This is a genomic window from Spirosoma sp., from assembly GCF_048594605.1.
Lineage (GTDB): Bacteria > Bacteroidota > Bacteroidia > Cytophagales > Spirosomataceae > Spirosoma.
In genome coordinates this window covers 1-41,618 of record NZ_JBMDWV010000099.1, presented here as the reverse complement: position 1 = coordinate 41,618, position 41,618 = coordinate 1, and the positions used below count along the sequence as shown (strand labels likewise).

The 41,618-nt window shown below is 49.1% G+C and carries 33 protein-coding genes; 12 read left to right on the top strand and 21 right to left on the bottom strand.

All coding sequences use genetic code 11. The features are described from left to right. A partial coding sequence (locus ACOJS8_RS05685) for a hypothetical protein (RefSeq protein WP_420147566.1) occupies positions 1-224 on the bottom strand: 224 nt, incomplete at its 3' end. A 384-nt stretch (positions 225-608) separates the two neighbouring features. Here ACOJS8_RS05685 and ACOJS8_RS05680 point away from each other — a divergent pair. Then, positions 609-1,484: a polysaccharide deacetylase family protein gene (locus tag ACOJS8_RS05680; protein WP_420147565.1), complete on the top strand. Its 876-nt coding sequence runs from the start codon at positions 609-611 to the stop codon at positions 1,482-1,484. Positions 1,485-1,531: 47 nt separating this feature from the next. On the opposite strand, the gene ACOJS8_RS05675 is transcribed toward ACOJS8_RS05680, so the two are convergent. Beyond that, on the bottom strand, positions 1,532-3,721 hold the full coding sequence (locus ACOJS8_RS05675; RefSeq protein ID WP_420147564.1) for a glutamine synthetase III: 2,190 nt from the start codon (positions 3,719-3,721) through the stop codon (positions 1,532-1,534). 90 nt (positions 3,722-3,811) lie between these two features. Further along, on the bottom strand, positions 3,812-5,938 hold the full coding sequence (locus ACOJS8_RS05670; RefSeq protein WP_420147563.1) for an alpha-galactosidase: 2,127 nt from the start codon (positions 5,936-5,938) through the stop codon (positions 3,812-3,814). A gap of 481 nt (positions 5,939-6,419) precedes the next feature. Between ACOJS8_RS05670 and ACOJS8_RS05665 the strand changes: the two genes are divergently transcribed. After that, a complete protein-coding gene (locus ACOJS8_RS05665) occupies positions 6,420-7,175 on the top strand; it encodes a class I SAM-dependent methyltransferase (protein WP_420147562.1) in 756 nt (251 codons plus the stop codon). Positions 7,176-7,287: 112 nt separating this feature from the next. Further along, the gene (locus ACOJS8_RS05660) at positions 7,288-7,677 is read left to right on the top strand and encodes a hypothetical protein (RefSeq protein WP_420147561.1); all 390 of its coding nucleotides are present in this window, start codon (positions 7,288-7,290) and stop codon (positions 7,675-7,677) included. A gap of 48 nt (positions 7,678-7,725) precedes the next feature. Here the strand turns inward: ACOJS8_RS05660 and ACOJS8_RS05655 are convergent, their stop codons facing one another. Genes ACOJS8_RS05655 through ACOJS8_RS05645 form a run of 3 tightly spaced genes read right to left on the bottom strand, consistent with a single transcriptional unit; the run spans position 7,726 to position 11,291 of the window. Further along, positions 7,726-8,487 carry a rhamnogalacturonan acetylesterase gene (locus tag ACOJS8_RS05655; protein ID WP_420147560.1) on the bottom strand — a complete coding sequence of 254 codons (762 nt, stop codon included), beginning with the start codon at positions 8,485-8,487 and terminating at the stop codon, positions 7,726-7,728. 36 nt (positions 8,488-8,523) lie between these two features. Beyond that, positions 8,524-9,615: a pectate lyase gene (pelA, locus tag ACOJS8_RS05650; RefSeq protein ID WP_420147559.1), complete on the bottom strand. Its 1,092-nt coding sequence runs from the start codon at positions 9,613-9,615 to the stop codon at positions 8,524-8,526. 20 nt (positions 9,616-9,635) lie between these two features. Next, complete coding sequence (locus tag ACOJS8_RS05645; protein ID WP_420147558.1) at positions 9,636-11,291, bottom strand: glycoside hydrolase family 28 protein; 1,656 nt, start codon at positions 11,289-11,291, stop codon at positions 9,636-9,638. Positions 11,292-11,755: 464 nt separating this feature from the next. On the opposite strand from ACOJS8_RS05645, the gene ACOJS8_RS05640 reads away from it, so the two are divergent. The 6 genes from ACOJS8_RS05640 to ACOJS8_RS05615 all read left to right on the top strand — a co-directional run bounded on the left by ACOJS8_RS05640 (position 11,756) and on the right by ACOJS8_RS05615 (position 26,013). Next, positions 11,756-14,836 (top strand): SusC/RagA family TonB-linked outer membrane protein, encoded by a 3,081-nt coding sequence (locus ACOJS8_RS05640; protein WP_420147557.1) that lies wholly within the window; start codon positions 11,756-11,758, stop codon positions 14,834-14,836. Between the two features lie 14 nt (positions 14,837-14,850). Continuing rightward, entirely contained in the window at positions 14,851-16,518 is a 1,668-nt protein-coding gene (locus tag ACOJS8_RS05635; RefSeq protein ID WP_420147556.1) for a RagB/SusD family nutrient uptake outer membrane protein, read from the top strand. A gap of 222 nt (positions 16,519-16,740) precedes the next feature. After that, positions 16,741-19,215, top strand: a complete 2,475-nt coding sequence (locus tag ACOJS8_RS05630; protein ID WP_420147555.1) for a TonB-dependent siderophore receptor — start codon at positions 16,741-16,743, stop codon at positions 19,213-19,215. A 56-nt stretch (positions 19,216-19,271) separates the two neighbouring features. Beyond that, the gene (locus tag ACOJS8_RS05625) at positions 19,272-20,450 is read left to right on the top strand and encodes a PepSY-associated TM helix domain-containing protein (RefSeq protein ID WP_420147554.1); all 1,179 of its coding nucleotides are present in this window, start codon (positions 19,272-19,274) and stop codon (positions 20,448-20,450) included. A gap of 434 nt (positions 20,451-20,884) precedes the next feature. Then, positions 20,885-24,901: a C25 family cysteine peptidase gene (locus ACOJS8_RS05620; RefSeq protein ID WP_420147553.1), complete on the top strand. Its 4,017-nt coding sequence runs from the start codon at positions 20,885-20,887 to the stop codon at positions 24,899-24,901. Then, on the top strand, positions 24,901-26,013 hold the full coding sequence (locus ACOJS8_RS05615) for an acyltransferase family protein (protein WP_420147552.1): 1,113 nt from the start codon (positions 24,901-24,903) through the stop codon (positions 26,011-26,013). The genes ACOJS8_RS05620 and ACOJS8_RS05615 overlap by 1 nt, the downstream gene beginning before the upstream one ends. Here ACOJS8_RS05615 and ACOJS8_RS05610 read toward each other — a convergent pair. The 13 genes from ACOJS8_RS05610 to moaC all read right to left on the bottom strand — a co-directional run bounded on the left by ACOJS8_RS05610 (position 25,994) and on the right by moaC (position 35,815). Continuing rightward, the gene (locus ACOJS8_RS05610) at positions 25,994-26,269 is read right to left on the bottom strand and encodes a hypothetical protein (RefSeq protein ID WP_420147551.1); all 276 of its coding nucleotides are present in this window, start codon (positions 26,267-26,269) and stop codon (positions 25,994-25,996) included. The genes ACOJS8_RS05615 and ACOJS8_RS05610 overlap by 20 nt on opposite strands. A gap of 143 nt (positions 26,270-26,412) precedes the next feature. Next, the gene (locus tag ACOJS8_RS05605; protein WP_420147550.1) at positions 26,413-27,075 is read right to left on the bottom strand and encodes a thiamine diphosphokinase; all 663 of its coding nucleotides are present in this window, start codon (positions 27,073-27,075) and stop codon (positions 26,413-26,415) included. Between the two features lie 6 nt (positions 27,076-27,081). Continuing rightward, a complete protein-coding gene (gene kdsB, locus ACOJS8_RS05600) occupies positions 27,082-27,837 on the bottom strand; it encodes a 3-deoxy-manno-octulosonate cytidylyltransferase (protein ID WP_420147549.1) in 756 nt (251 codons plus the stop codon). Beyond that, a complete protein-coding gene (locus tag ACOJS8_RS05595) occupies positions 27,834-28,553 on the bottom strand; it encodes a phosphatase (protein WP_420147548.1) in 720 nt (239 codons plus the stop codon). Before ACOJS8_RS05595 ends, kdsB begins: the two co-directional genes overlap by 4 nt. An 89-nt stretch (positions 28,554-28,642) precedes the next feature. Next, entirely contained in the window at positions 28,643-29,494 is an 852-nt protein-coding gene (gene kdsA, locus ACOJS8_RS05590) for a 3-deoxy-8-phosphooctulonate synthase (protein ID WP_420147547.1), read from the bottom strand. 67 nt (positions 29,495-29,561) lie between these two features. After that, positions 29,562-30,665 (bottom strand): iron-containing alcohol dehydrogenase family protein, encoded by a 1,104-nt coding sequence (locus ACOJS8_RS05585; protein WP_420147546.1) that lies wholly within the window; start codon positions 30,663-30,665, stop codon positions 29,562-29,564. Positions 30,666-30,693: 28 nt separating this feature from the next. After that, on the bottom strand, positions 30,694-31,899 hold the full coding sequence (locus ACOJS8_RS05580) for a DegT/DnrJ/EryC1/StrS family aminotransferase (RefSeq protein ID WP_420147545.1): 1,206 nt from the start codon (positions 31,897-31,899) through the stop codon (positions 30,694-30,696). A 131-nt stretch (positions 31,900-32,030) separates the two neighbouring features. Then, entirely contained in the window at positions 32,031-32,507 is a 477-nt protein-coding gene (locus ACOJS8_RS05575; protein ID WP_420147544.1) for a nucleoside deaminase, read from the bottom strand. A 51-nt stretch (positions 32,508-32,558) separates the two neighbouring features. Continuing rightward, positions 32,559-33,344, bottom strand: coding sequence for a nucleotidyltransferase domain-containing protein (locus ACOJS8_RS05570; protein ID WP_420147543.1), 786 nt, complete (start codon positions 33,342-33,344; stop codon positions 32,559-32,561). A 101-nt stretch (positions 33,345-33,445) separates the two neighbouring features. Then, positions 33,446-34,021 (bottom strand): HdeD family acid-resistance protein, encoded by a 576-nt coding sequence (locus tag ACOJS8_RS05565; protein ID WP_420147542.1) that lies wholly within the window; start codon positions 34,019-34,021, stop codon positions 33,446-33,448. A 104-nt stretch (positions 34,022-34,125) separates the two neighbouring features. Then, positions 34,126-34,734 carry a DUF6992 family protein gene (locus ACOJS8_RS05560; protein WP_420147541.1) on the bottom strand — a complete coding sequence of 203 codons (609 nt, stop codon included), beginning with the start codon at positions 34,732-34,734 and terminating at the stop codon, positions 34,126-34,128. Positions 34,735-34,776: 42 nt separating this feature from the next. After that, positions 34,777-35,349 (bottom strand): NTP transferase domain-containing protein, encoded by a 573-nt coding sequence (locus ACOJS8_RS05555; protein WP_420147540.1) that lies wholly within the window; start codon positions 35,347-35,349, stop codon positions 34,777-34,779. Further along, the gene (gene moaC, locus ACOJS8_RS05550) at positions 35,342-35,815 is read right to left on the bottom strand and encodes a cyclic pyranopterin monophosphate synthase MoaC (RefSeq protein WP_420147539.1); all 474 of its coding nucleotides are present in this window, start codon (positions 35,813-35,815) and stop codon (positions 35,342-35,344) included. Before moaC ends, ACOJS8_RS05555 begins: the two co-directional genes overlap by 8 nt. A 96-nt stretch (positions 35,816-35,911) precedes the next feature. Between moaC and ACOJS8_RS05545 the strand changes: the two genes are divergently transcribed. Further along, complete coding sequence (locus ACOJS8_RS05545; protein ID WP_420147538.1) at positions 35,912-37,138, top strand: molybdopterin molybdotransferase MoeA; 1,227 nt, start codon at positions 35,912-35,914, stop codon at positions 37,136-37,138. Positions 37,139-37,236: 98 nt separating this feature from the next. Here the strand turns inward: ACOJS8_RS05545 and ACOJS8_RS05540 are convergent, their stop codons facing one another. After that, positions 37,237-38,484 carry a hypothetical protein gene (locus ACOJS8_RS05540; RefSeq protein ID WP_420147537.1) on the bottom strand — a complete coding sequence of 416 codons (1,248 nt, stop codon included), beginning with the start codon at positions 38,482-38,484 and terminating at the stop codon, positions 37,237-37,239. Between the two features lie 278 nt (positions 38,485-38,762). After that, positions 38,763-40,025, bottom strand: coding sequence for a cation:proton antiporter (locus tag ACOJS8_RS05535; RefSeq protein WP_420147536.1), 1,263 nt, complete (start codon positions 40,023-40,025; stop codon positions 38,763-38,765). A gap of 147 nt (positions 40,026-40,172) precedes the next feature. On the opposite strand from ACOJS8_RS05535, the gene ACOJS8_RS05530 reads away from it, so the two are divergent. Together ACOJS8_RS05530 and ACOJS8_RS05525 are read left to right on the top strand one after the other, a co-directional pair. Further along, positions 40,173-40,916, top strand: a complete 744-nt coding sequence (locus ACOJS8_RS05530; RefSeq protein ID WP_420147535.1) for an SDR family oxidoreductase — start codon at positions 40,173-40,175, stop codon at positions 40,914-40,916. Next, a complete protein-coding gene (locus ACOJS8_RS05525) occupies positions 40,864-41,601 on the top strand; it encodes a DUF4254 domain-containing protein (protein WP_420147534.1) in 738 nt (245 codons plus the stop codon). Before ACOJS8_RS05530 ends, ACOJS8_RS05525 begins: the two co-directional genes overlap by 53 nt. Positions 41,602-41,618 lie beyond the last annotated feature (17 nt).

Below are 41,618 nucleotides of genomic sequence, written 5' to 3'. Positions count from 1 at the left end.
CCATCCCCATCGTGCAAGTCATCTCCATCAGCCATGGGGCCTGGCTGACCGTCTGTTTCAGCATCGTAATTCCCACCAAATGAGCCACCTAAGTATACGTTGGTATAAGGAGTATGTCGTGCGCCATTGCTGCTTAACAATGTACCGTAGCTATCAGGCGCATCCCCAAAATCGAGCTTTTGAGCAGCTAAATGTGTACTGCAGCACAGTATAAATATGCTCATTACAAAGCTACAGCGACGAAACTGTGATCGGGGAAAAGAGAAGTAAAGATTTTCAATCATGAGTAAATAGCAATAAACAGAGAGATGTGAATAGAAATCCTTTCTTTTAATTATCAAAATACAATTATTGGTAACCTAGCATTTAATAATTAGACATTATTTATATTTAATCTATAGAATAAAATATCTACGAAAACAAAATAACCCACTAGTAAATTATCTAGGTGAATTTAGTATGCAAGACTTCTCTTTTGTGCTCACGTCACGAGGACGTAGTATCAAAATCCGGAAATTAACTAAGCGGTAGGGTATAAAATGAGCGGTTCGCTTGTTCGGTACTAAAGCGCGGCATCCAAATCATAACCGTGCGTGATTATTACGTAAATGAAAGAGTCTACGAATCTGGTGGAGCGTCTGGGGTATGCCAAAACGCAAAAACTTTTGATCATCCACGCTGATGATTTTGGTCTGGCGCAATCAGAGAATGCAGCTACGATAACCACTCTGGAAACGGGATCAGTTAACTCGGCCAGTATTATGGTCCCCTGTGCGTGGTTCCCGGAAAGCGCTGCTCATGCGAAAGCCCGACCGAATGCTGATATCGGTATTCATCTTACCCTGACAAGCGAATGGAAGCATTACCGCTGGCGACCTATTCTGGCAGCCCACGAGGTCCCCAGCCTGGTAGACGAACAGGGGTTTATGCATGATAGCGTAGCAAACCTAATCCGTTACGCTACGGTAGAGGATATTGAAAAAGAGCTTCGGGCTCAGATTGAGCGGGGGATTCAGTTTGGTATCACCCCATCCCATCTCGACTCGCATATGTTTAGCCTGGTGGCAAAGCCTCAATTTCTAACGGTTTATCTGATGTTAAGTCGGGAGTACAAATTGCCACTCCTGCTTAACCAGGATTTTATTCGACGCACGGTCGGGTATGACATACATCCTTACATCACCAGCCAGGACGTACTGGTGGATCACCTGTACTCGGCTGAACCGAACGACTATGAAGCGGGGATGCTGGCTTTTTATAAACAAACGTTACAAAATCTGTCACCTGGCCTAAGCGAGATCATTCTGCATCCGGCTTACAACAATTCGGAAATGCAGGCCATTACCACGGAACACCCCTACTGGGCGGCCGATTGGCGCCAGTATGATTTTGATTTTTTCACAAGCGCTGAATGCGCAGAAATTATTCAGAAAGAGCAGATTCAATTAATCACCTGGCGCGAAATTCGGGAGAAACTATTCTGACTTAATAGGTCGGCCCGCTGAGATACCATCGGGCCGACCTAATGGTTTTATTTGACAAATAAGAGCTCCCGGTATTTTACGAGTGGCCAGTCCTCATCATCCACAATCTCTTCCAGTTTATCGACTTCGTAACGTATCAAATCGAAGTGATCTTTCACTTCGGTAGCATAAAGTCGGGCCCGTTCGGCGGTATCCGCTACGTTGTTGGCTTTTTTTCGCGATTCAATCATGGCCTCAACTCCTTTTTTTATGACCAGAACCCGGGTTGAAATTTCGCGCAGTATATCTTTGATTGGTTCCGCTTCAGCAACCATCCCTAATTCAACCAGATTTCGGGCGGTTTCAGCTAATTTATTCTGGTATTTCAGGGCTGTTGATACGACGTGATTCATTGCCAGATCGCCCATAACGCGCGACTCAATCTGTACGTTCTTGATGTATTTTTCCAGTTCGATCTCGTAGCGAGATTCTACTTCGGCATGGTTCATAATTCCTGTTCGTTCAAACAGTGCCAACGATTCGGGCAGCACAAAAACACCCAGGGCTTCCGGCGACGATTTGATATTAGACAACCCCCGTTTAGCCGCTTCCTCAACCCATTCTTCCGAATAGCCATTTCCCTCAAACAGAATCCGTTTTGAGTTAGCGTAGTACTCTTTCAATATATCGACGATTGCCAGTTCTTTCTTCTCCCCTTTCGCCAGTCGTACGTCCAGATCTGTTTTGAACTTATTCAATTGATCAGCCACAATAGCGTTTATCACCGTCATGGTCGACGCCGAATTAGCGGCACTGCCCACCGCCCGAAACTCGAATTTGTTTCCCGTAAAGGCAAAAGGTGATGTACGGTTTCGGTCCGTGTTATCACGCATCAGGCTTGGAATTCGATTTAATCCGAGTTTATAATAAACGTTATCCCCTTTGTTGATTGTTATTTCCGATTTGGTTTCGAGGTCGTTAAGCGCCTGTGTCAGCGTTTCGCCCAGAAAGACGGATACAATGGCAGGAGGAGCTTCGTTGGCACCAAGCCGGTGTTCATTGCCGGCCGAAGCGATGCTGGCACGTAACAAATCGGCGTTGTCGTGAACGGCTTTAATTACATTGACCAGAAACGTAATGAATCGTAAGCTTTCTTTGGGTCGCGTACTGGGCGCCAGCAGGTTGACGCCCGTATTGGTACCCATCGACCAGTTGTTGTGCTTGCCGCTACCATTAACCCCGGCAAACGGTTTTTCGTGAAAAAGCACTTTCAGGTTGTGTTTTTCGGCTATTTTTTCCATCAAGTCCATCAGGAGCGCGTTATGATCAACGGCCAGGTTGACTTCTTCAAAGGTCGGAGCTACTTCAAACTGACCTGGAGCGACTTCGTTGTGCCGGGTTCGAACTGGCATACCTAACTTCATGGATTCAAACTCAAAATCAACCATAAAGGCGTTGACCCGGGGAGGAATTGAGCCAAAATAGTGATCTTCCAACTGCTGACCACGCGCGGGCTGATGGCCAAATACGGTACGTCCTGTCAGCACCAGATCGGGCCGGGCGTAAAAAAGAGCCCGATCGACCACAAAATACTCCTGCTCAGGTCCAAGCGTTGGTATCACTTTCGTAATGTTCCGATCAAAGTATTGGCAGACAGCTGTAGCGGCTTTGTCTAATGCATTTAATGCTTTGAGCAGTGGGGTTTTGTAATCTAACGCTTCACCTGTATACGAAATAAAAACGGATGGAATACAGAGAGTTTTGCCCCCCGCTCCATTGTCCATCAAAAACGCAGGCGACGAAGGGTCCCAGCCCGTATACCCACGCGCTTCGAACGTATTACGAAGGCCACCGTTTGGAAACGACGACGCGTCGGGCTCCTGCTGCACGAGGGCACTTCCCTTGAACTTTTCAATGGCTTTTCCATCGGCCCCAACATCAAAAAAAGCATCGTGTTTTTCGGCCGTTTCGCCCGTTAGCGGCTGAAACCAGTGCGTATAGTGTGTAGCACCTTTCGACGTTGCCCACGATTTCATGGCTCCGGCAACCTCATCAGCAATGTTACGGTCAATCTGACCATTCGTGCTGACAGCCTCTGTTACTTTCAGGTAAGCTTCCGTTGAGAGCAAAGTCCGCATAACCTCGTTGCTGAACGTATTACTTCCAAAGAAATCACCAACACGCTCGGTCGGAGCAGTTACTAATATAGCCTGACGGCTTTGTGCAATTTCAAGAGCTTTGAATCGAAAATTCGACATTGTCTGGCTTAGGAATGTAGTGTAATAAAAAGTCAAACATAGGAAAAAAGGCGTTAGATACGGTACCAGTCGCGGTGGAAACATCACTCATTACTCAATCACCCACCACCCGTAGCTTTCCGGCTCAATTTCTACCGGTATTTCCACTTCGTAATTCCGGTTCAGTCGATACGTAGTGGCTTTCCCTTCGCTCTGACGTATCGTAACGGTTTCGCTAAGGCCGGTATAATACAGCGGCAATTTGATGGTGCGGTTGATTTTTACGTTCAGCGGGTTAAAAATCTGTACCAGCCCTTTTTCTTTTAAGCCCGGATTTACGTGCATGATCCCATCCCAGTCACGACCGTCGGGTCGACGTAGGTGAACGATATCGGAGTTGAGAATAAGGCGGTATTTTTTGTACCAGTCGATAACCCGCTTGACGGTCTGTTTTGTGGCTTCGGTATCGTACAAACGCGGCCCCCGATAACAGGCCTGCACACCAGCACCGTAATATTGCATCATGAGTTGTTCGTAATCCTGAAGATGTTCGCTCAGCGGCTCCAGTACGGCTTCGGGTCCTCCACCCTGGTATTTGGTGAGTGGCACAAACCCCCAGCCCATTGCCGGTGTTTTCTCCCAGGTTCCGTCGAAAATATTCTGCCGGTTCAGAAGTTTCTGCTGCTCGCGCGACAGCGAAAAGTTGACCTCCCGGTACCCAAGCGCAATTTTATTCGTACCATCCATAAAGTACCAGTCCGGCGCGTTAATGTAAACGCCTATCTCGTTCAGGAAGCGGTAAAATCCTTTCTGCATTTCCATCTGTACCCATTGCGAATCCTCCAGTCCTTTATGCCCCGGATGTTTGGTCGATGCGCAGACATCGCCGGGATAAGGTCCATCGTGTTCGAGAAGATCGAAACCTGTTTCACCAATAAATTTCTTTAAACTATTCAGGTAATTAATCCCCCACCTGCTGGCCAGACAGGGAGCGTGTCCAAAGAAAGCGCCTTTATCAGGCAAACCCGTTTTGGGGTCGATTACATCGGTTTCGTCGTCAATCCGTCGGCTACTGAACAGCGAGTATCCCCCAAGCAGAATGCCTTTGCTATGCGCATAATCGGCCAGGTCTTTAAATTTCCGGATGTTTGCTTCGCCTGTATCTTCCATATTCAGGCCGCTGCCAAAACTCAGGATAACCATCTCATAACCCGTTTCGGCGCACTGATCGATTACGTTTTTCACGGTTGCCGGGTCGGTACTGACCAGGTGCATGAAAACAGGATTTTGTGTCGTCCAGGGCGTAACGGTCCGATAAAACCGCCGACGTGCGAGACCATTACGTTCGCGGTCGTACGAATCCAGCAGCAACTCATAGGTACGTATTGATGTGTATGTTTGCGCTGGTTCCAGATCTATACCAATCCCGATCGTTGGATAAACTTCTAACAGACAGGGCGTTTCGTAGTTGTAATTGACCTGCGACGTATAAAGCGAATCGGTTTTCCAGTGCGTCGCCTGATCTGACAGATCGTACCGCATAGCATTATTGAATGCGAAATTGTTTTCGATGTAAATCCGCTGCGGCTTTTTCATCTGATCGGGTTTCCCCACCACGGCAGATTCTTCTTCGGGCGTCGCCAATATCTCGTTGATGACCTGATTGATGTGGATGGATTTCTGGCTTTTATTCTCAACCGTCAGCCACTTGCAAAGGGCCGGAATGCCGTCGTAGAGGGCGTAGTGAACCGCTACGTTGACACCTTGCAGCTCCGGCAGTTTTGATTCAAAAAACAAGGTTAATTCCCGGCCTGTCGGCTGGCTCCGGTTCATTGTCCAGGTGCGAGGCTGCCAGTTCACATATGATTTCAGGGGTGTAACAGCGAACGTTTTAAACTGAAAATCAGCTGAATCGGCCGCAAACTTATCAAGCCACTCTTCGCGCAGATACGCGTGTTCTTTCTGGCCATGTAAACCACCAACCTGATACGTTCTCCCATTCAGCGTCAGTTTGGCTTCAGGCCGAACGGAGCGTACAAACTGTTCATTCGTAGAAAGATTCTGATAATCGACAGTTGCCAGATTCGGACTCACCCGGAATCGGCGTGCTACTAATCCATTCGAGAGTACCAGCTCTCTGCCTTTGTTGGCTTGAAACACGCCTGCTTTCTGCATAACGGCTTTAACCAACCAATCACCCTGGAACGTAGCGGGTTTATAACTGGGCAAAGATTGCATTTGACCGAAGCCGGTAGAGACTACCAACCAGCAGAAAGAGCAAAGGAGTCGGCGCATAAATTTGACAAAAAGTATTTACTCTCTGTAAAGAGTGCGGAACGCCTTAACTTACTGACTACTGATCATTACTTATCTTCCGTTCACTCAATACTAGTTGCGTATTAGTCAGACAGTTATTTATCTTTACAGCGCACACAAACAAAAATGCCGGTGCCTACCATTGCTTAAGAAACCCCAGCTCGGGTTTCCATACCTTCCCCAGAATTTCGACCGACAGCGGCTCGACTGATTTGTTACGCTTCAGTTGCCCATCTGGTCACATTCAGTCTGCTCTTTTAATGGCCGGAATGAGTCACTACGTGCTCACAGGCTTTCTATTTGACTAATCGCTAAAGCATCCTTGTCGCAACGTCGGTAACACCAACGATTTTGATTTCGTCCCGGTTTTATCCGCGTTACGGCGTTATTTTCTTTCCAACCAATGAACACAATTGTTAATAACGAGTGGTATAAAGATTTTTTCTCTGGTCTAAATTGCGAAATGTGGGAAAAAGCGGTTCCTGCAGAATGGACCGAACGGGAGGTAACTTTCCTATTGGACGTATTGAACTGCGCTCCCCGTTCGAGTATTCTGGACGCCCCCTGCGGGTATGGACGTCATGCTGTTGGGCTGGCAAAACGAGGTTTTCAGCTTACTGGAATCGATATTTCCGCTGAATATATCGCTAAACTAGCTCAACAGGTCAATAAGGAGCAATTGCCCATTCAGCTCATGCACGCTGACATCATAACAACTCAATTCGAGCATTTCTTTGACGGAGCGTACTGCATGGGCAATAGCTTTGGTTACGTAGATTATGAAGGTATGGTCGATTTTGTCCGGAACGTATCGTCGGCCTTAAAACCGGGCGCCCGCTTTGTTATTAATTCGGGTTTGCTCGCAGAAAGTGTTCTGGCTCATTTTCCTAAAACCGGCCACTACGAACTCAGTGATCTGACTGTCGATATTAATAATTCCTACGTAGTAACCGAGAGCTGCATGGTCACGGAGCTTACTTACACCATAAACGAACGTATTGACAAGCAGCGATTTAAGCACTACGTATATACGCTATCTGAAGTAAAACGATTGCTGGCCAGTTGTGGACTTCATGTCCTTGCCGTCTATAATTCAACCGACAAGCAGCCGTATCAACTGGGTGACCATCAGGCGTATATAGTAGCGGAAAAAGTCTAGTTCGCTTTGCACCAATTCGATCCGTTTGCCAAACTAATTAGACTGTTTAGAGTTAGAACGCTAAGGTATGTTATTGGAAACTACTCGCTAACGAGTTAAAAATAAGGGAAGTATGCAGGGAGAAAACGTAAAATATATTGCCAGACTCGCGCTGGGAAGTATGTTGATTTTTGCGGGAATCAGCCATCTGACATTTGCCAGAAAAGAATTCAGGGCACAGGTTCCAGACCCGATTCCCTTACCGAAAGACGATACGGTTGTGTATTCAGGAATAGCCGAAATCACGTTGGGCAGTAGCCTCGTGTTCACCGACGAAGAACATCAAAAAACCGTAGGAAAAGTAGCCGCTGCTTTTTTTACAGCGGTTTTTCCCGGCAATATTTCTCAGTACGTCAACAAGCGGGATGCTTTCGGCCTGGATACGGACCGGAAGCGGTTTATCCGCTTGTTTTTCCAACCCGTTCTTATCTATTGGGCGCTGAAAAGTACCGATAACATTTAGAGCATTGCCATATGGTAGGGACGTAACGTATTACGTCTCTACCATATGCTATTTAGCTTCTTTCTTCACGATTCGGTCGGCCAGTTCAAGATTCAAAGACTTGATGTTGGCTAACACCAGTTCGGCAATTTTACGGGCGCCGATTTCGCTGAAATGCGTATTATCTTCCTTACCATCGGGGTAATTAGGATGCTCGCCAGGGGCCAGTTGGAGAAACAGAAGTTTTGAAGTCTCAGGACCAAATTGCTGCAGAAGCTCCTGACTTTGGGTGTCTAAATCAATCATCGGGGTTTTGTATTCACGGGCAACAGTGCGCACGAGTTCAGAATAGGCAGTATGCGTTCCCTGGATTTTTCCGGCCGGGTCGAACGAACGTCGGGCTACGGGCGTAATGAGTACCGGGTTTGCTTTCTTCGTCCGACTTTCCGTAATAAACCGGATAAGGTTTGCCCGGAAATCGGCTTCAGTCGTATAGCTTTTTTTCGTTGGCACTTCGTCGTTATGCCCGAACTGAATCAAGACGTAGTCTCCTTCGCGCAGGTTGTCGGAGATAGGTTGCCAGCGGTTTTCTTCAATGAAGGTTCGGGTGCTACGTCCGTTCATCGCCCGGTTATCGACCGTTACGCTTTCGTCGAAAAAATAAACGAACGGCATGCCCCAGCCAGCTTCGGGATACGCTTTTTTCTCCTTGATCGACATCGTTGAATCACCGATCAGGTAAACGGTAATTTTATTGGGCGGGGACGTAAATGCCAGCAACGATGTCAGACTGAGACAGGTAGCGGTTTTGAGAAAACGATGGCGATTCATTTTTGTATTTTGTTACGTTCACAGTACTGTCTGATTCTACTTACCCCACTTTTTTAGCCAGTTCGGATAATCGATTGTCAATAACCTGGCGGGCCAGGTGCCGTAGTACGCATAGCCAACACGCCGTTCGTTTTCGATGTCGGCGAGTTTATCTTTCTTCACACTGTCACGACCGCAAAAGAAGGGTCGATTTGTATCGAGGTCGTAGAACCGCGCCCACAGTGTAGATGTCGGGTCCGATACCACGACTCGGTCTCGCCCTTTCGGCTGACTCGGATCGGTAAATGTTTTAACGGCAATACCGGATATTTTGACGGATTCGAGCCAGGCTACTGCGGCCTGAATCGCCTGTTTTACTGCTGGCGAAGGGTTATCCAGATGCATTAAAAACTGAATAATTCCGACCGACTCATTTCCACTCAGTGAAGGCAACTCGAACGCGCGGGCTTTTACGGGCTGGAGCGTGTGACGGTCGTGCTGAGCGCACCAGGCAGTCAATTTTCCCTGCTGTCGATACTGGGTTTTCAGTATGCACTGCACGCCACGATTGACGGCTTCCCGTGCGCGTTCTCTTAATACGTTGTCCACTACGTTAAATCCATCGGTTCCATGAGCGGCACGATCCATCACCCAGAGCACATCGACCATTGCCTGATCATTGTAGGTGATCTGCCCATGATAGCTACTCGAATCGGGGAAAAACTGCGGCCAGCCCCCAGCCGTATTCTGAGCAGAAAGCAGGTACGCTATCCCCCGTTCGGCCGCTTTACGGTAGTTCTCATTTTTCGTTTGGTTGAACGACGCAATCAGGTGATTGATTTCGTGGGTTGTTGATCGGTCGTCGATGGTCGCGTCGAATTTTGATTTTTCAGCGATGAGGGTTTGCTGTTGCGCTGGCGTTATGTCCCGCTTATAGTTTATCGGATCGCCACCGGGCTGGGGCCAGCCACCGTTGCTACGTTGGTACAACAGCATCCGTTCCGACACCGAATCGACAGGAACCTGCGCCGTTGCACTGATGATGAATCCTATAAAAGGTAGAATGGACACTAACGAGATACGGACAAGCATCCGCACAGTAACGATTGCTTCTTCCCTACTACGTATCATCTGCCAATTATTCAGCATTTTACCGTATTTAACAAGGTTTATTTAGCGGCCGACAGCATCAACTGTTTCTCCACAGCTCCTTTGTTGAACGAAGCTTTTGTAGTAGCCTTTGTTGTATCAGTATTAGTCACCTTAATGCCCTGGCTACGTTCTCCATTGATATCGAAAAGAAGCTCGGCTTTGGGATTATACTGGATGGAATTGAACGTAAGATTGCTACTGTTGTCTACAAAAATGACGGGCTTTGTGCTCTTGGTGATCAACTGGATATTGTCCAGATGAATCCCGCTTGCATCCGTCAGTTCAACTCCTTTATCGGTTTGAAGGACCATATTCGCCAACGTAATGTTTTTGATGGGCATTTCCGATAAGCCGCGAATGAATACACCCTTTTCGGCACCGTTGCAGACGATGTTTTCAAATTTCATGTCCCGGAATACGGGGGTACCTTCGTTCACTACCGGGCGTTCATCGCGCTCGCCGTCCGTTGCGAATTTCACGAAGTAATACATGTCGAAGAAAATGGCTTCTCCGGCAATGTCTTTCATATAAATATCTTTCGCGTAAATATGCTCGACTACTCCGCCCCGGCCACGTACTGACTTGAAACGCAGCCCTTTATCCGTTCCCATAAATGTGCAATTATAGACGAACAGGTTACGGGCTCCTCCGCTCATTTCACTACCGATTACAAAACCACCGTGTCCATTATAGACCGTATTGTTACGGATTACCCCGTTTTCGGTCGGCATACCGCGTTTACGGCCTTCTTCGTCTTTGCCTGATTTAATGCAGATTGCGTCATCGCCAACGTCGAGCGTGCACCCTTCAATCAGAAAGTTTTTGCAGGATTCGATGTCCATGCCATCGCCGTTATGCGCATACTCTGGGTTTTTGGTCGTTACGTTCCGAATGGTGAGATCCTGGCACATGAGCGGATGCAAACACCAGGCGGGCGAATTCTGAAACGTAACGCCTTCCAGCAGGACTTTTTTGCAGTTAGTCAGCACCACCAGATTTGGCCGCAGGTAATCTTTAATATCGGCAAAATCCTGTGGTGATTTTCCCGCTACCAGCAGCATACTTTTGCCCTCTACACTCGCCCGCTTAAACTGCTCACTTGGGTACCAGACTTTGCCATCGTCCTTCAAAACGCCCCCCGACTCTATCTTTTCTTTCCACTGGCTCTCAGTAAGTTGCCCTTTGTTCACAGCCCGCCATACGTCGCCATTGCCGTCTACAATACCCTGGCCCGTAACGGCTACGTTCTCTAGATTTATTCCCGAAATAGGCGACTGATTACGCGCGGCCCGCTTGCCTTCGTAAACGCCTTCCACCAACGCATACTGGCTTTTATCGGTCGTAAAGAGCAACGTAGCGGCTTTTTTGAGATGCAGATTGACGTTACTTTTCAATTCAACGGGCCCTGTTATCCACAGTCCGCTCGGTACCAGGACAACGCCCCCTCCTTTCTGACTACAGGCGACTATGGCTGCGTTGATGGCTTTGGTGTTCAGCGTAACACCGTCGGCTTTAGCTCCGTATTTCAGGATGTTGACGGTATCTTTCCGAAAGGTTGGCTGAGCAATTTTTGGCAGGTTGGTCCAGCTATAAATCGGTGGCGTCTGGGCCTGTACTGATGAATTGATTAATACAAAAGCGGCTGCGCTCAGCAGGGTCAGGTTTTTCGTCATGTCGGTTCATGAAAGCAGCCGGGCTGCTCAATTTTGTATTGAATTTTGACGAACAAATTGACTTAAACAACGAGAAAAGAGCTTCTTTTTACGCAATCGTTCCCGGTAACGTTGCCAGAGGTAGTAAAATCAGAAGTAACTTGATGCTTAAAAAATATACCGACGCTGCATTTTCCATGCTCTTCTGCATAAGATCGAAAAACCTTCGATCGTAGAATAATCCAATTCTCCACAACCTTAACGTGCTACGTTTGTATGCCCCGCTTGCTGCTGTTCAATTACAAAAAGCCAGAATCTTCTTGAAAATGGCCAAACTGCAATCGTTCCCGGGAACGATTGCGCAGAAATAGTCAAATAATACCTTGAGAAAATGCTTATTCAGGTATAGCCTTGTTAAATAATCATTAAAAACCGAGCGACTTGTCAACTTATTCTTTCTCGAAAAATTAGCAATCTCAGGCTCTATGAAACACGTCTTATTTACTTTTTTTATGCTCCTGGTAATGGTCGCGGCACAGGCACAGGGAACGCGGCAGATTACAGGGAGAGTCACCGACGAACAGGGGGGTGCTTTGCCCGGCGTAAGCATCGTCCGGAAGGGGTCTCAACAGGGTACGACAACGGATGCCGATGGAAAATACAACCTCTCCGTTACCGGACAGGACGCTACGTTGATTTTTTCGTACATCGGCTACCTTACTCAGGAACTCCCCCTGGGCAATAACTCGATGCTGGACATTGTCCTGAAAACCGATACGAAATCCCTGAATGAAGTGGTGGTGGTCGGCTATGGTACACAGCGCAAAGCCGAGGTCGCTACGGCTGTTGGAAGTATTGAAGGACGTACCATTGCCGAACGGGGTACGGTGAGCCCATTACAGGGCGTACAGGGTCAAATTGCCGGGGTCGATATTTCGGCAGGATCGGGCCGGGCCGGAAGCAATTATTCCGTTCAGATTCGTGGGCAGAACTCGCTCGCAGGTGGGCAACCGCTCTACGTTGTCGATGGGGTGATCGTACCGGATATCAACTTCCTGAATCCACAGGATATTGCCAAAATGGACGTATTGAAAGATGCGGCATCGACAGCGATTTATGGATCGCGCGGATCGAACGGGGTAATTCTGGTGACGACGAAAGGTGGTGGCTCGGTGAAAGGCCATTCGACCATTTCGTATGATGGCTACGTGGGTATCCGCGAAGTGGCGCGTATGCCGCGTTTTATGACTGGCCCGGAGTGGTGGGAATATCGCCAGAATACTTTCATTTCGCCGGAGCTGATTGCCGGACGTACTAACTATACCAATACAATTGGCTCACTCGATAATCCGCTCATTCAGCAGCGCGTAGCGAACAATGATTATACCGACTGGCGGAGCCTGGTGCTACGTACTGGTACGCAGGCTAACCACTGGCTGACCTTCTCCGGCGCCAGCGACAAAAACACCATTCAGTATCTGATTGGTGCCGGCTATCAGAAAGAGAAAGGGAACCTGCTGAACGAAGACCTCGACCGATACAATTTCAAAGCTAGTCTGGACGGTAAAATCAACGATACGTGGTCGGCGGGTATGAGCGTAAACTTCTCCCTGACCCAAACCGAGCGCGGTAGCGACGACGCTGTTCGGAATGCCTTTAACATGGCACCGATTTTTAAGCCTTACGACGACAATGGCAATTTGATTTTCCGGCCCGGCCAGATTCCGGTTCCGGGTAGTTCGGTCATCTCAAGCGTAACCAGTACGGTAAACCCGCTACTCGAAATCCCGAATACAGAGAACAACACCCGCCGGGTATTTGGCGTCGGAAATCTTTACCTGAAGTTTGCGCCGGTAAGCTGGTTTGAGCTGAAATCGACGTTCTCGCCCAGTATGAATTTTGAGCGTAATGGCCGCTACTGGGGTTCGTTGACGGGCGTCGGCGAAGGTTTATTGCCGGATGCACAACGGAGCAATCAGCAGTCGCTTTCCTATATTTTCGACAATATTGCCACGATTCGGAAAAACATCGGCGACCACAACTTTACCGTAACGGGTCTGTACAGTATGCAGAAAGATCGCTTCGAAAGCGACGGTCTGCGGGTGAACGACCTGCCGTTCAATTCGTCATTTTATAATCTGGGTTCGTCCACCAATCGCCAGTTAGCGATCAGCGCCTTCAGCCAGTTCTCAATCATTTCGTACATGGCTCGTCTGAACTACGCGTACAAAGGCAAGTACTACGCTACGTTGGCAACCCGCTGGGACGGTTCTTCGAAACTAGCCGATGGCCATAAATGGTCGACCTTCCCATCGGCGGCTGTTGCCTGGCAACTTTCCGACGAAAATTTTCTCAAATCGGCGAGTTACCTTACCGAACTGAAGCTCCGTTTCAGCGCCGGGATTGCGGGCAACAATAACAACATCTTCCCGTACGAAAGTCAGATGACCCTGAGCGATCCGGCTTTTTATGACTACGGCGGAACGGTATCGCTTGGGTACGCTCCCAGCCGCCTGCCAAACCCATCACTCACCTGGGAACGTACCCGCGAGTTTGACCTGGGACTGGATTATGCATTCCTGAACGGTCGGATTTCCGGTACGATCGATTTGTACGATAAACTGTCGAAAGGTGTTTTGATGAACCGCGACATTCCGATCGAAACCGGCTGGACAGCCATCAAGGATAACGTAGGTTCGGTACGTAACAAAGGGATTGAATTCTCCCTGCGGACTGTGAACGTAACGGGCAAAAACTTCTTGTGGAATACCTCCTTTACGTTCTCCCGTAACAAAAATTCCATCGTCGATCTGCTCGATAAAAAAGAAGATCTGGTGGGTAACTGGTGGTTCATCGGGCGGCCGATAAACGTTAACTACACCTACGTATTTGATGGTATCTGGCAGGAAAGCGAGCGCGAACAGGCGCTCAAATATGGTCAGTCGCCGGGCCAGGCAAAGGTGAAAGACCTCAACAACGACGGTAAAATCAGTAGTTCCAACGACCGCGCCATCATCGGCCAGAAAGATCCGAAATGGACGGGCGGTTTCTCAACCCAGGTGACGTTCAAAAACTTTGATCTGTCGGCGTCGATGTTTGCCCGCCAGGGCGCCCAGGTGTTCAGCGCGTTCCACAGCCAGTTTCTGAACTACTCCGACCGCGGTACGGACAAACTCTACACGGATTACTACATGTCGGCCAATAAGGTTACGCCAACACGCCAATCCAATACGTATCCACAGCCCAACAACATAGGTCCATACTGGACGGGTGTCAATGGCGTCGGCTTCTACAAGGACGTATCGTTCGTAAAAGTGCAGAACATCGTGCTGGGTTATACGCTCCCCTCGACCCTGCTCCAGCGAGTCGGTATCCGGAGCCTGCGCGTATACGCTAACGTACTGAATCCGTTTGTCTGGACGAAATATGACGGTTTCGACCCCGAATACGCCAGCGGTATCGATCCAACGACCAGCTCGTCAGTTTCGAACACAACTACGGGTTCGGTCAATAACACCGGTCCCAGCACCATTACGTATCAGTTTGGCCTGAACCTCAAATTCTAATCGAGACACAATCTATGAAGACTATAAAAATTGCCGGTCTGTTACTCGGTCTGCTGCTTTCGGCAGGTGGCTGCAATGACTTTCTGGAAGAGCAGAATAAATCGAATGTCGTAGCCGATCAATACTATGCGACCAACGAAGGTTACGAAAAATTAATCAATGCTTCCTATTCGTCGCTACGTACTGTCTATGCGCAGCCCTGGGTGTTCTGCGCCGGTACCGACATGTACGTAACGGGGCGCTCTACGCAGCCTGAGGGGCTGAGCGAATACCGGAACCTGATACCTGATGACCCGGAAGTGCTAACGTTTTACACGAACGTGTACAAGTCCATCCAGCTTATCAATACGGCTCTGTATTTCAACGATAAAACGACCAACGTATCAACTTTGGGGGCACGCAAGGGTGAAATGAAGTTCCTGCGGGCTTACGATTATTTTCTGCTGGTACAAACCTTTGGCGGAGTCAGTATAGTAACGGATCGCTTCACCGCTCCGGTCGAATCGTTCAAGCGGAATACGGCGCAGGAGGTTTACGATTTTGTTATCAAGGAAATGACCGAAGCGCTGGAGCTGGTACCGGAAACAACGCCCAACTTTGGTCGCGTCACGAAACGGGCCGTTCGGCACATGCTTGCCAAAATTTACCTGACTCGCGGTTACGAAACGTTCGCCGGTGCCGACGATTTCAAAACGGCTGCTACGTATGCCGATGCGGCCATTGCCTCGCAAACGCTTACTACGTCCTTCGAAACACTGTTTTATCCGGGCAACGAGAAAAATTCGGAAATTCTATTTTCGATTCAATGGGATGCTACGTCGTTACCAACAGCTACCACGGGCGGCAACACGCAGGCGGCTTATTTTGGCCCCTACATGGGCGGTCAGGGTGCCGTAGAGGGCTATCCATACCGTACGTATACGCTTACCCCAACAATGTACGTATTTGATCTGTTTACGCAGAACGACGCCCGTTTCGACGCTACGTTCATGATTACGTATTACCAGCGCTATTACGACTACTATACCCGCGCTAACGAACGTAACACACTGACGGTGAAGTACTACTACGCTCCCAAATGGGCCAGTAGTGCCGCCGACATTGCCGCCTGGCGGGCTGCCGATCCCACTCGCCGGAACAACACCATCGTGTACCCAAATGTGGGCACCGCCTGGGAAGCCAGCCAGACCGTTACCCTGGACAATTTCACCCCTACGGTCAAAAAGTTTGACGATCCATCGGCACAGTTTGGTCCAACGACCAGCACCCGCGATTTCTTCGTTGCCCGATTAGGCGAAACCTATCTGATTGCGGCTGAAGCGTATTTTAAAGCTGGCAACACGGCTACAGCGGCCGAACGAATCAACGAGGTTCGGCGCAGAGCAGCTAAACCAGGCGCCGAAGCGGCCATGAAGATTACCCCATCGGACGTAACCATTGATTACATTCTGGACGAACGGGCCCGCGAGTTGGTTGGTGAATACCATCGCTGGTTCGATCTGAAACGCACGGGTACGCTGATTGCCCGCGCCCGTAAGTACAACAAAGACGTGAACAAATGGTACAACAACGGCGTCGATCCGTTCCAGGGCGTTGGTGGACAAAACAAGATTTTGAGACCCATCCCAACCCGCGCGCTTGATTTGAATCAGGGTGAGTTTGCGCAAAATCCTGGGTATTAATTTTCAAAATAGATTAAAACGGTTCAATTCCCTCAAGTGTCCTGGCCTGTTCTCAGACTGCGACTTCTTTAGGGTATTGAACCGTTTTTCACTTTGGTAATTTTGTGTTTTTTTATGACATAAGTCATACTGCTCATATTTACGGTGAATACTATTTGTAATAAATCTAAATAAAAGTAGTTTTGTGGCGGTCTTTTGAGTGCGACCAAAAAATTGCCATCGATGAAATTCACCTATACACTATTATTTGCATTAATCACCTACGGTACCTTTGCCCAGAACGGGATCATCAAGGGCCGGGTAACTACCGAGAACGGCGACCCTGCCGAGCTGATTAATATTATGTTAAAAGGCACCGGCAAAGGCACGATATCGTCGGCTTCCGGTGAGTTTTCTCTGACCGACTTGACGGCCGGTAAATACCAGCTGATCGCATCGGGCGTTGGCTACTCAACAATCGAACGGCGCGTTACCCTGGCGGCTGATGAGACAATAACGCTTAACCTGACTGTTCAGGAAAATGCACAGCAACTGCAAACCGTAGAAATTACTGGCCGTCGGGAAACGACCTATAAAAACGACGTATCATTCATTGCCAGCAAAACGGCTACCCCACTTAAAGAGATACCGCAGGCCATCAGCTACGTAACGAAAGAAGTGCTACGTGATCAGGGCGCGTTTACGATGGGCGACGCCGTAAAGAACATGAGCGGAGTGAACCAGTTCACGTTTTACGACGACCTGACTATTCGCGGTTTCCGCATGAACGGCGGCAGTACGACGCAGTTGTTCAACGGATTACGTACGTTTTCGGGTTTCTGGAAACAGCCGCCCGTCAATTATCTGGAACGGGTAGAAGTCATTAAAGGAGCGGCTTCGGCGCTGTACGGTAATACGTCGCCGGGTGGTACGCTGAACCGGGTCACGAAAAAACCGCTGACAACCACGCAGAAATCGCTGATGTTCACGACGGGCAGTTTCAACACCATGCGCGTGCTGGCCGACTTTACGGGCCCAATGAACGAGAGTAAAACCCTGCTCTACCGCCTGAACCTGGGTTACGTAAACGCGCATGGTTTCCGGAATTTACAGTTCGACAAAAACATCATCATTGCTCCGTCGGTCTCGTTCCTGCCTACCGATAAAACCCGCATCAACTTCGACCTGGTTTACAACAAATCGAACAGTCGGCTCGACCGGGGTCAGTCGGTAGTTGGTAATGATCTGTATTCCAGCTCAATTGCTACGTCGCTGAATGCTATCAACGATTACCTGAATGAAGAAACGTACCTGATCACTACGTCGCTCAATCATCAGTTCAGCCAGAATACGTCGTTCAACATGGCTTACTTACGAACCGGCTACACGGAGGATTTGCTCGAACATCGGAGCAGCAACGTCAACGGTATCGACTCGTCCGGAGCAGCTATTCCCAATCTGGTAGCCCGTCAGGTTTTTGTTCGGCAAACCAAATCGTTTATGGACAATGTCTCGCTGTTCCTGAATCAGAATTTCCGCACGGGCCGGGCGGAGCATAAGCTGGTCGTTGGCTACGATTATATTCAGTCGACAACGCCGAAAGGATCGGGGCAACAAACGGCCAACGGCTATCTGCTGAAAGCGGGCGGGGCCGCTGCCTACAATGCGAAACGCCCTGATTTATACCAGTTTTACAACTATACATTTAATGGCGTTACGCGGAGCATTCCCAAACCGAACGTAGCACACTACGATCTGACGCAGCAAAATAACCAGTTGGAAGACCCCTCCAAATATACCTACAACGTAACGGCTAATGCCGCTACTACGCCCATCTTTTACTCACTGCATGGTTTGTACCTGCAGGAACAACTGAAACTGGATCGGCTGCAAATTCTGCTCGGTTTACGGTATGATACGTATATCGACAAGAAAGGTTACACGACCACAAACGAAAGTAACGTAACGCAGCACGCCCTCCTGCCCCGCATTGGCGCGGTATATAGCGTAACGAAAAACATTAACCTGTACGGTACGTATACAAAAGGATATAACCCACAGGATGCTACGGTCCAGAGCGATCCCACAACGGGCGGCCCGTTTGATCCAATCCAAAGCTCACTGACCGAATTTGGCGTAAAAACTGAATGGCTGGACGGACGGCTGACGGCCAATGCGTCGATCTATGACATTACACAAAGCAATACGCTTTACTCAGCCAATGCGGCCAACAACCCAAATCTGTTGATGCAAATCGGTCAGGAGCGGGCCAAAGGAATTGAACTGGACGTAACGGGCAATATTCTGCCAAACTGGAATCTGATCGTTACGTATAGTTACAACGACGCCAAAATTACCGACGCCGGAACGCGCGCAGCCGATCAGGTGCTGGTGAATATGCAGAAGCCCAATGCGCCAAAAAATCAGGGAAGTTTATGGACGAAGTATACGTTTACTACCCAGAGTCTGAAGGGACTAGGCCTGGGCTTTGGTGGAAACTTTGTGGATCAGCGTAACTTATCACTGAACAACACGCAGACGATTCCGGCGTATACGCTGCTCAACGCTGCAATGTATTATCGGATCGACAAGTTTCAGTTTCAGGTCAACCTGAATAATCTGGCCAACAAAACCTACTGGGTGGGCGGCTACGATTACCTGCGGCTGTTCCCAGGAGCTCCGCGCAACTTTATGGCAACCGTTTCCTATACATTTTAGGTCTCTCGACAGGACTGACAGGGTTAATCAATCCTGTCAGTCCTGTCCAAAAGCATATGGCATCACTCGGAAAAACCATCGCGTCAAAACTGCATTTATGGCTGGGGCTTGGCTCCGGCCTTATCGTTTTTATCGTTGCGCTTACGGGCTCTTTGCTCGTTTTTGAAGAAGAGCTGGAACCGATTCTCTATGCTCAGTTTCATACGATTACGCCACCAGCCAATGCCCGGCGGCTCCCGCTCGACAGCCTGGTTACGGCAGCAACAACGCGGTTTCCGGGCAAGAAAGTCAGTCGTATTGAAATAGAACCTGAACCCGACCGTACGGTTATTATCGGGATTCAGCAGAGCAAAAAAGCGAAAGACGTTTTATCGGTAGCCGTTGATCCGTACACGGCGCAGATCGCTGATTACCGTCAGGAGGAAGCTGCTTTTTTCTCCGTTGTGCTCCGCCTGCACCGATACCTGTGCCTGGGCGATACCGGGAAAATCATTACGGGAATTTCGTGTAGTGCGTTTCTGATCATTATGCTTTCCGGGTTGATTCTGTGGTGGCCCAATCGCAAAAACCGGAAACAGCGTTTTACTATAAAGTGGAACGCTACGTTCAAACGGCTCAACTGGGATCTCCACGCTATTTTTGGTTTTTATGTACTTCCTTTTGTTTTCCTGATTGCCTCCACGGGCCTGGTCTGGAGTTACAAATGGGTTAACAATCTGCTCTTTTACGCTTTCGATGGCAAACCACAGGCTAAACGCGAAGCGCCCGCTAACCCTTCGACAGCTTCCGTGAAAGACGACCTGCTTCTCGAAAAAATTTACGCCGAAACCAGTCGACTCCTCCCCTACACGGGCGCCACTACGTTGACATTACCCGAAAAAGACAGCGTAGCGATAACGGCGTCGAAGAAGAATCATGACGCATCGATCAGCAACATTGTCGATTTTTTGTACTTCGACAATAAAACCGGCGATCTGATCAAAACGCGACTTTATAAGAATGAAACCATGGGCTTCAAAGCCCGGCGGGTGGTATTTCCGATTCATACCGGCAGTCTGCTCGGATGGCCCACCAAGGTTGTTGCCCTTTTTGTTGCTTTACTGACGGCTACCTTACCCGTTACCGGGTTTTTGGTCTGGTGGGGAAAACGGAAGAAAACAAAAAAGTCAGTTCCAGCAAAAAAACCATTCCAGAAAAGGCGTATTACTCCGCCCGTTAGTGTACAGAACACTTAGCAGCCCTATCAAATCAGGTTTAGAACTAATTAGTTACACCTGATTACCCAAATGTGATAGTTTATGACTCAAATGAACTAGAGCAATAGGTTGTAATCAGAGAACTTTGTTATGTCCAAAGCGGAGAAAACGACTCTGTCAGGACGAGGCCTCCACATTCTATTCCATACCAGCTTTACTATCACCTTCCCTCTTTCAAAGCCAGTGCCTGCAAAGGCCTGGTTTTGTTTTTTGGTGCGACTGCTACGTTACCGCCAGTCTGACCCGGCTCCAGAAGTTTACCTTGAAGAAAGCAGAACCTTCCAACTGAGACCTTACGTATTGTTTATACGTCTTAGCAATGCGTCGATTTCCTATAAAAGGTACGACCCTCTTATTTTCATAATTGACCTAAATTCCGCTGAATCGACTCTAACTCAGCGAAGTATTTATCCATGCTTCACTCGCTTGTTCGCCTTCTCTATTGCGTATCGGTTCTGCAGCCTTTCGTTGTTCGTGCCCAATCCAGCGATCCCGATCCTACCCGCTGGATTAATTTCTCACAGACATATGTCAAAATACCTATTGCCCAGAATGGTTTGTACCGCATTACCGCAACTGACCTACTGAAAGCTAACATTCCCATCAGCCAGGTTGATCCGCAGACAGTGCAGGTGTTTCATCGGGGTATTGAACAGGCGATCTACGTAGCGGGTGAGGCTGACCACCGATTTGATCTGGACGATTTTCTGGAATTTTATGGTCGGGGAAACGACGGATCTCAAGACTCACTATTGTATCATCCACGCAGTGCGCAGCCTCATTCCTTTTACAGCCTTTTCAGCGATACAACGGCGTATTTTCTAACCTGGCGATTGGATAACAAACCAGCTAAACGAATGCGAGCCTATACCGATACGGCCTATGCTGGCTTAATTCCCGAAGCGTATCACTGGGCCGAAGAACTTCGCTTATTTACAGAGAGTTACCCTGGTTGGGCAGCTGGTACACCTCCCAAAATAGAATACGGTCATTACGAAGCTGGCGAAGGCTACACGGGCTCGATTCAGCAAAAAGGTAACCTTTATACGAATACGTTTACGCTGACAAATACCGTCAGAACGGGACCGGCTCCACAAGCAAACGTATTATTGGCGGGTCGCAATTTCTCGAATCACCTTGTCAGTTGTCAAGTCGGTCCATCGCCTACTACCCAACATCAAACCGATACAGTCCATTTTTCGACCTACGACAATGCACAGATTTACCCGAAACTTACCTGGAATGACGTTAGTGCAGACGGTCAGTTGGCGATTTCAACCGTTTCGCAGGGCGATAACGCAATCGATGCCTATTCTGTATCGTACATCCGGCTCCGATACCCACAGCAACTCACAGCTGCGAACCAACCTGTATCGTTATTCCGACTTGAGCGAAATGCAGCAGGACGCTCACTGGTAAACGTAGCGGAGGTAGTACCCGGCACACGCTTCTGGGATATTTCGGACCCCACAGCGCCCGTTCAACTTGGCATTACGTATACGTCCACCAACTCTGTCCGGCTTGTTGTGCAGCAAACGGATTCACTACGTACGATTCTCGGTATAAACCAGCCAAAATCTGTTGCTGCCATCCGTCCCGTTACGTTTGTCGATTGGCGAAATCGTAAACCAAACTATCTCATTATTAGCCACGAAACGTTAATGAAACCCGTGACAGGCACAGCCAATGCCATTGCAGACTATGCCGCTTATCGGGCGTCGCCAGCAGGAGGCAACTATGATACGTTGACGGTTACGATGCAACAGCTTATCGATCAGTATAGTTATGGCGAACGTCATCCGCTGGCAATCCGGCGATTTATTAAGCAGCTAATGAAACAGAGTAACGGCTCTTTAGACTATGTGCTGCTAATTGGCAGGAGCAGAAGCACGCCCGGTATTCGGCGCAATCCAGATCAGGCTATGCTAGATATGGTCATGACGGCGGGTTTTCCGGGTTCCGATCTGGTACTAACGGCTGGGCTGGCGGGTTCAGACTCGGATAGCCTGACAAGTCATGCACCCTCCATTCCAATAGGACGTATCAATGCTGGAACACCGCAGGAGGTTATCAATTACCTCAGCAAAGTAAAAGAATATGAAAGCCCCACGGCAGATACACAATGGCGCAAGAATGTGTTGCATTTGAGTGGTGGTGAAACCGCAAGTGAAATCACCCTTTTCCGAAATCTGGTCAATACGTATCGCGATCAGGCGCTTGGTCCATCGCTGGGGGCGCATGTGGCTACCCTCTCGAAAACCACGGGTCAACAGGTTGAGCAGGGCAACGTAGTGAAAGCCGTTAACGAGGGCGTCGGGCTGATTACGTTCTTTGGCCATTCCAGCCTGGATGTAACAGACCTCGATATCGGGTTTTGCTCTAACGATGCCCTTGGCTATCATAACCAAGGAAAGTATCCCATACTGCTCGTCAACGGCTGCGCGATTGGTAACTTTTACTTCGGCCGCCCGACACTCTCCACCGACTGGGTACTCACGCCCAATCGGGGCGCCATTGCCGCCATCGCGCACAGTCACCTCGGCTATCCGGATGTTATGCACCAGTATAGCAATACGTTTTACAATCTGTTGACAGACAGTACGCAGTTAGATAAATCCATTGGTCAGCTTCAGCTCGAAACAATTCGACGTTTGTTAACACAAACCTCCGACGGGCGAATGCTGGCTCACTGCCAGCAAATGGTTTTGCAGGGCGATCCGGCCATCCGGCCCTTTCCCTTTAAAACCCCCGACTACGTACTGACTTCCAATGAAATAACGATTCAGGATACGAATTGGCAGCCGTTACGTATCACAAGCGATTCGGTGCAAATTTGGGCCATTGTTCAAAATGCCGGTCAATATCGGTCGGGTACACTCCCGGTGCGTGTACGTCGGCTGGCGAACGGTCACGAATCAGGAACGTTTAACTGGCTATTGCCTCAGGCAGTCGCTTTCCGCGATACGTTGATACTAACATTTCCAAACGATCCTGATGCCGAAGGTATAAACCAGTTTGAGATCACAATTAACCCAACAGAATCGCCGTCGGCACGTTACGAGCTAAATCATACAAATAATCAGGCCGTAGTCGAAGTGGTGTTAGCGCGCCCAAAACCTGTGCTGATTTTTCCGGCACCCAACAGCCAGATCAATACGCCAACCGTTCAACTGACCGCTTATTACGCCGGTAATTCTCCACATGAGTTCAACCTTGAGTTCGATAGCACAAGCCACTTCAACAGTCCAATTCACTGGGCAAAGCGAATAACAGCCACATCGGTGATTAGCTATCCGGCTACTTTGATCAACCGACCCAATACAACGTATTACTGGCGGGTACAGCTGGCTGATTCTGAGCAAACATGGGTGACGGGTTCCTTTACGTATGCACCCGATGCACCGAATGCAGGCTTACCAGAAGGGCAAATCCGGTTGGTTTCTGCTCTACCGACCGATCGTCAACAGGGCGACGCAGTAACGATTCCGCTTGCGTTTATCAATCTGAGCCCTCACCCTTTCGCGGATTCGCTGGATGTCCAGCAAACAATTTATGCCGCCCATTTGCCTAAACCGCAAATTACACAGTGGAAGCTCAAAGCACTGGCGGGAACCGATACGTTGCATTTCTCCTCCCGCATTTCAACCGAGAAATTACCGGGCTATAATCGGATTATGATAACCGTAAATCCCCGTCTCCAGCCGGAATACTCTTTCCTGAATAATACGCTCGATCTGGCCTTGCCCATTCAGCCCGATGTACTGGCTCCACTGCTTGAGGTAGCGGTCGATGGTACACGAATCAGCAACGGATCAATCGTTTCGAACACGCCTAAAATTGATGTGTTGGTTGCCGACGAGAATCGTTCGCTTATTCGCCTTGACACGACTGGCATCGACATGTATCTGCAACGGCCGGGGAAAAACAGACCGTTTGAACGCCTGAACTGGCGTAACGCCACAGTGCAACCGGCGGGAGCTGATAACGAATTTCGGGTGCGATACCTTTCGCCAATGCTAGCCGAAGGTAGCTACCACCTACTGGTCAGGGCTCAGGACCTTGTCGGAAATGAAGCCATTCCGTATCAGGTTCATTTTCAGGTTGTCAATGCCCGCAAACTGGCGAATCTAATCGTCCATCCGAATCCGTTTCGTATTCAGACGCGCTTTGCCTTCACGCTGGTCGGTGAACAGCCTCCTGTGAGTGCAACCATTACACTTACCGATTCAGGCGGGCGCATGGTCCGTCAGTTGAAACAACCCGCACATATCGGGCTGAATGAGTGGGTCTGGGACGGCCGGGCCGACTCGGGGGAGTTGCTCCCTGCGGGTGTCTATATCTATAAACTTGTTCTTTCTGACTCGAACCCCTGGTCCGTTTCCGGCAACCTGCCAGAGCAGTTGAGCGGTCGACTTGTTCTCATCCGCTGATGCCGTCTTCTGCTGATACCGATTATCGAAAACAGGAATTACCAAAACCCGGCCGGTACGTACCAGCGCTGACGGGTCTGCGTGCCGTTGCCGCCTATCTGGTTTTTCTTCACCACTACAATCCTGCTTCTGCCGGTACGTTTGCTTATCACCTGTTCGATCAGGGTTATGTGGGGGTATCTATCTTCTTTGTACTGAGCGGATTCCTGATTTATTACCGTTACGCTGATACGTATATAAGCCGTCAGAACTGGTCGTGGCGTGTCTATCTTCAAAATCGCTTCGCCCGGATTTTTCCGCTGTACGGATTTGTTCTGCTCCTCACGGATGGCCTGAATACCTGGGCCGGTCATCCGATGAACAGCATTCTTTTCGTCCTAAATGTTACGTTGTTAAAGGGATTTTTCGATGCGTATAAATTTAGTGGTATCCCGCAAAGCTGGAGCCTTACTGTCGAAATTTGCTTCTATTTAATTGCTCCACTCTTGTTTGTTTACTTACGTACGGCTGGTGTCATTTTACTCACGCTTTGCTCAGTAAGCCTGGGCATTTTACTTTGGCTGACCGTCGGGCAAATGCCTTGGTATGGACTTTTCGGGAGTTTGCACTTCGTTGTGTTCTACACCATTTTCGGACGAGCATTTGAGTTTTTGGCGGGTATGTGGCTGGCCCGGCGCTGGCAGCAAAATCAATTAATCGGCTGGCGCTATGCTACGTTCAGCGGATTACTCATAAGTAGCGGGTGCATTCTCTGGCAAGCGAACGTAGCGAGTTTTATAACCAGCCCCGTCTACTTATTCCTGAGTGAAATGACAGTCTATAATTTCCTGCTGCCAATAGGAATTGGGTTGTTGTTGCTGGGACTACTTCAAGAGAACTCGCTGATCCGATCTCTACTGTCGACTCCTTTTATGCAGATGCTGGGACGTAGCTCGTACGGGTTTTACCTGATACACTTGGGCGTTATAGCCACTGGCTTACGAAAGATAGGCATAACAACTAACTGGCCGTTATTTGGCCTGTTAATCTTCATTGCCTTCATCGTACACATCGCAGTCGAAAAACCCTTACACCGAATTTTTCGGGCTACCATTAATCAACAGAGAGCTTAATCTGCTGTAGATAGATTGTTAGGTATTCTGTGCTGGATGGATCATCGGGGAAATGATTAGCCGAATAAAGCCGCCACTGGGCAGGTTGACCCGGAACCTTATAGGAGCTGTAGCAGATCTCAATAAAATGCCTGTTGATATAGTAAAGCTCCATTTTAGCGGTTGGTCGCGTAACGGTAGCTAAAAGCGTAGCGGATCTAAGTGCGAACTCAGCTAACTGGTAGGTCGATAGTCGATTTAGTGTGTATTCGTTCATAGTGTAAACGATTGAAGCTCGTTTACTTATGACGAAGTATCATTAAATTGGCCACGGCTATATATGATAAATTTTACATATTTTCTATACGGTTTTATCAGCTGATTATTAGCCGATTAAACCAAAATATGACTTCAAAAATTCTAATCCCAGCATTCCATAACCAGTACATCGCCCGTTTGGGCTTCGATTCGGACAAAACCATCTTCGGCGGCTTCGTTACTGCTGCTGGTGGCGTATCCTAATTTTAACGTAGCGTCCCGTAAGTCATATTTCAACCCTTCCGACGTATAGCCTGTGACAGTCCCTACCGGAATAACGGAGATGGATGTTCCCGCTTCATACCATTTCTCAAACAGGCCGACTAATGGAAAAATTCGGGAGTGATCATCCAGTATGACAATCCGAATCTGATTTTTATAGCGAACAATGCTGGTCATGTTTACCAGACTATGATCAGCCCGACGCCCGGTTGCCCAGACAATATTAACCGCCGGAAATCCACGTTCAATCAGTAATTCAATCCCTTTATCAAGATCGGTTTTGTCCTGATCGGGCGTATGGATGATTTCCAAAGGATATTGCTGCGCCCGTATGGCTTCAACATCCAGATCCCGGTCAAAATCACCAAGCAGTACGTCTACTTTGATTCCTAGTTCGAGTACGCGCCATATTGCGCTGTCCAGCACAACTACTATCGGATTCCATTCCAGTAGCTGACCCAACAGTTCAGGTTGACAGGCTTCGCCATTGGCGATGAGTAAGGCGGGTTCCTGTTTATCGCGGACGATGTGATGAGATGACATATAATTTTACTGGACGCTACGTAACGCTTTTTCAATATCATCCGGACTATCGACGGTCGGGGTTTGATACGTTGTCTCAACGAGTTTGATCCGGTAGCCTGCTTCCAGCCAACGTAACTGCTCTAACGATTCGGCCTGTTCGAGCGAAGAGGGTGGTAATTGAGTAATGGCTTCCAATACGTCGACCCGGTAAGCGTACAGTCCAACATGCCTGTGATAATTGTGGTGTTCATGCCATTTCTCTGGTTCAATATCTCGCATATAAGGGATGGCGGCCCGACTGAAGTACAGCGCTTCGTTCTGTCCATTAATGATAATTTTGGCTTCCTTCAGATCGTGAAGAATTTCGGCCGAATCAACCGACGCCATCTGCGTAGCCAATTCAACCGTTCCGTCCAGAATAGCCGCCAGCTCATCAATCTGCGCGGGGTCAATAAAAGGCTCATCGCCCTGAATATTGATTACGTAATTCGACGCATCGGCCGCTATTATCCCCTCATTAACCAGTCGATCATACGCTTCCCAACAACGATCAGTACCACTTGGATGATCGACACGAGTCATTACCGCTTCCTCGCCCAATTGTCGAACGGCCTCCACAATACGGTTGTCGTCGGTTGCTACGACAACTTTGGCCAACGATTTAGCTTGTTTAGCTTGTTCCAGCACCCGCTGAATCATCGATTTACCGGCAATGTCGGCTAAGGGTTTACCAGGAAAACGAGTTGACCCGTAACGGGCCGGAATAATACCGATAATCATACGGGCAATATTTGTGATTTAGGCACTGGTCCGGATGCTCCGACGATCCAGTACGTTGGTTCGATAGCCTGGCGTTGTTGATAATATTGGTCGTAAACGGGTCGGTACCGGAGCCGTTCGGCCATAACGGAATCGAACTGACCTAATAAGCCAAGCATTAGCTCGCAGCCTTCGCGCACAGCAAACTGGCCGCTCTGATTTCCCGTTACGTAGTCGGTGAGGCCGTTTTTAATGACGTAATTCGTAAACAGTGGGTTGGCGTTACGTCGGACCATGATTCGTACGCCGGCAATTTCAGAAACCGATAAATCGAGGGCGTCGTCAAAGAAAAAAAGTACTTCGTGCGGTTGCAATCGATGCCGATCCAGCAAATGCGCCAGCACTTCAACTTTGTTTTTGGCCTGGGAATAGCAGGCGTGAAAATGCTCTCGTTGCACAAGCCCATCGGCCAGCACGTTCGTTACGCCCGTAATTATCGACACAATGGGTAGTTGTCGATTGTGGTGCAGCCAAAATCCGAATCGAAGCAAATTGGTCCCCATTGAATCGACTTCACTAAACGAACTGCTGCCTGACCCTGTCTTGACGCCGTCGTTGAAAACCCCATCCCAATCGAAGACGATGGCACGTACCGAACGGAGCTTTTCCGTTAACGTATCGACGGGAGTTACAAATTGACCACCAAGTGCGGTGAATGTTTGTTCGATCTCTGTCATCTAGTGCGGTATCGGGTTTGAGAACCCAACATTAACACGCCAGTAGTGGTGTCAGATTCTCAAACCCAACACCACTACGTATTCATTTACTACGCCAGTTCGGGCAGTGTATTTCGGTATTTTACCTCTACTGCATGCAGTTCGAGCAGGGGCTTCAGAAACTCTTCCAGGTAACGAATATCCAATTGGCTAGCCGCGTCGCAAAGCGCTTCGGATGGGCAAGTATGCGTTTCTACAAACAGGCCATCAACACCAGCTGCTACGCCCGCCCGAGCCAGTACAGGCAGGTATTCACGCGCTCCGCCTTTCGCATCGGCTGATGGGATACCGTACTTCCGGATAGCGTGCGTTACGTCGAATACGACGGGGTAGTTGGTGCGAGCCATGTGGTAAAATGAGCGCGGATCGACAACCAGATCATTGTAACCGAAGGTGTAGCCGCGCTCAGTCAATATAATCTGATCGTTGCCCGAATCCTCGATTTTTTTCACCGGGTGCTTCATGTTTTCCGGCGCCAGAAACTGCCCGTGCTTGACGTTGACCACCCGGCCCGTTTTGGCAGCCGCCGTTACCAGCATTGTTTGCATACACAGGTACGCCGGAATTTGCAATACGTCGACCACTTCGGCAGCGGGTGCGCACTGGTCAGGATAGTGTACATCGGTCAGAAGTGGGAAGCCGAATTGCTCTTTCACTTTCGCCAGAATCTGCATACCTTTCTCCAGACCCGGTCCATTGTAATAGTTCAGACTAGAGCGGTTATCCTTCTGAAACGATGATTTATAGATGATTTTGATGCCGACGCGCTCCTGAATATCGCGGAGTTGTTCAGCTACCGTCATCATAATTTTTTCGTCTTCAATAACACACGGACCGCTGATGAGGAACAACTCATCCGATCCGCATTCTATGTCGCCAACGCGAACGATTTTTTGAGACATAATATTTGGGGGATTAAACAACTGAGAGACAAAGTGCTTACCACTCTGTCTCTCAACTCATATTCTTTTATAGCCGTCGGAACAGATCTTTCAGCAGATCGATGGTAATGACTTCCTGCCAGTTGTCGCCAATGGCATGCAGCCACATGTGCGGCAGGTTGTATGATACGTGTGCCATCTGCGTAATGGTATCGTCGCTCCATTCTTTCGACAAACCCTGGGGCAGATCGATCTGGTGATAAGCCACCATCTCTTTAAACTCAGCTACGCCCTGCGGATAATAATCTTCCAGATGATTCATGATCAGGCAATTGGCGTAACAGTGGCGCGTTCCCAGAATCTTCGACAGACCGTAGCTTAGCGCATGGCAAACACCCACTTCGGAGTAAGTCAGGCTAAGCCCGCCCATCAACGAAGCAACCATCAGTTTATCGTCGTTTTCAGGCGTTTGACCCGAATTTTCTCCCAGATAGACTTCACGGCACAGTTTCATGGCCTGTTCGGCGTAGGCGTGCGAATAAGCGTTATTCATCCGTCCATTTTCCGACTCTACACAGTGAATGTACGTATCCATACCCGTGTAGAACCACCAGTTGCGCGGTACTGTAGCGATCAGTTCAGGATCAAGAACAACCTGATTGAAAACCGTCCACTCACACTTGAGACCAAGTTTTTTAACGGGTCCGGTCAGTACGGCCGTCATCGAAACTTCGGCCCCCGTTCCTGAAATAGTCGGTACCCCAACGTGGTAGATGCCTGGCTTTTTGATCAGATTCAGTCCCTGGTAAAGTGTTGACGAACCTTCGTTGGTCAGCATAAGCGACAAGGCTTTCGCAATGTCCATGATACTGCCCCCTCCAATGCCGACTACACCCGATGGCAATCCTTTTTTCGCCAGGATTTCGTCGCGAAGCTGGTCAATCTGATCGGTGGTTGGTTCGTGTTCTTCAACGCTGATATAATACGTCAGGTCTTCGGTATACGCCGGAACGCGTTCTTCCAGCGGTTTCCCTTTAAAATAATTGTCGACCAGAAAAACAAAATAACCTTCGTTATCGGCCCGACGTGGCGCCAGAATCTCATCGAGTTGGGAAAAACTTCCTCGACCAAAAACGGTCTTCTCGATGCCTTTGAAGTTTTTATGCGTGGTTTGTGTTGGTGTTGCTACCATCTTGTTGTTAAGCCATGAAGGCTGAATATTAGGCTTCTATCAGGGTGGCTTTCCGAACAGCCGCTTCGATGTTAGACGCTAGTTTATCGACTTCCTCAGTAGTCCAAGACGCCCGAATACCGAACGAGACTAACCGACCAATAACCGCCTGTGCATTAGGTATATCAAGAGTTGAATAATCCTGCGGAGCGCCGAACTTTTGTATAGGCAAGGCCGAAGCTGTCCGCATTTCTTTAATGTGATCCCACTGATTGATGAAATGGTACATATTCGTGAACCAGTAGTTGAATCCGCCAACACCGGCTGCGTTCAACTCAGCAACAGTACGTTGCGCCGAGTCCGTATCGGCCAGCAGCAAGTTCAGGAACGTAGCAGAATCACCATCAGCATCCGGAATCCGCGCAAATGATAGGCCTGGTATGTTCGCCAGCGCTGACATGAGCTTACTCTTGTGCGCGTTATTACGCTTGATGATGTCCGGTACGCGACGTGTTTGAACAAGCCCAACGGCAGCGTGGAGTTCACTAATCCGATAATTGAACCCCAGGATTGGATGCTGCTCCATTCCCCGGTTGGTACCTATGTGATCGTGCCCATGATCCGAGTATGAATCAGCGTGTTTGTAGGCCGTTTCATCGTTGGTAACCATGATACCGCCTTCGCCCGCCGTGGCAATCTTGAAAAAGTCGAACGAATAGGCGCCCGTCTTTCCCCAGAGACCAGTGGACGTTCCTTTATAAGAAGCTCCCATTGCCTGACCAGCATCTTCAACCAGTACCAGATTATGCTCTTTAACAATGGCCATAATCGCGTCCATATCGGCCATCTGACCACACATATGAACCAGGCAAATCGCTTTAGTTTTAGACGTAATGGCCTTGCGAATCCCTTCTGCACTGAGGCAAAGTGTATCGTCAATATCCGCGAAAACGGGCAGTGCGCCGATCATCAATACGGACTCGACCGTAGCAATGTAAGTAAACGGCGGTACGATGACTTCATCACCAGCACCAATACCGGCGGCTGCCAGCGCACACAAAACAGCCGTCGATCCGCTCGATACGGCATGGGCATAGTTGGCCCCAACCAGTTTGGCAACCTCAGCCTCAAACTCACGGGCTTTGTAGATATTGTTACGTTGTGCTTCGTGATTATACCGAAACAGGATGCCGGTCTCAAGCACATCGTTAATTTCCTTGCGCTCGGCCGCTCCAAAAAATTCCATTCCTGGCATGACGTAATCTGTTTTTTACAAAAGTACGGTATTTAAAAAGACAAGTTTTCTTTTCGACAGGATTTACCGGATAAACAGGAGTTTATACAGTCATCGTTCAGGCTGTAAACCCTATCAAAAATACGTTCGCATCAATACGGAGTTCGTTTATCCAGCGCTACCCACTCCTGAAAAACCCTGTTGGCTTCGTCACGCAGGAGTTGATGCATAGGAATATGACGCTGCTCACGAGCTTTGTCCAGCTCTTCGTAGATGAATTGATCGTCGAAACCAGCGCCTGCCGCATCGGAATGAAACGCTCCGTACACAATCCGGCTCGGCCGTGCCCAGTAAATCGCGCCCAGGCACATCGGGCAGGGTTCGCAGGAAGCGTAGAGCGTGCAACCTTCCAGTTGAAACGTACCGAGGTTGCGACAGGCATCCCGAATAGCCACTACTTCGGCATGAGCCGTTGGATCGTTGGTCGACGTAACCATGTTGCAGCCACGTCCCACGATTTCGTCATTGCGAACCACCACCGAACCAAAGGGGCCGCCCTGCCCGGTTGTCATGCCTTCGCGCGCTAATTGGATTGCTTCCCGCAGAAAATATTCGTCCTGATTGGTCATACGTATTTTAATTGAAATAATGTAGGTGGGACGGACGTATTCTGGCGGTCGTTAAAGAGTGGCTACGTATCGTGAAACGGCTAACTGGGCATCACTGTTTTTCTGGAATGTTGCTGGTGCCAACGTATCACGCAGAGATTCATAGAGATATACTACCTCCCATAGACTACTCACCAGAATATCCCGATCGGGTGTGGCTACGGTCTTGCGGAGCTGGGCGAGTTCAGCTATTCCAAACGTAACTTCTGCCCGCCGGACGCCACGTGGTAAACTTGCGTTTTTAAGATGTAACATGGGGCCGATCACCGCGTTACGTACAAAAGCCAGAAAGTCAATGGCTTCGAAATACTCACCACGTCCGATCTTCAGAGCTGCGTAATGCGCCCAAATCCAGAAGCGATCTTCCGCCCACTGGAAATCAAACGGCGGATACTGAGCTGAAGATTGCCTGATGATATTCGTCAGTAATTCATCCCGTTCCCAAAGCACAATGGGGTCTTCAACCCGATTATGAAACTCTTCGGGCGTTAAAAATTTAATATCAACATGAAGCAACGATGCACCGTATAGCGCTATTAGCAACCTGGGTTCGCCTACGTGATCGCCCCGAAAAGAGGCCAGCATGGCGCCTAACCGGGCCGCGTATTCCTGCATTCGCTCCAGATCAGGGGCTATTTTCTGGTTCGTCACTAACACCAGATCAAGGTCCGAATAAGCGTCGACTTCGCCGGACGCCCACGAACCACCGGCGGCTAAACCAACGGCATCTGGGTCTTGCTGAATGGATTCAATGGCTTGTGTAATGAATGCGCGAAAGGGCTGTAAATACGGTTGCATTGCTACGTTGCGCCGGATGGCCGGTGCGGTTGGTAAATTATCGCAGAACGGCTCACGGTTTAGATTAGTTCACTGCCTGCCCAGCAATGCATTGCTACGTATCATTTGTGATCAAGCCGTTCTTTTATCTGCCGAAGACGCAACCCCGACGAAATCCGGACGATGCCCGCCGACAGGAACGCCATGCCTGTCCAGATAACAATATTGAACATACCGAAGGTTGGATTACTGATCATAAGAATAGCAAAAACCACCAGCGCCAGCCCGAGAGCAAATGCCCAGCCCCAGTTAGGAATGCCAGCCGAACGCAGCCTCAGCGAAGATCCGATAGCAAAGGCGCCCCGTATCAGGAGCACAACTCCCACAAGCAAAGGCAATACGGTCATCGTAACAGCGGGATTCATCAGCAAGTACATACCCAGTGCCAGATCAATGAGTCCGCCCACCAGCAGCCAGCCCCATTCGTTGATTAACTGGCGGTTATTGATCGCAAAAGCCACTTCGGCAAGCCCCGAAACAGCTAAGATGATACTGAACAGTATACTCAGTGAAAGATAGGAAGTCAATGGCGTAAGCACGATCCAGATGCTGAACCCAATCATTACGATACCAACCAACACGGGTATCCACCAATATTTGGCGGTTTCTCTTACGGTTTTATTAAACGATTCTTCCATAATATCAGATCATCTTGATGAGTTGTTCGGTTTTGTGAACCTGCCAGTCTGTCAAGCTCACTTCTTCCATTTAACCAGAAAAAATCAATTCTGCCAGACGGAATTTAGTCGATACGGATTGCCAGTCCCAAGCCGTCTGATCCGGCCGAAAGCAGAAGACGTTCCTGTTTGTCGCCCCGCTTTTTGAAGATGAAGTAATTGACAAGATCAAACGCTAGTAGAAAACCGCCCTGTACCATTACTGATTTGCCGTATCCACGTAGTTGATCGGCTTTGTTCGGGCGGGAGTTTGCGCGCTCCTGCAGATAAGCCCCCCCGATTACGTACGCTACGTCTAATCCGGCATTGATCAGCAAAAGCTGCTTCATGTTCTCGTGACGTCGAACAGCATCGGCCAGCGTTTCCGAATCGGCACGGGCATTCCGCGACCCCAGCAAACCCAGCCCTGCGATGCTCAGATTGACCAGATTCCAGTAAATATTCATCTTGTGGAAATACTTCGTCTCGCCCGTTGTTTGACCAGCGGCTACGGCACCAACGGCAATGTTAGCCAGGGCAAAACCGCCCAGGGTTAGTCCGAGGGTTTTCTGATGACTGATCCGCTGCTCGCTGAAAGCCCGAAGATTGGCAGAGGACTCAACCCGTTGTGCGGATGCGGCATTTCCGAGAAGAAAAGTACCAGCGGTCAGCAGCAGATGACGTAGTGGATTCATACAGGTTCGTTTCAGCTATGAACCCTGTTTCCGGTCGGATGTTCATAAATTCAGAGCTGCTCTTGCCGCAGGATCATTGATATTCGCCAACTCGCTAACGTCTGGAGCAGTCAGCAACTGAATATCGTTTTGTCGAAGCAGGTCACGTGGGGAGTAGGTGCCTTCTGTAACGGCTTGTTCTGCAACTGAACCGAAAGCGGGTTCATAAATTCCCAGGAGCGGCTCTGGCAGTTTACCGTCTGAATCGTAAAATACGGTTGCTATTTTTGCTTCGTTACGTCCCTTAATCAATGTGTCGAGCGACAGAACCGTTAGCAATGGCATGTCGCAGGCGACGACAAACCAGGCCGCTTCAGGGTCAAATTTCAACGCCGATAGAATTCCGTTCAGTGGTCCGGGCAGATCAAACGCATCGACAATACGTAGCTGTTCGGAGTCGACAAGTTCAGCCGCCTGCGCTACGTTCACTGACCAGTAAACGACACTGCAATATGGTTTCAGCAAATCGGTCAGGTGTTCCCGCTGGGGTTTGTCGTGATAAACCAGTTGCGATTTGTCCTGACCCATTCGGACGCTACGCCCACCCGTCAGGATAAGTCCGTTCAATTTACTCACGACGAAAATCTCGTTTACCGCCCGTTTTTTCCATGAGCCTGGTTTCTTTAATGACAATATCGTGCGAGAACGCTTTACACATATCATAAATCGTTAAAGCCGCTACGGATGCCCCTACCAACGCTTCCATCTCGACGCCGGTTTTTCCTTCCGTTGAGACCAGGCAATCGACGACGGCATTATTATTTTCGGTTGTAATGGTTATCTGACAATTGTCCAGCCCCAGCGAATGACACAGGGGAATCAGATCGTCGGTACGTTTGGCAGCCATCGTTCCGGCAATGATAGCCGTCTGAAATACAGGTCCTTTTTTGGTAGCAATATCCGCACCCGACAAGTGTTGCATGATTTCGGCATTAAGTGCAACTATACTCTGAGCGCGGGCGGTTCGGCGCGTGACCGTTTTAGCGCCAACATCCACCATTGAGGGATTCCCTTCGGCGTTGAGATGAGAAAATGAGTGCATAGAACAATGAATAAGCTACAATGTATAACCAAAAATAGAAACTACTGATTGCGGGTAGCTACTTTTGCAATATCCATTAGTCATTCCTCTGCGCTCATGCTTTCGGTTTCCGACGCTTTTTCACTGACCCAACAACACCTGCTGCAGCTGCCCACTGAACAGGTTCCACTTCTGGAAGCACAAAACCGGGTATTGCGTCAGGCGGTCCGCGCTGACCGGGATTTTCCCCCGTTCGACCGGGTTTCGATGGACGGTATTGCGATACGTTACGCCGATTTCCTGACCGGGCAGCGAGAGTTTCCTATTATTGGTACTCAGTTTGCCGGGCAGCCTCAGCAGATTATGCCGGAAGCCGGTACGTGTCTGGAAGTAATGACTGGGGCAATGCTGCCGGTAGGTGTCGACACGGTTGTTCGCTACGAAGACCTGCGAATTGCGGAGAACCGGGCCACGATTACAATTGACGATCTGGAAGCAGGCCAAAATATTCATCGACGCGCCACCGACCGCCGGATGGGCAATGAACTGCTCTCGATCGGTACGTGGCTTGGGCCGTCTGAACTGGCCGTTGCCGCATCGGTTGGGCAAACTCAGTTGACCGTAACGACGCTTCCTCGAATAGCGCTTATTTCGACGGGAGATGAACTGGTTGACTTAGGTGATACGCCCCTTCCCTACCAGATTCGTCGGTCTAATACGTACATGCTCCGGGCTGCACTGAAAGCAGTAGGCATCAACGCTACGTTACACCATATTGTTGATGACGAAGCTGTTCTAAAGGACCGACTGGAAACACTGCTTTCCGAAAATGACGTACTGATTCTGAGCGGGGGCGTATCGGCGGGGAAAGCCGATTTTGTGCCAACTGCGCTGGCGCAACTCGGTGTTCAGAAACACTTCCACAAAATCGAACAGAGGCCGGGTAAACCGCTCTGGTTTGGTACAAAATCTGGAGAAACCACTCCAGATCCAGACCGGATCAATCCTGATCGCGCCGTTTTTGCGCTGCCCGGAAATCCTGTTTCTACGGTATTGTGCGCTTACCGTTACGTGTTGCCTTATTTACGTATGTCTATGGGATTGGCACTCGCACCAGTACGTTACGCTCAATTAGGAAAGCCCGTTGTGTTTAAACCAGCTATTACGTATTTCCTGCCCGTCCAACTCGCTTCCAACCCGAACGGACAGACAGTGGCTCATCCACTACCCGGCTCTGGCTCTGCTGACTTCGCCAATCTGCTGGCCGCCGATGCGTTTATAGAGCTTCCCGCCAATCAGTCGGAGTTTGGCGCTGGCGAAGCGTTTCAGATCTGGCTTACATAATTAGATTTAACCACAGCGCCACAAAGAACACAGCGTTGAGTAATTGCTTCTATCTCCGTGTTCTTTGTGGCGCTGTGGTTATTAATTTTTCAGCCTTATTATGAGTACTCCAGCGTTGGATTGCTGGACGTACTAAGTTGAGCGGCCAGATTCGTCAGTTGGTTCTGCATTAAATTCTTCAGCGCCTGCCAGCCCGTGTTCCAGCGCCGTATTACGTTGACTTCCCGAACCAGAACAGGCTCCTTCGGCTGATTGGACTGCTCATAATACTCAGGCATCCGTTCTGTCATCTGACTGACAATCTTTTCAATAGAGCCATTCACAATTAAGTCAGGATCGGCCTTCGCCAGTTGAATTAACGCCCGTCCCATCGAAGCCGTATAAAAAGCGCAGTCGATATCCTGATGACGAACAGGTACGCCATCGTGCAGACGCTGCAGCTTTACGCCACCATCCTCCAGCATAGCCGAAGCAGGAGCCAGCCCCTCTGGTTGGGGGAAAACAGCATCTATCTTTGCTTTAAACTTGTCCCACCAGGGTGGCTGCTGGCCCGGACGTAACGTATCACAGAAAATAATCCGCTGGGGAAGCGACGGCACCGACGGATCCATAAGCAACAACGCTGCCCCCAGATGCCGATCGTCAGCCGCGTGGCGCCGTTGAATGATAAAGCAGTGCAAATCCGTATCACCCTGTTTACCCAACTGCTCTGCAATGGTTTTAACACGCTGAAGTGATTCCGTCATATGGCCTTCCGTAACCACATGGATGGGCAGTGTTGACGCTCCAATGGCTTCCCAGCGTAGCTGTTGAGCCAGAATAGCCAGCGCCGTGCTATCAGAACGGCGAGTACCAAAATAAACACCAATATCTTCGCCCGTAGCTTCCGTCAGTTGTAACGTATCGCCATGATCGCCCTGGCGGCTAAGTGGGCTATATCGAAACGGGATTTCCAGGTTTTCGCGTTGAGCAGCTATGTTGTAGATGCGCCGTTCAAATCTGGCCAGCAGCGGTTCGTAAGCGTCACCCTGAAGATAAACCTCGTCGATCGGCCGAAGCAGATGGTGAGCGATAGCTTCCTGTTCGAGCAGACGCTCGAATGCATCGGGGCGATGTTTAAAGAAACTACGTAGCGCACCTCGTTCAACAAACTCATCAACGCTGGCAGTATCCTCAAGAATTTTTGTTGTAACCGTACCCTGGTCAATCCAGTCGCGTAGCAACTGTTTAACGGCCTCATCAAAGGCCTCATTGGCCGCTTCGGCCTGTTCGAATGTATAGTCGGTATGACGAATTTGTAGGGTACTGATAGAAGCTTTTTGCACAAAAGCCTCCCCAACTGCCATAGTCATTGAGTGGAGTTCTGTTAAATCGATGATAAAAAATAGTACGGATTGTTGGCGCCCCTGGGTTCGCCATTGACTTGGCTAAAATAATACATTACGACTAGATAGCCATATTATATACTGAAATAATCGTACTAAAGTTCTGTATAGAACGGAATAATAAATACGTTTCAAAAGAAATTGTAACGATACCCTATATACGTTCACTGGCCATCGTTACAATTATTCTCTTTGTATACTATTTATACTTTTTTGAGCTACTTAGTTAGCCCGTCGGGTTATTCATCCAGGGCTTCTACCAGCTCCGCAGATTTCTTAGGCTGGGTAAGCTTACCGACCGTGAGCCCTTGTACCAGGATGGAGAAAACCACAATGAAATAAGTCATGGCCAGAAACAGATTCTTGTTAAGCTGATCGTCGATGGAGAGAGCCAGCGCAACCGATACACCACCCCGCAGACCTCCCCACACCAGAATGGTTATGGTTCGCTTATCGAACTTTGTTTTGAACGGAATAAGTAGCGTAGGCACCCAGATTGACAGAAACCGGGCAAATAGCACTACGGCAATACTGATCAGGCCAATCAGCCAATAATTCATAATGTGCGGAATCAGCAGCAGTTCAAAACCGATAATAAGGAACAGAATCGCATTCATAATTTCGTCGATTAACTCCCAGAATTTATCCAGGTAGTCTAGAGTATTATCCGAAATTCGGCTTGCTTTCCCGTAATTACCGACAACCAGTCCGGCCGCCACCATTGTCAGCGGACCAGAGATATGCATGGCTCGGGCAATCAGATAGCCACCCATAACAATAGCCAACGTAATGAGCGCTGATACGTTAGCGCTGTCAATTCGCTGCATGGCCCGGGAGCCAATAAAACCGAGTAGCAGCCCCATGCCGAAGCCACCGACAGCTTCTTTAATGAGCAACCAGGAGATATTTCCAAACGATACGTCGATGTCGGACCCCTTAGCGATTTCAAGCAGAACGACAAATACGACAACCGCTACACCATCATTGAACAGCGATTCGCCTGCCACTTTTGTCTCTAACGATTTAGGAACACCCGCTGTTTTCAGAATCCCCAGTACCGCAATTGGGTCAGTAGGCGAGATAAGCGCACCAAATACCAGACATTGAATGAGCGGTACGTTTATCCGGAAAAGAGGCAGTATGTAATAAATTAAAAAGCCGACGATAACAGTCGACATAATTACGCTGATGGTCGAGAAAACAATAATAGGTGCCCGCTGCTCCCTTAGGTCTTTGAGATGCACGTGAATGGCCCCGGCGAAAAGCAGGAAGTTTAACATAGCCCCCATCAGTATTTCCGTGAAATCCAGATTGGCAATGAAACGGGAAAAGCTATCGAATAGATTTGGGAAGATATTACCCGTGATTACCAACGCAATAGATGCCACCATCGCCATCAGCATAATGCCAATGGTTGCCGGCAACTTTAGGAAACGTTCGTTAAGGTATGAGAAGATAGCAGTAAGAACGATTAGACCAGAAAACGAATAGTATAACTCCATATAACTACAATTAGAATGAATGCATAAATCGCATTATACGAAAAAAATTGGACTTTTGCCAGCTGGCTTCTCTTTTTCCTGAGCGCTGGCCGGTCAGCATACCCCTAAAACAGCGCTTCTATAAGGCTTTTCGATTTACTATAGCTTATGCAGAAAACGATTCTTATAACTGGCGGCAGCCGAGGCATTGGAGCCGCTACAGCTGTATTAGCGGCTCAAAAAGGCTATCAGGTCTGCATCAATTATTTACAGAATAAAGAAGCGGCTTTACAGGTTGTTGATAGCATTAATAAACAAGGCGGGAACGCCTTTGCCTTTCAGGCAGACGTATCGCAGGAAACTGACGTACTGGCGCTTTTCAAAGCCGTCGATCAATTCGGTCCGCTTACGGCGCTGGTTAACAATGTCGGAATTCTGGAAACCCAGATGCGCGTAATTGATATGTCGGCTGAGCGACTTCAGCGCGTATTTACCAGCAATGTTATTAGCTGCTTTCTGTGCACGCGCGAAGCCATTAAACGCATGTCGACCCGACGTGGTGGAATGGGTGGAGCGATCGTCAACGTATCATCTATTGCTGCACGTACTGGCTCTCCTGGCGAATATGTTGATTATGCTGCATCAAAAGGAGCGATGGATGCGATGACCATTGGCGTATCGAAAGAAGTAGCCGATGAAGGCATTCGGGTTAACGGGGTCAGACCCGCTTTCATTTACACCGATATTCATGCCAGTGGTGGCGAGCCGGGCCGGGTGGATCGGATTAAGGATTCAGTGCCGATGAAACGCGGTGGCCAGCCGGAAGAAGTAGCGAATGCGATTCTGTGGCTCCTGTCCGATGAAGCTTCGTACTCGACTGGAGCCTTTATCGACATTACGGGCGGGCGATAATCGCTTCCTGTTTACACCCTCCGTTCGTCGTCCGGTATTACCGCCGAAAAGCCGTATCTTTGTGGCTGATTTATTGCCTATGAACGCTACGTTTGCCAACGACATCTTCCGTCAAAGTATTCTGGATTACCATTTGACCGATCATGTCGATACGCCCATTAACAATCCGTATTTATCCAGCGATATCGCTTTTCTGTTGTACCAGAAAAACTGGATTGATACGGTCCAGTGGCACCTCGAAGACATTATCCGAAGCCCAGCTATCCGGCCCGATGAGCTGGTAGCCGTCAAGCGACGTATTGATCAGTCGAATCAGGATCGAACGGATACGGTGGAGTTAATAGACAGCTGGTTTTCTGATCTGTTTCAGAACGTAGTGCCCAAGCCTGCCGCCCGGATGAATTCGGAAACACCAGCCTGGCTACTCGACCGCATGTCAATTCTCCAGCTCAAGCTGTACCATTTCCGCGAACAGGTGGAACGGGCAGGCGTATCGGACGAACACCGGCAAAAAGCCCAGCTAAAGCTAAACGTACTGCTCGAACAGGAAAGTGATCTGGCGCGGTGCTTCGATGAGCTACTGGAGGATATTCAGAACGGCGATCGGTATATGAAAGTGTACCGGCAGATGAAGATGTACAACGATCCTACGCTGAATCCTGTACTGTATACTAGTCAGGAATAAGTATTCAGTGATTACTG

Coding starts and splice junctions, on each gene's coding strand:
- ACOJS8_RS05680 (WP_420147565.1), top strand. CDS start 609: ATGAAAGAGTCTACGAATCTGGTGGAGCGTCTGGGGTATGCCAAAACG.
- ACOJS8_RS05675 (WP_420147564.1), bottom strand. CDS start 3,721: ATGTCGAATTTTCGATTCAAAGCTCTTGAAATTGCACAAAGCCGTCAG.
- ACOJS8_RS05670 (WP_420147563.1), bottom strand. CDS start 5,938: ATGCAATCTTTGCCCAGTTATAAACCCGCTACGTTCCAGGGTGATTGG.
- ACOJS8_RS05665 (WP_420147562.1), top strand. CDS start 6,420: ATGAACACAATTGTTAATAACGAGTGGTATAAAGATTTTTTCTCTGGT.
- ACOJS8_RS05660 (WP_420147561.1), top strand. CDS start 7,288: ATGCAGGGAGAAAACGTAAAATATATTGCCAGACTCGCGCTGGGAAGT.
- ACOJS8_RS05655 (WP_420147560.1), bottom strand. CDS start 8,487: ATGAATCGCCATCGTTTTCTCAAAACCGCTACCTGTCTCAGTCTGACA.
- pelA (WP_420147559.1), bottom strand. CDS start 9,615: ATGCTGAATAATTGGCAGATGATACGTAGTAGGGAAGAAGCAATCGTT.
- ACOJS8_RS05645 (WP_420147558.1), bottom strand. CDS start 11,291: ATGACGAAAAACCTGACCCTGCTGAGCGCAGCCGCTTTTGTATTAATC.
- ACOJS8_RS05640 (WP_420147557.1), top strand. CDS start 11,756: ATGAAACACGTCTTATTTACTTTTTTTATGCTCCTGGTAATGGTCGCG.
- ACOJS8_RS05635 (WP_420147556.1), top strand. CDS start 14,851: ATGAAGACTATAAAAATTGCCGGTCTGTTACTCGGTCTGCTGCTTTCG.
- ACOJS8_RS05630 (WP_420147555.1), top strand. CDS start 16,741: ATGAAATTCACCTATACACTATTATTTGCATTAATCACCTACGGTACC.
- ACOJS8_RS05625 (WP_420147554.1), top strand. CDS start 19,272: ATGGCATCACTCGGAAAAACCATCGCGTCAAAACTGCATTTATGGCTG.
- ACOJS8_RS05620 (WP_420147553.1), top strand. CDS start 20,885: ATGCTTCACTCGCTTGTTCGCCTTCTCTATTGCGTATCGGTTCTGCAG.
- ACOJS8_RS05615 (WP_420147552.1), top strand. CDS start 24,901: ATGCCGTCTTCTGCTGATACCGATTATCGAAAACAGGAATTACCAAAA.
- ACOJS8_RS05610 (WP_420147551.1), bottom strand. CDS start 26,269: ATGAACGAATACACACTAAATCGACTATCGACCTACCAGTTAGCTGAG.
- ACOJS8_RS05605 (WP_420147550.1), bottom strand. CDS start 27,075: ATGTCATCTCATCACATCGTCCGCGATAAACAGGAACCCGCCTTACTC.
- kdsB (WP_420147549.1), bottom strand. CDS start 27,837: ATGATTATCGGTATTATTCCGGCCCGTTACGGGTCAACTCGTTTTCCT.
- ACOJS8_RS05595 (WP_420147548.1), bottom strand. CDS start 28,553: ATGACAGAGATCGAACAAACATTCACCGCACTTGGTGGTCAATTTGTA.
- kdsA (WP_420147547.1), bottom strand. CDS start 29,494: ATGTCTCAAAAAATCGTTCGCGTTGGCGACATAGAATGCGGATCGGAT.
- ACOJS8_RS05585 (WP_420147546.1), bottom strand. CDS start 30,665: ATGGTAGCAACACCAACACAAACCACGCATAAAAACTTCAAAGGCATC.
- ACOJS8_RS05580 (WP_420147545.1), bottom strand. CDS start 31,899: ATGCCAGGAATGGAATTTTTTGGAGCGGCCGAGCGCAAGGAAATTAAC.
- ACOJS8_RS05575 (WP_420147544.1), bottom strand. CDS start 32,507: ATGACCAATCAGGACGAATATTTTCTGCGGGAAGCAATCCAATTAGCG.
- ACOJS8_RS05570 (WP_420147543.1), bottom strand. CDS start 33,344: ATGCAACCGTATTTACAGCCCTTTCGCGCATTCATTACACAAGCCATT.
- ACOJS8_RS05565 (WP_420147542.1), bottom strand. CDS start 34,021: ATGGAAGAATCGTTTAATAAAACCGTAAGAGAAACCGCCAAATATTGG.
- ACOJS8_RS05560 (WP_420147541.1), bottom strand. CDS start 34,734: ATGAATCCACTACGTCATCTGCTGCTGACCGCTGGTACTTTTCTTCTC.
- moaC (WP_420147539.1), bottom strand. CDS start 35,815: ATGCACTCATTTTCTCATCTCAACGCCGAAGGGAATCCCTCAATGGTG.
- ACOJS8_RS05545 (WP_420147538.1), top strand. CDS start 35,912: ATGCTTTCGGTTTCCGACGCTTTTTCACTGACCCAACAACACCTGCTG.
- ACOJS8_RS05540 (WP_420147537.1), bottom strand. CDS start 38,484: ATGGCAGTTGGGGAGGCTTTTGTGCAAAAAGCTTCTATCAGTACCCTA.
- ACOJS8_RS05535 (WP_420147536.1), bottom strand. CDS start 40,025: ATGGAGTTATACTATTCGTTTTCTGGTCTAATCGTTCTTACTGCTATC.
- ACOJS8_RS05530 (WP_420147535.1), top strand. CDS start 40,173: ATGCAGAAAACGATTCTTATAACTGGCGGCAGCCGAGGCATTGGAGCC.
- ACOJS8_RS05525 (WP_420147534.1), top strand. CDS start 40,864: ATGAAGCTTCGTACTCGACTGGAGCCTTTATCGACATTACGGGCGGGC.